This is a genomic window from Chromobacterium subtsugae (assembly GCF_001676875.1).
In the GTDB taxonomy this organism is placed as follows: Bacteria; Pseudomonadota; Gammaproteobacteria; order Burkholderiales; family Chromobacteriaceae; genus Chromobacterium; species Chromobacterium subtsugae.
The window spans coordinates 1-54,907 of the sequence record NZ_JYKA01000015.1 but is presented as its reverse complement, the minus strand read 5'-3'; the positions used below and the strand labels follow the sequence as shown (position 1 = coordinate 54,907).

Sequence of the window (54,907 nt, the reverse complement as noted above, 5' to 3'; positions counted from 1 at the left end):
CCATGATGGACCGTGACGGGCCAATGGCGCCGGCTGTCGATGGGCACCTGCAGCAGGTAGCAGTCAAGCTGGCGCAGCGGCTGGAAGCCCAGCTGGGCGTAGGCCAGCTGCGCGTGCTGATTGCCGTCTATCACTTCCAGCCTTTGCTGGTGGATGCCGCGCCTGGCCAGCAGGCGCGCCACCCGGGCCGCCATCGCGGAAAGCGCCCCCTGGCGGCGGGCGGCGGGCACCACGCCGGCAGCGATGCAATAACCTTCCATTCCGTCGTCAATCGGCGGCGTCGCGCATAGCCAGAAGCCGGCCAGCCGGCCGTCTATCCAGGCGCCGGCGCTCAGCTCGGGCACCCAGCCGCGCCGGCGCAGCATGGCGCTGAACGATTCCAGGCTGGGTTGCGCCGGCACCAGGTAGTCGCTGAACGCCTCCAGGAAGCAGGGATGGAGGTCGGCGGGGGACAGCCTGGCGAGCGGGATGGTTTTCATTCGGGAACGGGCTCGGACGCCGCGGCGATGGCGGACATGGCCCTGTCGACGAAGCCGGCTTCCTCGCCGACCGGGGCGACATAGGACAAAACCTCGCGCGCGCGCGCCTCGCCGGCCAGACGCAGCAGAACCCAGCCGGCCAGATACTGCGAAGCCATGCAGCCGCCTGCGGTGGCGATGTTGCCGACGGCGCGGAAGGCGCGGGGCGCGACGGTGATGCCCAACTGCTCCAGCATCGGCCGGGTCAGGCCATCGGTGCAGGCGACGCCGTCGGCCAGCAGGCCCAGCCGATGCAGCACCAGCGCGCCCGAGCATTGCGATCCTATCAGCTGGCGGGCGGGATCCAGCCGCAGCTGGCTCATGATGGCATCGTCCGCCGCCCAGTCGCGGGTGCGCCAGCCGCTGCCTATCAGCACCGCGTCGGCGCTGCCGGCATAGGACAGGTCCGCCTGGCGTTCCAGGCGCGTGCCGCTGCGGGACTGCACGACGGGAATGGGCGAGCAGATGCGCACGTTCCAACCATGCGGGGACATGCGGCCAAGGATGCCCGCAGCGATCAGCGAGTCGAGCTCATTGAAACTGTCCAGCGTGACGATGGCGATGTCCATGGCGGCAAGGGGCTGTGGTGAAAACAACATGATGTTCGCGTGGCGCGCGCGGGTCAATCGCGCCGCGCGGCGTTTGCGGAAGGGGAGTTGTGGCGGGTTGGGACGCCCCGCCGGGCGGCGGGGGCGAAAGGGCTCAGTCCTGCAGCCAGATCAGCGAGGCCATGCGGCCGGTGACGCGGTCGCGGCGGTAGGAGAAGAAACGCTCGCGGTCGATCACGGTGCAGAAATCGCCGCCGTACACCCGCTCGACGCCCGCGGCTTGCAGACGCTGGCGCGCCAGCGCGTAGATGTCGGCCAGGTATTTGCCTTCGCCGATGTCGATGAAGGCCGAGGCCGCCGCCGGATCGCGGGCGAGGAAGGCCTGGCGCACTTCCGCGCCCACTTCGAAGGCGTCCGGGCCGATGGCGGGCCCCAGCCAGGCCATCAGTCCGGCAGGCGGCAGAGCCATCGCGGCGACAGTGGCCTCGATCACGCCGTCGCACAGCCCGCGCCAGCCGGCATGGGCCGCCGCCACCGCGCGGCCGGCGTCGTCGCACAGCAACACTGGCAGGCAGTCGGCAGTCATCACCGCGCAGACGACGCCCGGCGCGCGGGCGAAGCTGGCGTCGGCGTCCGGGGCGGCGCCGCGGAGGGCGGCGGCGTCAGCCACCGCGACGCCGTGCACCTGGTTCAGCCAGGCCGGTTCGGCCGGCAATTCGTCACGCAGCCGCGCACGGTTGGCGGCCACCGCGTCCGGCGCGTCGCCGACATGCGCGCCCAGGTTGAGGCTGGCGTACGGCGGCTGGCTGACGCCGCCCTGGCGGGTGGTGGCCAGGGTGCGGACCCTGGCCGGAGCCGGCCAGTCGGCGGCAAGCCAGGTTTCAGCGGGCATAGATCACCTCGATGTCGCCGTCGTCATCGTCGTCGTCATCCCAGTCTTCGTCGTCCTGCTCGTCGGCGTGGGCGAAAGCCTCTTCGTCCGGCAGCGCGCCGTCGCCGCGCAGCAGGTCGAGCAGGCGGCGGAAGTCGTCCGGCAGCGGCGCTTTCCAGCTGCGCAGCTCGCCGGAGGCCGGGTGGACCAGGGCCAGCGCGTAGGCGTGCAGCGCCTGGCGGCCCAGCGCCTTCACCGCGGCGGCGGTGTCTTCATCCATCTTGTGGCGCAGGTTGCCGTACACCGGGTCGCCGGACAGCGGGTGGCCGGCTTCGCGCATGTGGACGCGGATCTGGTGAGTGCGGCCGGTTTCCAGCTTGCATTCCACGTAGGAGTGGCTGGCGAAGCGCTCCAGCACCCGCAGATGGGTGATGGCGGGCTTGCCGCCGAATTTCAGCACCGCCATCTTCAGCCGGTTGTGCGGATCGCGGCCGATGTTGGCGTCTATGGTGCCGTCGAACGGCACCACGCCGTCGGCGATGGCGCGATAGACGCGCTTGACGCTGCGCGCCTGCATCTGGCGCACCAGATCGGTCTGGGCCGGCACGGTCTTGGCCACCACCATCAGGCCGGAGGTGTCCTTGTCGAGGCGGTGCACGATGCCGGCGCGCGGCACGCCGGCCAGCGACGGGCAGTGATGCAGCAGGCCGTTGAGCAGGGTGCCGCTCCAGTTGCCGGACGCCGGATGCACCACCAGGCCGGCGGGCTTGTTGATCACCAGGATGTGGTCGTCCTCGAAGACGATGGGCAGGTCCATGGCTTCCGGCTGGAAGGCCATTTCCTCATGCGTGGGCTGCAGCGAAACTTCCAGTTTCTCGCCGCCCAGCATCTTGGTCTTGGGCGCTACCACCTGGCCGTCCACCTTGACTTGGCCGTCCTTGATCCACTGGGTCAGCCGGCTGCGCGAGAAATCGGGCAGCAGTTTGGCCAGCGCGGCGTCCAGTCTTTCGCCGCCCAGCGACAGCGGAATTTCGAGATGTTGCGTGGCGGATATCTCGTTTTCCGAGATGTCGCTATAATCGTCCGGGTCAATGTAAGGATCAGTCATGAAAAGATACGTTGTTGCAGCAATGTTGGTGATGGGGCTTGCCGGATGTGCAACCACGGAAACCTACGACGAAACGCGCGGCTGGACCGTGGAGAAGCTGTATTCGGAAGCTCACGACGAGTTGAACAGCGGCAATTATACCCGCGCTGTCAAGCTCTACGAAACGCTTGAGTCGCGCTTCCCTTACGGACGCTATGCGCAGCAGGCGCAAATGGACCTGGCCTACACCCATTACAAGGATGGAGAGCCGGAACAGGCCATCGCCGCGGCCGACCGTTTCATCAAGCTGCACCCGACCCACCCCAATCTGGATTACATCTATTATCTGAAGGGTTTGGTGTATTTCAATGACGATTCCGGCCTGCTCGCCAAATGGGCCGGCCAGGACATGAGCGAGCGCGACCCGCGCGCGGCGCGCGAAGCTTTCGCCGCGTTCCGCGAATTGACCACCCGCTTTCCCAATAGCACCTATACCGCCGACGCCAGCGCCAAGATGATCAAGCTGGTGGACGCGCTGGGCGGCAACGAGATGCACGTGGCGCGCTACTACATGAAGCGCGGCGCCTACCTGGCCGCCGCCAACCGCGCGCAGGGCGTGGTGAAGGATTACGCCAACACCAAGTATCCGGAAGAGGCGCTGGCCATCATGGTGGCCGCCTACGACAAGCTGCAGCTGCCGCAGCTGCGCGACGACGCCCGCCGCGTGCTGGCGCTCAACTATCCGAAGAGCCAGTACCTGGCCAAGCCGTGGACGGTCGAGGAAATGCCGTGGTGGAAGCTGTGGAAGTAAGCGCGGGCTGATCGCCGCGCGCGAAAAAAGCCGCTCCCGCGCCGGGGCGGCTTTTTCTTTGGCCGTGGCCGGCGCTCAGATCGCCTGTTCGTTGGTTTCGCCGGTGCGGATGCGCACCACTTGCTCCACCGCGGTGACGAAGATCTTGCCGTCGCCTATCTTGCCGGTGCGGGCGGTGGCGACGATGGTTTCGATCGCGCGCTCCACCAGATCGTCCGGCAGGATGACTTCTATCTTTACCTTGGGCAGGAAATCCACCACGTATTCGGCGCCGCGGTACAGCTCGGTGTGGCCTTTCTGGCGGCCGAAGCCTTTGACTTCGGAAACGGTGAGGCCGTTGATGCCGATCTCGGACAACGCCTCGCGCACCTCGTCCAGCTTGAACGGCTTGATGACGGCTTCGACCTTTTTCATTGCGGAATGCTCCTGATAGAACGGATGACGAGGGGGTAAATCGCAAAAATTGCCAATATGCGCCCGGAAACTCCGGCACCGCCTTAAATGCAGCGATGTTTTGCTGTATTATGACGCCCTTTCCTGGTACTTGTCGCGGGTGTCTAATGTCTTACATTACCAAGCTGCGCGGTGGCGTTGCCCTGTCACCGTTTCGTCTCGAAAAACTGCAGGCGGCAGCTGCCGATGCCGGTTTGAAGGATCTGGTCCTGATGGCCGAGTATTGGCATTTTGCGGAAAGCGACAGCGAGCTGACGCTGGAAGAGGTGGGCGTGCTGGGCCAATTGCTCAGCTACGGCGAGCCGCCGCTCAGCGCCGAGCCGGAAGGCGAACTGTTCCTGGTGACGCCGCGCATCGGCACCTTGTCGCCGTGGGCGTCCAAGGCCACCGACATCGCCCGGCACTGCGGATTGCCAAGAATCCGCAGGATCGAACGCGGCACGGCTTTCCGAATCAAGTCCGCCGATAAATCTTTAAGTAAAGAGGCTCGCCACATTCTGGCGGGCCTCTTGCACGATAGGATGACCGAAACGGTGCTGGCCTCGTTCGACGAGGTGGAGAAACTGTTCGTCCATATCGACCCGCAGCCGATGGACCGCGTCGACGTGCTGGCCGGCGGCCGCGAGGCGCTGGCGGCCGCCAACGCCAAGCTGGGCCTCGCGTTGTCCGAAGACGAAGTCGACTACTTGGTGGAAAACTTCGTCAAGCTGGGACGCAATCCCAGCGACGTCGAACTGATGATGTTCGCGCAGGCCAACTCCGAGCACTGCCGCCACAAGATCTTCAACGCGCAATTCGTCATCGACGGCGTCGAGCAGGGCAAGTCGCTGTTCCGCATGATCCGCGATACCCACGACGCCCATCCGCAAGGCACGCTGGTGGCCTACAAGGACAATGCCTCGGTGATAGAGGGCGCTTTCATCGAGCGCTTCTACCCGCAGCCCGGCAGCCACCGCTACGGATACAACAGCGAGCCCACCGACATCCTGATGAAGGTGGAGACGCATAACCACCCGACCGCCATTTCGCCTTTCGCCGGCGCCTCCACCGGCAACGGCGGCGAGATCCGCGACGAAGGCGCCACCGGTCGCGGTTCGCGTCCCAAGGCCGGCCTCACCGGCTTCTCGGTGTCCAACCTGAACATCCCGGGCTTCAAGCAGCCGTGGGAGCAATACCGCGACGGCCAGGCCGAGTACGGCAAGCCGGGCCGCATCGCCTCGGCGCTGCAGATCATGCTGGAAGGTCCGATAGGCGGCGCGGCGTTCAACAACGAGTTCGGCCGTCCCAACCTCACCGGCTACTTCCGCACCTTCGAAGAGGAAGTGCACGGCGAGATGCGCGGCTACCACAAGCCCATCATGCTGGCGGGCGGCCTGGGCAACATCCAGCAGCAGCAGATCCACAAGAACGAAATCCCGGAAGGCGCGCTGCTGATCCAACTGGGCGGCCCCGGCCTGCTGATCGGCCTGGGGGGCGGCGCCGCCTCGTCGATGGACACCGGGGCCAACAGCGAAAACCTGGACTTCGACTCGGTGCAGCGCGGCAACCCGGAAATCGAGCGCCGCTGCCAGGAAGTCATCGACCGCTGCTGGCAGCTGGGCGAAGCCAACCCCATCGTCTCCATCCATGACGTCGGCGCCGGCGGGCTGTCCAACGCCTTCCCGGAGCTGGTCAACGACGCCGGCCGCGGCGCGGTCTTCCATCTGCGCAAGGTGCACCTGGAAGAAAAGGGCATGACGCCGATGCAGATCTGGTCCAACGAGGCGCAGGAGCGCTACGTGATGGCGGTGCTGCCGCAGGACCTGGAGCGCTTCAGCGCGCTGTGCGAGCGCGAGCGCTGCCCGTTCGCGGTGCTGGGCACGGCCACCGACGACGGCCATCTGCAGGTGCGCGACGACCATTTCGACAACAACCCGGTGGACATGCCGCTGGAAGTGCTGCTGGGCAAGCCGCCGCGCATGACCCGCGATGTGAAGACGGTGGAGCCTGACTACCAGGTGTTCGACGCGTCCAAATACCCGCTGCGCGAAACCGCCTACCGCGTGCTGCGCCACCCCACCGTGGCCGACAAGTCCTTCCTGATCACCATCGGCGACCGCAGCGTCGGCGGCATGACGGCGCGCGACCAGATGGTGGGCCGCTGGCAGGTGCCGGTGGCCGACGTGGCCGTCACCACCATGGGCTTCAACACCTATCGCGGCGAAGCGATGGCGATGGGCGAGCGCACCCCGGCCGCGCTGTTCAGCGCGCCGGCCTCCGGCCGCATGGCGATAGGCGAGGCGCTGACCAATATCGCCGCCGCCTTCGTCGGCCACCTGGGCAACGTCAAGCTGTCCGCCAACTGGATGGCGCCGGCGGGCCACCCCGGCGAGGACGTGCGCCTATACCGCACGGTGGAGGCGGTGTCCGAGCTGAGCCAGAGCCTGGGCGTCAGCATTCCGGTGGGCAAGGACTCGCTGTCGATGAAGACGGTTTGGCAGGATGGCGGCGAGCAGAAGGCCGTCACCGCGCCGATGTCGGTGGTGATTTCCGCTTTCTCGCCGGTCGAGGATGTGCGCAAGACCGTCACCCCGGTGCTGCAGGACGTCAAGGACAGCGACCTGATCCTGATCGACCTGGGCTACGGCCGCTGCCGCCTGGGCGGCTCGATCTACGGCCAGGTGTGGAAGGACATGAAGGGCCGCTCGCCCGATGTGGAAAGTCCGCAACAGCTGGCCGCCTTCTTCAACACCGTGCAGTCGCTGCTGCGCGACGACAAGCTCCTGGCTTACCACGACCGCTCCGACGGCGGCCTGTTCGCCACGCTGGCGGAAATGATGTTCGCCAGCCATGTCGGCATCAGCGTCGATCTGCAGGAGCTGGTGATCGAGCGCCAGAATACCCAGCGCATCATCGACGACTACGTGCAGCCATCGCTGGAGGCCGCCACCCACGGCCGCATCATGCGCGTGCTGTTCAACGAGGAACTGGGCGCGGTGCTGCAGGTGCGCAAGGGCGACACCCCGGAAGTGATCTCGCGCTTCATGAAGGCCGGCATCGGCCGCGAGCTGTTCGTGCTGGGCCGCGTCAACGGCTACGACCGGCTGGTGATCAAGCACAAGGGCAAGGACCTGTTCAGCGAAAGCCGCAGCGAGCTGTTCTGCGCCTGGTCGGAAACCAGCGCCCGCATGCAGCGCCTGCGCGACAATCCGGCCTGCGCCGACAGCGAGCAGCTGCTGCGCAGCCACGCCAAGCCGCGCGGCTTGTTCGCCCAGCTGAGCTTCGACGTGCATGGCGATCCGTCGGCGCCGTTCATCGCCGCCGGCGCGCGGCCGCGCATGGCCGTCCTGCGCGAGCAGGGCGTCAACGGCCAGCTGGAGATGGCGGCGGCGTTCGACCGCGCCGGCTTCGAGGCGGTGGACGTGCACATGAGCGACATCATCGCCGGCCGCGTCTCGCTGGCCGACTTCAAGGGCCTGGCCGCCTGCGGCGGCTTCAGCTACGGCGACGTGCTGGGCGCCGGCGAAGGCTGGGCGAAGAGCATCCTGTTCAATCCGCGCGCCCGCGAACAGTTCGAGGCCTTCTTCGGCCGCGAGGATACCTTTGCGCTGGGCGTGTGCAACGGCTGCCAGATGATGTCCAACCTGTCGTCCATCATCCCGGGCGCCGAGTATTGGCCGAAGTTCCGCCGCAACGCGTCGGAGCAGTTCGAGGCGCGCTTCGCGATGGTGGAAGTCACCGCTTCGCCGTCGATCTTCCTCGCAGACATGGTGGGCAGCCGTCTGCCGGTGGTGGTGAGCCACGGCGAAGGCCGCGCGGTGTTCGCGCCGGGCAGCCAGGAGCAGGCGCTGACCGCGCTGCGCTACATCGACTTCGACGGTCGCGCCACCGAAACGTATCCGCTCAACCCCAACGGCTCGCCGGCGGGCATCACCGGCGTCACCACGCCGGATGGCCGCTTCACCATCATGATGCCGCACCCGGAGCGGGTGTTCCGCACCGTGCAGAACAGCTGGCATCCGGCGGATTGGGGCGAAAACGGCGCCTGGTTCCGCATGTTCGCCTCGGCGCGCCGCTGGGTGGGCTGATCGGGGCGCGCTTGCGCGCAGGCAAGGCAAACGGAAGCTGCGGCTTCCGTTTTTTTTTGCGCGCGCGTGAAGCGCTTGCGCTATGGGTGTGGCCAACCATAATGACAATGGCGTTCCGGCGGGCCGCCAGGCTGCGCGCTCACGATGACGGCGGCGGAAGCCCAAGCGATGAGGAATGGGGATGACCAATAGACTATCGGGATGGTTGGCCTTGCTGGCTTTGGCCTGCTGCGCGCCGGCTCAGGCCGCGGATGCGCCGGCGCCGAAACTGGTGATCGAGTCTCCCGTCGATGGCCAGGCGGTGGGCAATGCGCTGATTGTCCGCTTCCACGCCGAACAGATCCGGCTGGCGCCGCGCTACGCGCCTGCCGGGGAGCCGGTTCCCGCAGCGCTGCGGGGAGTCGGCCACCTGCACGTGTATCTGGACGGGGCGGCCTGGCATTGGGTGCATGCCACGCCCGATCCGCTGGTGCTGGTGGGCTTGCCGCCGGGGCCGCATCAGATCCACCTGGAGCTGGCCGCGCCCAATCACCAACCGCTGGATGCGCGGCAAGTATCCTTCAGCGTAAGCGCCGGAGACTCTCGGCGCGCCCATTGATTTTCATCTCCAGGCCGCGGTGGCGGCCTGTTTCTTGCGAGGAAACATGCGGGTCAAATCCAATCAGGAGTTTTTCATCCGTTCGTCCTGGCAGGGGATACACCTGCACATCACCATCACCGCGCTGATGCAGGGGCCGGCGGCGCCTGGATTATGGCGCGCGGCGCTGCGGCAGGTTTTGGCCAGGCACGATGTATTCCGCCTGGGCTTCGTCCGCGACGGCGAAGAGGCGGCGGCGCGGCTGGGCGAGCCGGGCGAGCCGGCCTGCCGGCATGAAAGCTTGGCGGCGGCGGATTGGGAGGCGGGCTTGCGCCGGTTGGCGGCGCGCGACAATGCCGAGCCGTTCGACCTGGCGACGCCGCCGCTGTGCCGCTTCACGCTGGTGGACACGGAGGGCGGGAATAGCGCCATGATCCTGACTTTCCACCACGCGCTGCTGGACGGTTGGTCGGTGCATTTATTCCTGCAGCAGCTGCTCAGGGAGTACGGCGCGCGGCTGGCGGGCTGCCCGGCGCCTGCCGTTCCCGCGGGGCGGCCGGTGCGGGAGGCGCTGGAGGAGGAAGAGCGTTTGCTTGGCGGCGCAGTCGGCGCGCAGAGACTGGCATGGTGGCGCGACGCGTTGTCCGCCGTGATGGACGCGGTCGAGCCGCCGCCAGGGCTGGCGCGGCCGGCGGGATGGGTGCATCGCGAGCTGCCGCCCGGGGTGGGCGCGGGGATGAGGGCGGAGGCGGTGAGGAGCATGTTGCTGGCGGCTTATGCGCTGGCGCTGCGCGAGATGGCGCTCAGCCAGCCGCTGGTGGTCAATCTCAGCATGGGCAACCGCGCGCTGGCTCAGCGCAATACCCTGGGCTTGTTCTCCAACGCCTTGCCGATTCCGCTGCCGCTGCGTCCGGGGGATGGCCTGACCGCGGCCAGCGACGCGGCCAGGCAGGCGGTGCGCGACTGCGAGGCGCGCTCGCTGCCGGTGCTGCACCTGCTGCGCAGTTTGCGCCCTGACTTGTTCGCCAGCCATGGCGCGCTGGGCCTGTGCCATTGGCCGGCGCGCCATCAGTTCAACCCGCGGCCGCACTTCCAGCTGGATTACGCGTATCCAGGCATGGCGGCGCAATGGCGGCCCGACCTGGGCGCCGCGCTTAACTGGGCCGGGGCCGATACCGAGCTGATGGCGACGCAGTTCGGCGAGCGCTGGGCGCTGGATCTGATTTACAACGACGCCAGCGTGGGCCGGGAGCGCGCCCAGGCGCTGCTGGAGCGGATGACGCTCATGGTTTGCGCGGCCGCGCCTTCGGCTTGCTCGCCTCCGCCTTCTTGTCATCCATGTTCATGATCAGCGGCAGGCCGTTGGCGCCGGCGCCTATCACCACCACCTTGGCATTGTCGGACTTGGCCAGCTGGACGGTGGCTTCGATGCCGCGCCAGCGCAGATAGCTGTCGCTCATGCCGTTGCTGACGATTTCCTGGAAATGGCGGATGCCGGTGGCTTCTATCCGTTTGCGTTCGGCCTCTTTTTCCTCCTTGCTCAGCAGGAAGTTGTAGGTCTGCATTTCCTGGTAGGCGGCGTTTTTCTTGATGATGGCGTCCTGCACGCCCCGCGGCAGCGTGACGCCCTTGATCAGCACGTCCTCGATTTCCACCCATTTCAAGCCCTTGCGGCCGTCGGGGTTGAAGTTGTTGATCAGGTCGTAACGCACCGAGGACAGTATTTGTTGCTGGATGGTGAGCCGCGACTGGGTGTAGACCTGTTCCGGCCGGTAATAGGCGATCACATCGCGGGTGCGGGCGCCGACGCTGGGCGCGATCAAGGTTTCGGCGTAGTTCTCGCCGGCGTAGCGGTGCAGGTAGGGCAGGTTGGACGGATTGACGCGGAAGCGCCAGGCCATGCTGACCTTCATCGTCAGGCCATCCGACGACAGCACGTCGAACTCGCGTTCCACGCGCTGCAGTCGGGCGTCGTAGATGTAGATGTGGTCCCATGGCAGGATGATGTGGGTGCCTTCGCCATAGATGTGATCAAGCTGGGTGCCGCCCTGGAAGCGTTTCCATTGCACGCCCAGTTGGCCGGGACGGATGGTGTAGATCATCAGCGGCAGCAGGAAGATGAAAATGGCGAAGGCGACCGTGAGGGGAATGGTCAGCTCTCGGAGCCAGGCTTCGAAACGGCGGAGCGGCGGGCGCGGAACGGCGCTGGCTGCGGCATCAGGCATGGTGGCTTTCCTCGCCAAGTTCGTACAGGCGGCCATCTTCCATGTGCAGCCGGCGGTCGGCCAGATGGAAGTAGCGGTCGTCGTGGGTGACGGCGATCAGGGTCAGGCCCCGTTCGCGTAGGCTGGGAACCAGCGTTTCGTAGAATTTGCGCCGGAAATGAGGGTCTTGGTCGGCCGCCCATTCGTCGAGCACGCACAAGGGCTTGTGTTCCAGCATCGCCGCGATCAGCGCCAGGCGCTTGCGTTGGCCGGTGGAGAGGTCGATGGTGTTGAAGCCGTATTCCCCCATTTCGGCCTTGTCGGCGATTTCCATCTCCTCCAGCAGCCGCTCCGCCTCGTCCCGGTTCCAGTCCTCCAGCCCGTATAGCTTGTCGAACAGGTGAAAATCGGAGAAAACCGCGCAGATGTGGTTGCGGTAGGCCTGCGCCCGCTCCGCCGCCACCGCGCGGCCGTTCAGCAGCAGCGAGCCGCCAGAGGGCGGGTACAGCGCGGTGAGCAGCTTGATCAGCGTGGATTTGCCGGAGCCGTTGCCGCCGGTGATGAAAATGATTTCGCCGGCCTGGATGGATAGATTGATCGGGCCGATGGCGAAGCCCTGGCCATCGCTGCGTTCATGGCGGAAATGGATGTTCTTCAATTCCAGGCTGCGGAAGGCGGCCGCTTCGTCGGCCGCGGTTTGCGCGGCCTGGGCATGGCTGGCCAGCGCGCGCTCCAGCTCCTGCAGGTTTTCCACCGCGGCTGTTGCAGTGGCGATCTGCGGAATGGCGGCGATGATGCCGGAGATCGGCCCCACCAGGAACAGCACCGCGGTCAGCGTTTTCATCACCGTGTCGGTATAGGCCGGCGAAAACACCGGCAGCACGAACACCATGCTGCCCAGCACCAGGAACAGCGCGATCTGGGCGAACATGAAGTTGATGGAGATGCCGCGCTGCGCCACCTTGCGCAACTGGGCGGTGATTTCCGACGTGGTTTCGACATCGTCTATCAGCGCCTCGGCGCGGCGGCTGGACAGCTTGACCTCCTTGAAGCCGCTGAGCAGGCTGCCGATCTGGTCGTGCAGCCGGCTTTCCTGTTCGTTGGCCTGGTACAGCATCGCATGCACCGATTTCATCTTGGCCCAGTAGATCAGGGTGGCGATCGCCATCACCGCAATGATCAGCAGCAGCGACATCAGGGACAGCCAGGCAATGTACAGCGACGCGAACACGATCAGGATGATGGACTGGAAGCCCAGCACGATGGTGCAGGCCGCCTGCGACAGGGTCTGGGTATCGTTGCAGATGGCCGAATAGATGCGGCCGTGGCCGCTGTGCTCCAGCATGGCCAGCTCGCACGACTGCAAGGTCTTCACCATCCGGCAGCGGATCTGGTGGACGATGTCCTCCACCTCGTCGCAGGTAGCCAGCAGCACATAGCGCTGGCTGTAGATGTACAGGGTCAGCACCAGGCCGTAGATGAGCACGTGGAAGAACTGCATGTCCACGTCCTTGATGTGCTCGGCGGCGTGATTGATCACCGCCAACAGGCTGGCGTTGGAGGCGCTGGCCAGCGCGGCCATCACGCCCAGCCGTTTCATCGGCAGCTTGCTGTTTTGGAAAAGGAATTTGGATAGCAGCATTTCAGTAGGCGATGGGTGGCGGCGTGGTGGGTTTCAGCGGCGTTCGTCGGTGGCGTAGGCGATCAGCAGATAGATCATCATCAGCACCGGCGTCATGAATATCGAGAACAGCATGGTGCGCAGAAAGCCCAGCCGGGTGTGTCTGCCCATGTAGGCGACCACCAGGCATAGTCCCAAGTAGGAATAAATAATCATGGCGTGGCCTCATGGTTTCTTGCCGGCGGCGCGCTGCAGCGGGATGGCGCCGAAGCCGATGGCGCGCACATCGGCCCCGCAATCGCCATTGAAGGCGTACTGGCAGCTCAGCACAGTGACGGCGCCTTGCAGGTCCTTGCAACTGGCGACATTCAGCGGATTGAAATAGGTGGTGCTGTAATTGTCCGGCTCCAGCGGCGAAGTCAGATTGACCACCGAAGAGCCGGAGGACTCGCGGCTGCCGTTCTTGTGGTATTCGATGCCGAGGATCAGCGTGCGCAGCGTGTCCGACGCGTGATTGATGATTTTGATCGATGGCGAGCAATAGCTATGCGAGCCGGGCGTGTCCAGGCCGTAGACATGCGCCTGGCTGATGGCGATGTCGATGGAGCCGCGTTGTGTCGGCAGGTTCTGCGTGGCGGTCTGCACCGGGGATGTCTGGTCCTTGGCGTAAGGGAAGTCGGCGCGCGCGGCCGGGTGCGAAGCCGCGGCGGCGCAAAAGGCGAGTGTCAGCAGGCCGCGGCGCGGCCGGCGGGGAGGGCAGGGCTTCATCGGGCAGGGCTTCCGGCAAGCGTCCCGGCCGCGGCGCAAGGCCGGCGGCCGGGACGGGGCGTTATTTTTGTGCTTGTTCAAACTGTTCCTGGTAATAGCTGCGCACTTTCTGCGGATCGAGGTTGAGGAAGGTGCCGCCGGACTCGAAGTGCTGGATGAATACCTTGCCCAGCGCATAAGTGGAGGCGGCGCCCAACGCCGGCAGCGTCAGGAAGCTGGCGGCGAAGCCCAGGAGCGGAATGCCTTTGAGCAGCGAGAACACCGTGGTGGCGATGCTGGCCGGCACCACGCTGCCCAGCAGCGCGGCGATGATGGACTTGGCCTGGTTTTCGCTGAACGGCACGTCGTACAGCGCCGACAGCCTGGCCAGGAATTTCAGCTGCACGCCAGCGATCACTGCCATGTCCAGCAGCGGCACCGGCACCAGGCCGGCGCCGGCCGCCCAGGGCATGTAGCTGCGCATCAGCGCCAGCGCTTCCTGCTCGCGGCCGGAGGCGGGGCGCGGTTCGACGCCGGCGCTGGTTTCATTGTGTGCGACCATCTCGATCTCCCAAAGTCTTGACGTATGAAAGAGGCTTGCCAAACCGCCAGTCTGCAAGCGCCATGATGCGATGGCGGGAGCCGCATCATGGTGAAGCGAATTCCTCCAGGCTGCGCATCTGTTGCTCCAGCGATTGCGCCAGCAGTTTCATGTCGTTGCCGAAGGCGATGAAGCGGAAGCCCTGGCGGGCGTAGCGTTGCGCCAATTCCAGGCTGTAGGCGAAGATGCCGGCGATCTTGCCGTGGCGGTGGCAGGCCTCGAGCACTTGTTCGATCGCGGCGTCCATCAGCGCGCCGGTCACCTGGCCGGCCTGGCCCAGGTCGCAGGCCAGGTCGCCGCAGCCGATGAACAGCACGTCTATGCCGTCGACGGCGGCGATGTCGTCGGCTTCGGCCACCGCTTGCGCCGACTCGATCTGGACGATGGTCAGCAAGGACTGGTTGGCTTCGGCGAAGTAGTCGGGCAGGCGTGAAAAATAAGCGGAGCAGCGGATGGGGTTGACGCCGCGGCGGCCGCGCGGCGGGTAATAGGCGCAATTCGCCACTGCCCGGGCATCGGCCGCCGAGTCTACTTTGGGCACCATCAGGCCCTGCGCGCCGCTGTCCAGCGCCGCCTCGATCAAGTGGCGCTCGTTGCGGGCCACCCTCACCATGCCGGCGGTGTGCGATCCGTTCAGCGCCTGCAGCATCTGGATCAAGTCGCGGCGGTCGGCCGGGGACGCTTCCATGTCCACCAGCAGCCAGTCCGGCCCGCGGGTGGCGCAGCATTCGGCGATCAGCGCGCTGGCCGATACCAGGAACAGTCCGAAACAGGTGCGGCCGGCAGCCAGTTTGTCCTTGATCGGATTGCCGGCATTCAATAGCGGATGGAAGGGCGCGTCATTCGACATGCGGGTTCTCCTGGTGCTGGCCGGCCAGATGCCGGATGGCGTCTAGCGTGGCGGCGGGAAGTGTCAGTATGGCCCGTGCGGCGGCGGCCCGGCGGCGTTCGGCGTAGCCTTCGCCGGGCATCCTGGCCAAACGGCCAGCCTGTCCGGTCTCGCGGCAATGCCGGGCGATGGCGGCCGCCTCGGCTTTGACGGCGGCTAGGCCGGATGGCGCGAGCGCCGGGTTGATCGCCAGGAACAAGCCGCCGTTGCCTGCGTCCTCCGGTCGGGCGACATGGCCGGCGCCGGCCAGCGCTCCGGCGAGCAATTCGATGAATACCGCCAGCCCGTAGCCTTTGTGGCCGGCCAGGGCTCCGCCCAGCGGCTGCATCGTCGCTTGCGGCGGCTGGGCGTAGAGCAGGGCGGGATCGAGCGCCGGCTCTCCGTCCGCGCCGACCAGGCAGCCGGAAGGCAGCGCGGCGCCTTCTTGGGCGCGGCGCCGGACATAGCCTTCGGACACGGCGGTGGTGCTCATGTCCAGCACCACCGGGTCGGCATCGGCGGAGGGGAAGGCCAGCAGCAGCGGATTGGTGCAGAGCCGCCCCAGCCGGCCGCCGGGCGCGGCCACCCTCTGGCCGCGGCCCTGGAAGTTGCAAAACCCCATCACCGCCAGCGGTTGCCGGGCGGCGCCGGCCAGTTCGCGGCCTAGCGCCGCCAGCCTGCCAAGGTGGTGGCCATGCCGCAGGCAGACCATGGCCAAGGGCTGCTCGCGGCACATGCGCTGCAAGGCCTCGGCGATGGACTGCCGGGCGAGGATGCCGAAGGCGCGCCTGCCATCGACGATGGCGATATTGGCCGCGGTCTGCTCGATGGCGGGCAGGGCGGCGGGGTCGAGCGCGCCGGAGCGGATATCGGCGGCGTAGTCTAGCAGGCGCAGCATGCCGTGCGAGGGATAGCCGACCTGTTCGTTTTCCAGCAGGTCGTCGATCACCTGCCGGGCCCGCGCGGACGGGGCGCCGCAGCGTTGCAGCGCTTGCGCGGCCAGTTCGCGCATCTCGTCCACCGCGATGTCTGCGTTCATGGGTTCACCGGATGGCGGGTGCCGATGTCGCTGAGCGCCGACACGCACAGACGGAATTTGCCGGTGGGCGATTCCGGCATGCGGTCGAATGGTTCGAATTCGATGCGGAATGGGTAGCCGGTGTGGTGGTGGATGCGCTCGACGATGGCGTCGCAGCGCTGGCGGGAGATGCCGGCCGGCGCCATCAAGCGGATGCGCAGGCTGTCCAGGCTATCCTGCACCACCTGGAACCATTCTATTTCCTCGAAGCGCATGATCAGGAAAGAGAACAGGTAAGCGTCGACATAAGCGCCGTCGGGCGTGACGATCAGATCCTGCTGACGGCCGGCGACATGGCTCATGCGCGGCAGGCCGAGGCCGGAGGCGCAGTGGCCGGACAGCGGCGCGGCCAGATCGCTGGTTTCGTAGCGGATCAGCGGCATGGCGAAATTGTTCAGCGTGGTCAGCACCACCCGGCCGGTTTCGCCGGGCTGGCAGGCGGCGCCGTCGTCGCGCAGGAATTCTTCCGCGACGTTTTCCACCTGGATCAGCATGCCGTCGTGGCAGGGGCTTTCATGCGCGACGATATTGGTTTCGCGCGAGCCGTACTTGTCGTACACCTCGCAGCCGAACACCTTTTGCAGCCGCTCGCGGATGATGGGCGGCAGCGGCTCCGAGGTGCCCTGGATGGCGCGCAGCGCCGGCACCTTGACCGCTTCGCGCTCCATTTGCCGGGCGATCAGGTGCATGGCGTTGGTGTAGGTGCTGATCAGCACCGGGTTGAAGCTGGCCAGGCTGCGGGTGAACTGGCCGATCAATTCGGGAGACAGCCGGAAGGTGTTGAATTCGCGCCGGTTGCTGAGCAGATTCTTCAGCTGGTCCGACACGCTTTTCAAGCTCCAGTAGATGGAAGAGCCCCATAGCAGCGCGAACGGTTCGCCCACTTTCCAGCCGGCGCACCATTGGTAGGTGCGCAATTGGTGGGCGCGCATCCACAGCCTGAAGTCGGCGTCCTGGACGAAGCAGGCGCGCTTGCCGGTGGAGCCGCTGCTGTAATTGGTTTGCAGCGTGGCGCGATCGGCGCGGCTGGAGATCAGCTCCGCCTGGTTGGCGGTCAGCTCCTGGCGGGTCAGCAGCGGCAGTTTGGCCAGGTCGGCCAGCGAGTTGAAGTCGTCGGGCACCAGGCCGCGCTCGCGGAACACCCGGGTGTAATAGGGCACGCTTTCGTAGGCATGGCTGAGCAGCGCGTGCAGCTTGCGCATTTGCAGTTCGCGGCAAGCCTGCGGCGACAGGTGCTGGGTTTCTTCCAGCCAACGCAGGCGTTGCGCCACATCCTGGCGGCCTTGCAGTTTTTCGCAGCCCCAGTACAGCCGGCGGGCCAGAGCCGGATTGAGCGTCATGGTTTCTCCCGATGGATGGCGCGATAGCGGCCGAGCAGGCCGTCCAGCGCGGCGTCGAAGGCCGGTTTGTCGGCGGGCGACAGCAGGCGGCCGGCCAGCTCGCGGTAGCGCCGCTCCAGCGTGCCGTTGAACCAGGCGGCCAGAATGGCGGAGTGGCTGAACGAAGAACTGGTGTCGGCGATGTCCTGATTGGCGTCCCAGTCGTAGAACAGCACCGGACCATCGGCGGCGATGTGCCGGCGCAGCTCCCGCAGCACCGGCTCCGGGGCCAGCCTGTCCAGCAGAAACAGATAGGTCGGCAGGTAGATCAGGAAGCGGGCTTCCAGGAGGCCCAGCTGCCGGTCGCCATAAATGAAGCGGCTGTCCGAATAGCAGTAGCCTGGTTGGCGGCGGCGCTCATCGTCGCTGGGCCGCTTGCGCGGCTCGGCCAGAAACTGCTCGAAGTCGGTGCGCCCGTCCACCAGCTTCAAGCCCTGCCACACCGATTCGACCGATCGCGCCAGCCGTCCGGCCTGCCCCGGCACCGGGATGACGGGATCGGGCCAGAGTTGGAAGGGATTGAAGCAGCGGAAGCCGCGCATATTGGCGGGCGCGCCGTTGAAGCTGTCCACCATCAGGCAGTCGGAGGCGTCGTCCTGCATGGCGGCCAGCGCGGCCTGCCTGGAGGTGGAGAGGGCCAGATGGGGCATGGCGGCGACTCAGGCTACGGCATCCGCCGCGCCGTCCCGGCGGCAGGTCCGTCTTTCATCGCCGCGGCGATAGACGTGGCTGTCGCCGGTCTGGTCCTCCAGTTGCCATTGCGGCCGAGGCTGCGCGTACTTGTTTTCACGGCCCCAGTCCTGCAGCTTGATGCCGAGCTGGCGGGCTTCCGTTTCCAGATAGCCTGGCAGGGTGGCGAAAGGCACCACCACGAAGCGGGCGCCGGTGGCGGCGTAGGCCGCCAGTTCGTCCAGTCTGGGCAGATCGCTGAGGTAGATCACCAGCTCGCCTGCCGGTTGCTGGGCCAGCCCAGCCAGCAGATGGCGGGCCACGTCCCAGCTGTCTCCCTGCCATTCCGCCACCACCTGCTGGTTGTCGCGGACGATGCGCGCGGCGCGGCGGTCGGGATGCGCCTCCGCCTGGTCCTGCAGCGGCCGCAGCCAGTCGCCGTGGGTCTGGAAGCTCCATTGGTAGGCCAGGTCTTCCTTCTCCAGCATCATGGTGGCCATGTTGTAGCGGGTCAGCGGCGCCTCGATCTGGTCGCGCTCCACCCGGAAGCCCTGTTCGCGCAGAAACTCCAGCCGCGCGCGGTTGTTCGACATCAGCAGGATGCTTTCCACCTTGAGGAAGCGCAGGATGGCGGCCACCGCCTCGTAGGAGCGGCTATCCAGCGGGGCATGGAAGCGCTGGTAGACTTCATCGGTGTCCAGTTGGTGGTTCTGCCGGTAGTCGTAGATGCGGAAATGCTTTTCTATTCCCAGGCCGCGGGCATCCTGGTCTATGCCGTAGATCACCAGCCCGCCCTGGCGCTGCGAGATGCGGCGGAAGGCTTCGTCCAGCTGGAAGCCGCAGTCGCACTGCTGCGAATGCATCACGTGGCCGAAAAAGCACGCCGATTCTATGCGCAGCGGCACCGCTTCCTGCGCGGCGAGATCGCCAAGCGCCGCGCAGGCCCAGCGCTTGCCCTGGAATTCGAAGTAGTGCAGCTGGAAGTAGTTGACGCTGTCGTCGATCTTCAGCGGCAGGCGCACCGGCCCGACTATCATTTCCAGCTGGTCTGCATGGCTGCTTGTCATGTCTTCTCCTTTGCTCAAGATAGGGGTCAGATGCGTCGCGACAGCAGGGCGCGCGCCCAGGTCGGTCGGCCTGAGAAAATGCATGGGGCGGGTTCGTCCGCCGCCGCGAAACTGCACAGCTCTCCCATTTGCCACGCCGCCGCGGCCTCCGCGTGGCGGCGGGTCGGGCTGACGGGCGCGATCACGCTCTTGCGCGCCGCCAACGCCTGCTTGGCTTCGGCCTCCGAGCCGGCGAAGGCGATCTGGCTGCGGGCGCGCCGCAGGACATCGGCGCCCGCGTCGGCTTCTACGTCGGCCAGCGCGTCCGCCAGCTGCTGCGCCAGCGCCTCCGCTGCGCAGTCCGCAGCGGCTTCCAGCTCGAGGTCGGCATCGGTGCGGTACAGGCGCAGCCTGGGTTGGTCTTGCGCGTGGCGGCGGCCGAAATACAGCAGCAGCAGCGGCGCGCCGCGGTGCCGCCATTGCCGCATCCGCGAAGTCAGCGTCCGGGCATCGGCGCAGCGCTCCAGAGCCGGACGCAGGCCGCAGGCCTTCAGTTGTTCCCGCAGCGTCTCCAGAAAGCGCCGTTCGTCTTCATCCTGGCTGCGCGCCAGGATGGCCACCTGGGTCGCCGCCAGCTGCGGGTGCACCGTCAGGGAGCCATCGGCCTTGGCCGACAGGCATAGCTGGGCGTACAGCATCCTGCGGCTGGCGAAGCCGTCCAGCTGCCAGGCGTGCCGCCGCCGCTCGCCTTTGCCCAGGCCGATGTCGTAGCGGCTGGACAAGCGCTGGCCTTGGAAATACAGCGCCGAAGTCTGCACGCATTCGCCGCTGGGCAACGGGGTGTCGCCGCCCAGCGCCCATTCGTACAGGGCTTCGCGGTTGCCCCAGGGCGGGCGCACGCCGACAAATTGCGGCAGGCAAAGCGATTCTGCCAGCCGTTCCAGCCCTAGGTGCAGCCGTTGCAGGTCGCCCTGCGCCTCTTCCATGGCGGCGTGGCAGCAGTGGAATTCGAAGACGTCGGCCGCCTCCAGCGCGGCGAACACCCCTTTGCCGCTGCGGTCGGCCGAACTGACCGGGCGGAAGTAGCGCGCGCGCTGGAACATGCGGATAGGCAGCGCCTCGGCCTGGGTGACCAGCTGCCGCCAGTGGCTGGCGATCACCTGTTCGCCGGTGGGCGTCAGCACGCCGCGCAGGCGGTTGCGTTCGCGGTCGTGGCCGGTGGCGACCTGCAACAGGCAGCGTTCGGCATCGAGCAAATCGGCCATCGGCTCGAAACATTCCTGCGGCACCACGTGCGGATAGGCGTATTCGTCCAGTCCCAGATCGTCGAGGGCGGCGCGCAGCAGCCCCGCCAGCCTTTCGCTCAGCGCCACCCCCCACGGCAGCAGCACGCAGGCGCCCGGCACCGGCACGGCGCCGAGATCGCAAACGCCGGCGTGCTTGAGCAGGCGGGCGAACTCGCCCTGGCTCAGGCCGGGGTCCCGCCTGTCCGGGCGCGGCGGCCACGGCAGGCGCGGCGCGGCTGGTCTGGGGTCTGCCAGCCAGGCAGGCAGCGGCGGCAACGCGCCGGACAGCGCGTCGGCGCCAAGCTGGGGGCAGGGCGGGCCTGGGTGAACGTCTCTTGGCATGGGGCGCTCAGTTGGCTACGTATTCGGCGATTTTGCTGGTGCGGTAAGGGTTGTCGCCGGCCAGGGAGACGCCATCCACCAGGGTGCGGTTGATCATCGGATGTTCTTCGTGGGTGGGGCCGAAGTCGGAATCCGGGTGATAGATCACGATGCGCAGCGGGCTGTGCTCGGTGTGGAAGCTATGGATTTCGTCGGCCGGCAACACGAAGATCTTGCCGGCAACCAGTTCCAGGCGCTCGTGTTCGGTCAGACAGTAGCCTTCGCCTTCGATGATGATGCCGATGCGCACCGATGGGTGGGTGTGGGCGGTTTGGTGCAGATGCGGTGGCACGTAAAGATAGTTGAGGCAGGGGTCGCCCTTGATCATCGGCGAAATCAGCAGGCTGTCGGAGCAACCGTCGATGTATTTCAGCCGGCCCAGCCGTTCTATCGGGCCGCCGTACAGCGGCGCGCCGTGATAGTCCTGGCGGATGCCGACCAGGCCGACGAAGGGGCTGAGCAGGGCGGGGCCGGGAATCGAGAAGAACATGCCGGCGTGCAGCATCTGGTTGAGGCCGGCATGGGAGACGAGCATCTGTCCCTGCTGCACGAAGCCGTACGCGGTGCAGCCAGGCTCGATCCGGGTTTCCTGAACGCCGGCGGGAACGTGCAGGCAAGAGGGAAAGCGCTGGTCCAGATGGTGTCGCGACAGAGGTTGCCGTATATCGAACATTTCCATGTCAATATCCTTTGCTAATCAACCAACATTCTGAAGACTCAACAGCCGGTATGCGATTTTTCAGCGTAGAAATGCTTACCCAAAATGCAAGATTTTTTTGATATACCTTTATGCCGCAATATTTTTTATCGGATGATATGAATAAGTATTTTTACTGGGGGATGGCATTGGAAAGCCTGGCGCGCCGGGCTTTCATGCAGGTATTCGTTTTGGACTGCGGATTTTAAGCCGGCTGCAGAGAATGGCGATGGCGGGGGATTGTTGGGCGCTGAGATGGAGAAAATCAGTATATGAACGCTTTTATGCAGTTATAAAAATGTTTTACCGCGATTATGTTTTCAAAATGACGATGGTTTTTCGGCATGGCGTGATGATCGATTGAGTGATGGATGGGGTGATGATCGCCGGCATCCATCCAGGGGCCGCTGTTGCGCGATGCATGCGTCCGCAGGCAGGCAGGCGGGCGGCCTGGCCTGCTGCGACGGGTTTGCTCTTATTCGCCTATGGTTTCATGCGCGCCGGCGTCGCCGCGTTTCCAGTAGCCGGCCACACGCATCCTGTCCTTGTCCACGCCGCGCAGCTGCAGATGTTTATGCACGGCGCGCATTTCGCCGCTTTCCCCTGCGGCCCAGACATATCCATCGCCGCCCGGCAGGGGCATTTCCGTCACCGTCTGCAGCAGGTCTTGTCGCCGGTCGCGCTGGCGCCAGATGATTTCCATGCCGGCTGGGCCGCCAAGGGGCAGGCGGGCATCGGCGTTGTCTACCAGGATGACGGCGGCGCCGCGGCTGTCGGCCGGCAGCTCTTCCAGCCGGCGGCTGATCGCCGGCAGCGCCGTTTCGTCGCCAATCAGCCAGTGCCAGTCGAATCCCGTCGGCACCACGCGCGAGCCGCGCGGTCCGCCTACGCCCAGATAGTGGCCGACCTGGGCTTGGGCGGCCCAGTCGGAGGCGACGCCGCCTTCGTGCAGCACGAAGTCTATGTCCAGCTCGCCGGCGTCGGCGGCGTAACGGCGCGGCGTGTAGTCGCGCATCGCAGGCTTGGCTTGGTCGGCCGGGAAGACGATGCCGCCCTCGCCGACGGAGGGGCTGACGGGCCGGATCTCGCCGGGCGCGGGGAAGAACAGCTTGACGTGGTCGTCGAATGAGGAGGAGGCGAAGCCCTCCAGGTCGGCGCCGCTCAAGGTGACGCGCAGCAGGCGCCCGGCGAGCCGCTCTATGCGGCTAACCCGCAGCAAGCGGAATTGCAGCGGGTGGCGCAGTTTTTGTATGGTCAGATCGTGGCGCATGGGTGGTCCTTTATTAATTTTGGCCGATGATCTCGGCAGTGGCGCGTTGCAGGATGTCGGCGATGCGGCGTTGCTCGTCGGCGTCGGCCTTGTCGCGCAGCAGCAGCGCGTGCTTGAGCGCGCGGCGGGCCTCTATCAGCTCCCGGACCCAGCCGGCCGCGCCTTCTTCGCCGATTTCCTCGCCGGCGTAGGCGCGGCGGGCCAGCTCCATCTTGCGGCCGATGTGCTCCAGCTTGGCCAGCATCCGCTCCACATGTTCGCGGTTGACTGCCAGGTGCAGGCGGCCGGGTTCTGCGATCGAATAGCACTTGCGGTTGCCGCTGCTCGCCACGGTGACATGGCCGATTTCCTCCAGATAGGTGAGGGCGGGATAGACCATGCCCGGGCTGGGGCTGTAATAGCCGTTGGAGCGGCTGGCCAGCGCCTTGATCAGTTCGTAGCCGTGGCTTGGGCGCTCGGCTATCAGCGCCAGCAACAGCAATTGCAGGTCGTCGGAGCTGAATTTGCGGCCGCGCGACAGGTGTTCGCTGTCGCCGGCGTGATGGGCGTGGCGGCGGCCGCCGCAATGGCGGCCGGAGTCGTGGCGAAAGAAGCGCATGGCGGCTCCTGCAAGAGATAACTATCTTAAGATATATGTCTTAAGATATAAAAGTCAAGAAGAAGCATGCCGCGCCGACCATCCGGCAGATTTTTCGGCGGCATGGCATGACAAAAGTCAATAAATTGGATATTGATATTGAAAATGAATAATTGAATGCGCTATCGTTGCCAGCTGTTTACAAATCATCGGATGGGGCAATGGCGAAAACCATTTCATTGAAGCGACGATTGCTGCTGCAGACCGCCAGCACCATCGTATTGGTATGCGTATTGGGCGCGTTGCTGATGAACGCTTTGCGCCAGCAAATGCTGTCCGACCGCCACGATCAGGTACGCGGCCAGGTGGAGGCGGCCGCCAGCCTGGTGGCCGCGCATGAGGAAATGGCGGAAAAGGGCCTGGTGCCGGAAGCGGACGCCAAGCGGCAGGCTTTGCTGGAGCTGAGCAAGCTGCGTTTCGACGGCCGCGAGTATTTCTTCACGCTGGACCGCAATATGGTGTGGCTGGCCCATGGCATGAATCCCAAGCTGGTCGGCAGGGACATGCACGGAGTGAAGGACGCGGCCGGCACCAGCATGGGCCAGTTGTTCGACGGCGTGCTGAGGGAAAACGGCGGCAAGGGCTTCGCCGAGTATTACTGGGACAAGCCGGGCACCAGCGCGCCGCAGCCCAAGCTCGCGTATTTCCAGACCACCGCCCGCTGGGGCTGGGTAGTGGGCACCGGCCTGTATCTCGACGACATCAACACGGTGCTGCTGCGCCAGCTGCTGGGCGTGGGCGCCCAGGTGCTGCTGTTCATGGCGGTGAGCCTGTCTTTGGGCTGGTGGGTGTATCGCAGCGTGATGCGCGAGTTGGGCGCCGAGCCGTCCGAGGCGGCCGCCATCGTGCGCGAGATCGCCGCCGGCAAGCTGGACCGCGAGATACGGCTGGAGGCCGGCGACGGCGACAGCCTGCTGGCGCATATCCGCGAGATGCAGGCGCAACTGCGCCAGTTGGTGGGGGAAATCATGCGCGATGCCGAGGAGCTGGGCCGGCTGAACGCCGATGTGGTCGACGGCGCCAAGATGGTGGCGGACAACTCGCAGGGGCAGAGCGAAGGCGCGGCGGCGATGGCGGCCTCGGTGGAGCAACTGACGGTCAGCATCAACCACATCGCCCAGCACGCCAAGGATGCCCGCTCGGTGTCGCAGGACTCGGGCCAGCTGTCGGAAACCGGCAGCGAGGTGATCGCGCGCGCGGTGGAGGAGATGCAGGGCATCAGCGCCACGGTGGACATGACGGAAGCGGCGATCGCCGACCTGGCCAGCAAGACCGCCACCATCTCCAACATCATGCAGGTGATCAAGGACATCGCCGACCAGACCAATCTTTTGGCCTTGAACGCGGCGATAGAGGCGGCGCGCGCCGGCGAGAGCGGCCGCGGCTTCGCGGTGGTGGCGGACGAGGTGCGAAAATTGTCCGAGCGCACCGCCAAGGCCACCGAGCAGACTGCGACGATGATCACCGAAATCCAGGTCAGCTCGGACCTGTCGCGGCAGAACATGAGCGAGACAGTGACCAAGGTGAGAACCGGCCTGGAGCTGGCCGAGCAAGGCGGCCAGCTGATCCAGCAGATCCACGGCAGCGCGAGCCAGGTGGTGCGGGTGGTCAACGACATCTCGCACGCGCTGCAGGAGCAGGGCACCGCCAGCCAGGACATCGCCCGCCACGTCGAGCAGATCGCCCAGGTGGCTTCCGGCAACGCGGTGGCAGCCACCCAGGCGTCGGAGAGCATACAGCGGATAGACGAGGTGACTGGCAGCCTCAGGCAGTCGGTGGCGCAGTTCCAGGTGTAGGCCGCAAGGCCGCGCGGGGAGATGAACGATGCCGGGGGAGCGATCCTCCGGCATTGTCTTTGTATGGGCTCAAGGCCGCAGCGGCGGCGCGAATTCCGCTGCGGGCGCGGGATGGCTGCGCTGCTGGTAGAAGCGGTCCAGCCCGGCCTTGTAGCGCTGCAAGGAGGCCGGCGATGCCCAGCTGGCCTGCGCGGCGCGATAAGCGGGGTCGGCGACTGCCTGGGCGAGCAGCGCGTCGATCTTGCGGATGGCCTGCAGCCCCCATTCGGTGCGCGGACAGGCGATGCCGACCGGAATCAGCGCGGCGCCGGCTATCGGCAGGCCGGCTAGCGTCTGGTCGCGGTTGTGCCGATTGTGGTATTCGAGATTGGGCTCGTAATCCAGCGTGTAGTCGGCGCGGCCCAGCGCCAGCAGCTTGAACAGGCCCTCGTTGGCGGGCAGGTTTTGCAGCGCGCGGATGTTGGAGCCGGTTTTCGCGGCGGCCAGCACGCTGTCGATCGCGGCGGTGTAGCTGCGGCCGGCGGCGACGATGCCGCGCAGCCCCGGCTGGCGGATCAGCCTGGCCAGCTCCACTTCGCCCTTGGCGTTCAGCGGCGCCTTGGCCGCCAGGTCGCGGCGGATGATCAGCTGCAGCGGCAGCTGCATATGGGTCAGCGTGAAATAGGCGAATCGCTGCCGCTCCGGGGTGGGGATCAGGTTGGGCCGGCACAGGCGGGTCTTGTTCTGCAGCTCCAGTATGCTGCGCGCGGTGCTCATCACGACGAAGCGGTGCTGCACCTGCGGCCAGCGTTCGATGATCAGCCGCAGATAGACATCGTTCTGCCCGATGGTGGGCTTGCCTTCGCGCACGATGAAGTTGGGCGGCCAGTCGGACAGCACCCAGGTCATGGTTTCCGCCCGCAGCGGCCCGGCCGCGAGCAGCGGCGCGATGGCGGCCAGGCAGAGCGGGCGAAGGATTCTGGGCGGGCGTCGCGGCATGGGGTCCTCGTTGTCGGCGGATGGCGGGTCCGGCTGGCGCCCGGCGCCGGCGGGCGCGCTGCTGGCCGTTTCATTCTATAACGCTTTCCGCCGGCCGGCGCCGCGGCACTAAACGGCAAATTCCTTGTCTGTTGAGGCCGTGGGCGTCTTGGACGCCGGCGGATACTGACAGCCATCAGCGCAAATCCGGCAGCGCGTCGGCATAAGATCAGGCTTTTACTTTCACAGATGGCAAGTTTTCTTTGCATCCGGCGCGCGATGCAGTAGCATGGCGCCCGCTGTCCGCCCTCGGTCTGAAATCCATGGCGGCGGACGCGCGGGTGGCGATGGCGGCATGAGCGGTCGGTAGCACGGTAACAATATGCCGCAGGGGCAGCACGATGGTCAGCAGGGAAAGCGGCGGGATAGCCGGATGATGGTCGCCACACATGTTGCGTTTGGCGCGTTTTGCGCGGTGTCCACCGCCTTGTTGCTGCATTTTCCGCCGTTGATGGCGCTGTTGCTGTTGGCCGGCGGCCTGGCAGGTTCGCTATTGCCGGACATCGACCACCCCAAAAGCTGGCTGGGCCGGCGCATTCCCTTTCTTTCGCGCCCGGTGGCCTATCTGTTCGGCCACCGCGGCATCACCCACAGCCTGCTGGCGGTGGCCGGCGTGTTCTACGCCTGCGCCGCCTGCCTGCACGGCTGGCATGTCAAGCTGGGGCACGCGATGCCCGTGGTGCTGGGCATCTGCGTCGGCTATGCCTCGCATTTGGCCGGCGACTGGCTGACGCCGGCCGGCATCCCGCTGCTGTGGCCCATCCGCGTCCGTTTCCGCGCGCCGTTGATGCTGCTGCGCGGCAAGATGGCCGAGCCTCTGATGGTGGTGGGTTTGTGGTTCGGCGCCGGCTTCCTGATGTGCAAAACGCTCTGAGCGCACCCGCGCGATAGCCGCCCCGGCCCGCCTGCGCGGGCGCTCTCCTGCCGAAGTTTGATCCATTGCATTGCCGCTGCATCCGCGCGGGCGTATAAAAATGACATGGCGCCGGGCATGGCGAAGCGGGGGAGGCGGGATGAGGAAGATCGGGGTCGCATTTGCGGCGCTGGCGCTGGCAGCTTCTGGCACCGGCTATTACGCCTATCAACGCTCGGCCGGCGCGGAGCGGAACGCCACTTTGTACGGCAATGTCGACATCCGCGAGCTCAGCCTGGCTTTCCGCGTATCCGGCCGCCTGGCCGCGGTGCAGGTGGACGAGGGCGACAGCGTGCAGCCGGGGCAGATATTGGCGCGGCTGGACGCCGAGCCGCTGCGCAACAGTCTGAACGCGGCGCTGGCCAATGAGGCGGCGCTGGCCGCGCGCAACGCCTTGATCCACAAAGGCAACCGCGGCGAGGACATCGCCCAGGCCAAAGCCCGGCTGGAGGCCGCCGCGGCCGCGCTGACGCAGGCGCAAAGCGAGTACCGCCGCCAGCGCGATTTGGTGCCGGCCGGCGGCAGCAGCCAGCAGTCGCTGGAGGCCGCCCGCTCGCAGCGCGACCAGGCGCTGGCGCAGCGCGACGCGGCCGCGCAGCAATGGCAGGCGCTGGCCAGGGGCTACCGTCCGGAAGAGATTGCCGAATCCGATGCCCAACTGAAACAGGCGCGCGCCGACCTGGCCGCCGCCAGGCTGGCGTTGCGCGACGCCAATCTGCAGGCGCCCAGCGCCGGCATCATCCTGACCCGGGCGGTGGAGGCCGGCAGCATGGTGCAGGCGGGCGCGCCGGCCTTCAGCTTGTCGCTGCGCCAGCCGGTGTGGGTGCGCGCCTATGTCGGCGAGGCCCAGTTGGGCCGCTTTCCCAGCGGCGGCAAGGTGCTGCTGAGCACCGACAGCCATCCGGACAAGACCTATCACGGCGTGGTGGGCTTCGTGTCGCCCACCGCCGAATTCACGCCGAAATCGGTGGAAACCGCCGATCTGCGCACCTCGCTGGTCTACCGCATCCGCATCGTGGTGAGCGACGCCGACGCCGGCCTCAACCAGGGCATGCCGGTCACGGTGAGGCTGGCGCCATGAGCGCCGTGCCGGCCATTCTGACGCAAGGCCTGGCGAAGCGTTTTCCCGGCGCCGAGCGCGACGCGCTGGCCGATGTCGAACTGTCGATTCCCGCCGGCTGCGTCGCCGGCCTGGTGGGGCCGGACGGCGCGGGCAAAACCACCTTGCTGCGGATTCTGGCCGGTCTGCTGGCGCCCAGCCTGGGCGCGGCGCGGGTGGCGGGGCTGGACCCGCAGGCGGATGGGGAGAGGCTGCGCCGCGAGGTCGGCTACATGCCGCAGAAGTTCGGCCTGTACGAAGACCTGACGGTGCGCGAGAACCTCGACCTGTACTCCGACCTGCGCGATGTGACGGGCGCGGAGCGGGAAAAAGATTTCGAACGGCTGCTGGCGCTGACCGATCTGGCGCCGTTCACCGGCCGCCACGCCGGCAAGCTGTCCGGCGGCATGAAGCAGAAGCTGGGTTTGGCCTGCTCGCTGCTGGGGAGGCCGCGGGTGCTGCTGCTGGACGAGCCGGGCGTGGGGGTGGATCCGATCTCGCGGCGCGAATTGTGGAAGCTGATCCGCGCGCTGTCGGCCGACGGCATCACCGTGCTGCTCAGCACCGCCTATCTGGACGAGGCCGAAGGCTGCGACGCGGTTTACCTGATGGACCAGGGACGCATCCGCGCCGCCGGGCCGCCGGCCGAGCTGACGCGTCCGCTGGCCGGGCGCTGTCTGAAACTGTCCGGCATCGCCGGCAATCGCCGCCGCTTGCTGCAAAGGCTGTTGCGCCAGCCGCAGCTGATGGACGGCGCCATCCAGGGCGGCAGCCTGCGGCTGCTGCTGCGGCATGAGGGCGAATGGCCGGATCTGGCGCAGGCGGAAGCCGGGCCGGACGCGCGGCTGGAGCCGGCGCCGCCGCGGCTGGAGGACGCCTTCATCAGCCTGCTGGGCGGCGGGCCGGGCGGCGATTCGGTGCTGGCGGAAGTGATGCCGGCGGTGCCGGCGCGCGGCGCGGAGGCGGTGATAGAGGCCAGGGCGCTGACCAAGCGCTTCGGCGATTTTCGCGCCACCGACAATGTCAGCTTCGCGGTGCGGCGCGGCGAGGTGTTCGGCTTGCTGGGCCCCAACGGCGCCGGCAAGTCGACGACTTTCAAGATGGAGTGCGGGTTATTGAAGCCCAGCGCCGGCCAGGCGCTGGTGATGGGCATGGACCTGAAGACCAGCCCCAGCGCCGCCCGCCAGCAGCTGGGCTATATGGCGCAGAAGTTTTCCCTGTACGCGCAGCTGTCGGTGCGGCGCAACCTGATGTTCTTCTCCGGCGTCTACGGCCTGGCGGGCCAGGCGCAGCGCGCCAAGGTGGCGCAGATGGCGCGGGTGTTCGGCCTGGAGCCGTATCTGGACGGCCCGGCGGCCACGCTGCCGCTGGGCTTCAAGCAGCGGCTGGCGCTGGCCTGCGCGGTGATGCACGAGCCGCCGCTGTTGTTCCTGGACGAGCCGACTTCCGGCGTGGACCCGGTGACGCGGCGCGAGTTCTGGACCCATATCAACGGGCTGGCCGACAAGGGCGTCACCGTGCTGGTGACCACCCACTTCATGGACGAGGCGGAATACTGCGACCGCATCGCGCTGATCTACCGCGGCAAGCTGCTGGCGCTGGACACCCCGGACGCGCTCAAAAGCGGGGTGGCGAGCGCGGCGCGGCCCAATCCCACCATGGAAGACGCCTTCATCCAGCTGGTGGAGGAGGCCGACCGATGCGCGGACTGAAGCTGCGCCGGCTGCTGGCGCTGTGCCGCAAGGAGAGCTTTCAGATCGTCCGCGATCCGAGCAGCATCCTGATCGCCTTCATCCTGCCGGTGGCGCTGCTGTTCATCCTGGGCTATGCGGTGAATCTGGATTCAGCCCATATCCGGCTGGGCCTGCTGAACCAGGATGGCGGCGCGGCAGCGGCGCGTTTGGCGGCCGCCTTTTACGGCTCGCCGTCGTTCGAGGTGCACCCGATGGTTTCGCGCGCGCAGCTGGAAGAGCAACTGGCGCATGGCGAGATACGCGGCGCGGTGGTGATCCCCGATGATTTCTCCCGCCGCGGCGCCGGCGCCGCCATCCAGCTGCTGGCCGACGGCGCCGAACCCAATACCGCCAATTTCGTCGCCGCCTACGCGCAGGGGGTGTGGCTGCAATGGCGGCAGTCCGAGGCCGAGCAGCGGGAGCTGCCGCCGCCGGCGGCCATCGATATCCGCCAGCGCGTCTGGTTCAACCCCAGCGCCGAAAGCCCCAACTTTCTGGTGCCGGGCACCATCGCCATCGTGATGACCATCGTCGGCGCGCTGCTGTCCTCGCTGGTGGTGGCGCGCGAATGGGAGCGCGGCACCATGGAGGCGCTGCTGGCCACGCCGGTGAGCCGGGCGGAGCTGATCCTGTCCAAAATCCTGCCTTACTACGCGCTGGGCATCGCCGCCATGCTGCTGTGCCTGCTGGTGGCGGTGTTCGTCATGGGGGTGCCGTTCCGCGGCCCGCTGTGGCTGCTGTGGCTGATGTCCTCGCTGTTTCTGGCCAATGCGCTGGGCATGGGGCTGTTTTTGTCTACCACGCTGAAAAGCCAGTTCGACGCGGCGCAGGCGGCGCTGACCGCCGGCTACCTGCCGGCGCTGATGCTGTCGGGCTTCGTGTTTGAAATCTCCAGCATGCCGGCGCCCCTGCAATGGCTGACGCGCATCCTGCCGGCGCGCTATTTCGCCAGCACGCTGCAGACGTTGTTCCAGGCCGGGGTGATCCCGTCGCTGCTGTGGTTCAATGCCGCCAGCCTGATCCTGCTCGGCGCCTTCTGGCTGGGCCAGACCGTGCGCAAAACCCGCCGGACCCTGGACTGAAGCCATGTGGCGTCGCTTGCTGTGGCTGATCATCAAGGAGCTTCAGGCCGTCGCCGGCAGCCGCCAGGGCCGCCTGTTGCTGGTGGTGCCGGTGCTGCTGCAGCTGCTGGTGTTTCCGTTCGCCGCCACGCTGGAGGTCAAGCACGCCAGCCTGGCGGTGTACAACCAGGACGGCGGCGCGGCCTCGCTGGAGTTGATCAAGCGCTTGTCGGCCAGCGCGACTTTCGACCGGGTGGTGCCAGTGGCCAGCCAGGCGGGGCTGCGGGCGGCGATAGACCGGCAGGACGCGCTTCTGGCGGTGGTGTTCCCGGCCGATTTCTCGCGCGATCTGGCGGCGGGGCGCGCCGCGCCGCTGCAGGTGATCGTGGACGGGCGGCGCTCCAACAGCGGGCAGATTGCCGGCGCTTACGTCGGCCAGGTGGCGGCGGATTACGCGCAGGAGAGGGCGGGCGGCGCGGCCGGCGGCGTGGTGGTGCGCAATCTGTACAACCCGAACCTGGAGTTCCAGTGGCACGTGCTGCCCAGCCTGGTGGCTATCATCACCACCATAGGCTGCCTGATCGTCACCGCGCTGTCGGTGGCGCGCGAGCGCGAAGAGGGCACCTTCGACCAGCTGCTGGTGTCGCCGCTGACGCCGGCCTACATCATGGCCGGCAAGGCGCTGCCGGGGGTGCTGGTGGCCTTGCTGCAGGGCAGCCTGATCGCCGCGGCGGCGGCGTGGGCGTACCGGGTGCCGTTCGGCGGTTCATTGCCGCTGCTCTTGGCCAGCATGGCCAGCTACGGCCTGGCGCTGGCCGGGGTGGGGCTGTTCATCTCGTCGATTTCCCATACCCAGCAGCAGGCCTTCCTCGGGGTGTTTTCCTTCATGGTGCCGGCGGTGATCCTGTCCGGCTACGTGTCGCCGATCGAGAACATGCCGCTGGCGCTGCAATGGCTGGCGCGGCTCAATCCGCTCAGTTACTTCATTCCCATTCTCAAGGGGACTTTCCTCAAGGGTTATGGTTTCGCCGACGCCTGGCCGTGGCTGCTGCCGCTGTGGCTGATCGCGCTGGCCACGCTGGCGCTGGCGCTGTGGCGTTTCCGCCGCCATGTCGAATAGCCGTCAGGGCTGGCGCTGCAGGCTGGCCGCGTGCGGCAGGGCTTCCAGCGCGCCGCGCAGGATGCGTTCGCAGCGCGGCAGCGCCGCCGGCCCGGTTTCCAGCAGGTCGTAAAGGCCCAGGAACAGGTACACCAGGTAGTCGGCGGCCAGGCCCACGTCCAGGGTGGCCGGCAGTTCGCGGCCGGCGATGGCGCGGCGCAGCTGGCGGCGGGTGTAGTGCAGCGTCAGCCGGTCCATCATCTCGCGCCGGCGCAGCACGCTGCGGTTTTCCTCGCTGCGCTCGCACTTGAGGTAAAGGATTTCGAATACCCGCTGCGGCGAGCCCGGCTCCAGGAACTGGGCCAGGTAGTAGAGGCTGGCCGCCAGCAGGGTGTCGCAAGCCGATTCGCGCTGGGAGGGGAAGTCCAGCGCGTCCAGCGCGAAGGCGCGGTCTATCATCGCCTGGCATACCAGCAGCTTGTTGTCGTAGTGGCCGTAGACCGCGCCGCGCGACACGCCGGCGGCTTCGGCGATGTCGGCCATGGTGGCGTTGGCGATGCCCTTGGCCAGAAAAGCCTGTTCGGCGCCGTCCAGAATGGCGTCGCGGGTTTTCTGCGAATCTTCCTTGGTTTTGCGGGCCATGCGAGTCGTCCATTTCTTTTTGCTTGCCGCCATTGTGCGGGAAATTAATTAATCATGCATGACTGATTAAATGTTAGAATCGCCGTTTTATCCATCAGGCAGTTCCCCGTGGCTCACTCGCATACCCGAGACCTGGACACCTTGCCGGTGTCCACATTGTTCTGGCGCTACGCCATCCCCTCCGTCGCCGGCATGGTCGTCACCGGCCTGTACGCCATCGTGGACGGCGTGTTCGTCGGCCACTATGTCGGCAGCCACGGCCTGGCCGCCATCAATCTGGCCTACCCGCTGGTGATGCTGCAGGTGGGCCTGGGCGCGATGGTCAGCATGGGCGCGGCCACCCGCATCGCGATCCGGCAGGGGGCCGGCGATGTCGCCGGCGCGCGCGGCACGCTGCTGGCGGCCCTGGCGCTGCTGGCCTTGCTGGGCGCGGCGATTCCGCTGGCGGGGCTGCCCAACGTCGGCAAGCTGCTGGAATGGCTGCAGGCCGACGGCCAGCCTGAAGTGGCGGCGCAGGCGCGCGCCTATCTGTGGTGGATGCTGGCCGGCGCGGCGCTGACCATGGGGCAGATGCTGGTCACCTATCTGGTGCGCAACGATGGCCGCCCGGGCCTGGCCACCGCGCTGACCATCCTGGGCGCGCTATTGAACATCCCGCTGAATTTCCTGCTGGTGGGCGGGCTGGGCCTGGGGCTGGCCGGCTCGGCGATAGGCACGCTGCTGGCCGAATCGGTGGTGGTGGCGCTGGGCCTGGGCTATTTCTTCACGCGCCATGCCGCGGTGCGGCTGCGCGTCGGCAATATGCGGCTGGACAAGGCCGCGCTGTGGCCCATCCTGGCGCTGGGCGCGCCCAGCCTGCTGATGGAGCTGAATCTCGCCTTGCTGCTGTACGCGCACAACCACCAGCTGCTGCGCTGGGGCGACGACCTGAGCGTGGCGGCCTACGCGGTGGCAGGCTACACCGAAGCGCTGTTCACGCTGGCGATCCACGGCCTGGCGGTGGGCATGCAGCCGCTGCTGGGCCACGCCACCGGCGCCGGCCAGCCGGGCCGGGCGCGCGAGGCGCTGCTGCACGGCGTCAGGGGGGGATTGGCGCTGGGCTTGGCGGCGCTGGCGGCGGTGCAGCTGTTTCCGGCCTGGATCGCCGGCTGGTACAGCGACGGCAGCCAAGATTTGGTGGCGGCCGGCAGCCATGCGCTGCGCCTGCATCTGCTGGCGATGCCGTTGGACGGCCTGGTGGTGGTGGGCTGCACCGCGCTGCAGGCGATGGCGCTGACGCGGCTGGCTCTCGGCATCACCATCAGCAAGACCTTGCTGTTGCTGCCGACGCTGGGGCTGATGCCCCTGTGGCTGGGCGTGGACGGGGTATGGCTGGCGATGCCGCTGGTCAATCTGTTGCTGGGCCTGCTGGTGGGCGGGGTGTTGCTGGCGCAGTCGCGCCGCCTGCTAGGCGCGCAGGCGGCGGCCCGGTAGTGGGCAGCAGACTGGCCTTTGTTACCGTTGCCGCAATTTAAACAGGTGTTTAAGGTTTGGACGCCGGCGCCAGCAAGGGGCGCGCCGGATTTACAAATCGGCCGCGCCGGCAGGGAAACCGATCGGCAAGCGGCCGGGTCACAAATAATCCCGGCATCGTAAAACGGAAAGGAATGGCATGTCTTTGACTACCGATTTTCTGGAGAACCCGCAGGCTTTCATGCGTTCTCAGGCGATATTGATTCCGGCGCAGGTTCCGCCCGGCAACGGCAAATACCAGTTCGCGGCGCAGGGCGCGCACGCGGCGGTGCTGCAGTCCACCGCCGCCAGCCCGAACATCCCCGGTTTTTACGCGCATCCGGTGGCCAACAACATCAATCTGTTCGTGCTGCCCACCCAGCAGCCGGCAAGGTATTACATGTTCACCGACGGCATGAACGGCTGCCAGTTTCTGGCCTACGGGCCGGACAGGCAGCACATCACCGTCGAGCACAACAACTTCATCGGCGACCCGACGCGCTACGCGGCGCGGCTGGCGGAGGTGGTGGCGCTGAAGCCGGCCTATCTGCTGCATATCAGCCCGTCGGGGGTCAATAACATCCCGGCCGGCCAATACAACAGCCAGCAGGGGGTGAACATCGTCGGCGAATACGGCCAGGCCAACGGCTGGCGCTTCTGGGTGCGGGACAGGGTGGACCAGAACCAGGGCACGGTGTACGGGCCGCTGTAAGGCGGGGGAGAACCGGGCCGGCGGCCGCTGGCATGCGGCCGCCGGCCTTTTTCATGGCTGCGGCCGGCTCCCCATGGACTTGAGGAAGCGCTGCTGCGCCTGCCACAGCTCGGGGTAGTCCAAGCAGCGGTAATCCAGGCCGTGCTTTTGCGCCACCTGCCGGGTGATGCGGGCCAGCGCCGGATAATGGCGGTGGCTGTAGGACGGGAACAGGTGATGGGTCAGGTGCAGGTGCAGACCGCCCAGCAGATGGGCCAGCGCGCGCGGCCGCGGCTCCCAGTCGCAACAGGTGAGGAATTGATGCTCGTGCCAGGTGTGCGGCAGCTTGCCGTCGGCGCCGGGCTGGAAAAACGCCACGTCGGCCCAGTGGGTGCCGAGTATCATCGCCACCAGGAAGCAGGATGCGGCCATTTGGCCCAGCAGATAGCACAGCAGCACGCTGCCCCAGCCGATGCCGCCGTCGTGCAGCAGCCAGATCGGCAGGCCCAGCGCCAGCGCCAGGTGGCCGGCCTTGGCCAGCAGAAAGCCCGGAGCGCGCACCGGCTTGGCGTCGCGCAGCTGCAGCTTGCTCTTGCCCATCAGGTCCAGCCAGTCGCCGTACCAGCACAGATAGGGCAGCGACAGCGCGGCGATCAGCGGCCAATAGCGGTGCTGATGGCGGAATTGCGGCGCCCAGTCCTGAAACGGCGTCTGGCGCAGGAAGGGATTGGGTTCGATGTCCAGATCGTAGCCGTCGACATTGGGATAGGTATGGTGCAGATGCACGTGGCGGCGGATCCAGATATCGGAGTCTATGCCCATCGGCAGGCTGGCGACGCGGCTCAGCAGCCGGTTGAGCCAGGGGCGGCGGAACACCGCGCCGTGGGCGGCGTCGTGCAGGCTGTTCATCGCCAGCAGCATGGCCAGCAGGATAGCGGCGACATAGGCCGGGGCGAACTGCCACAGCGCGTCGGCGCGCAACGCCAGCAGATAGCAGGCCAGGCTCAGGCCGGCCAGCAGCCAGGCCTTGAGCCAGATGCCGGCGCTGGCGAAGCGGTGGTCGCGGCTTTGCTCCAGATAGGCTTGCGCCGCCTGTTGCAGCTCGATGCGGAACGGCAGCTCGGCCGACGATTGAAAACGCAATTTGCTCATGCGGCCTCCTTCAGGCGCCAGCCCAGCAGTCCATGGCCCAGCAGCAGCGCGAACAGCGCCAGCGCGCACAGGTCGCGCATGCCCAGCCAGCCGGCGCACAGGACGGGCAGGGTCAGCACCAGCGCCTGCCAGCCGCGCCAGCCCCAGCGCTGGCGGTCGGACATCCCGCCGATGGCGAGGGTGCCGGCCAGCAGGTAGCCGAACAGCGTCCATTGCTGCGGCGCCGACCATTCCGCCACGTTTTGCACGTAATAGATCACCACGCCGAACAGCAGCACGCCGCCGCTGGCGATATAGCCGGCCGGCACGTCCATGCGCGCGCGCGCAAGCCACGCGGGAAAGCGGCGGCGGACCAGCGCCAGCAAGCCGGGATTACTGGCCCACAGCGGATTGTAGCCGGGCGACTCGCCGCGCACGCCGTAGCGCAGCGGCACATCGTCGCGTTCGGCTTGATAGCTGCCGAACAGCTTGTCCCAGATCAGGAAGGTGCCGCCGAAGTTCTTGTTCAGGTAGATGGGGTCGGTGGCGTGATGCACGCGGTGGTTGGACGGCGTCACCAGCACGCGGTCCAGCCAGCCGGACTTGCCGACGAAAGCATTATGGTTGTACAGCTGCACCGCGTAATGGAAGGACGACGCGGCGACGAACATCTCCAGCGGCAGCCCCAGCACCGCCAGCGGCGCGACGAACAGCAGCGAAGTCAGCGACGAATACCAGGAATTGCGGATGCCCAGCGACAGGCTGAAATGCTCGCCCTGGTGGTGGACAACGTGCACCGCCCAGAAAATGCGCCAGGTGTGGTGGGCCCGGTGCATGCAGTAAAAGCTCAGATCCCAGGCGATGAAGGCGAAAACCCATTGCCAGAGCGCCGGCAGCCGGTCCACCAGGTGCAGGTTGGCGTGTTCAAGCAGCCAGCCGAAGCTGGCCACCTCCACGCCGCGGAAGACCCACATCAGGATGTGGCCGGAGTTGAGGTTGAAGATGATCTCGCGCCAGGGAATGGCTTCGCGGCGCCATAGGCGCAAGGCAAGCAGCTCCAGCAGAACCACGGCGAGCATCAGGATGAAGGTGAGGGCGAATACGTTCATGTGGTGCGATAGCGGAAAGAAAAGAGGAATGCGGGACGCGCGCACAGCCAGCCGCACAGCAGGCCCAGCGCGACGCCGGCGCCCAGGTCCAAGGTGAGGTGGCGGCGCAGCTGTATCACAGCGAACAGGATGGCGGCGGCCCACAGCCAGGCCAGCACAGCGCGCCAGGGCCGGCGCCGCTCCGACAGCGCCCATGCCGCCAGCACGGTCAGCGCACCGTGCAGCGAGGGCAGGCAGTTGTGCGGCGTATCGAAGCGCAGGGCGGCGCGCAGCAGTTCGGCGTGAAAGCCGCCGCCGGCGACGGCCGGGTAGGGCAGCGTGGTCGGCAGCAGCAGGAAGGTCGCGCCGGCGGCCAGCGCGCACAGCTGCATCGAACGCCGCAGCCAGGGCAGCCTGTCAGGCGGCGCCAACAGAAAGCCCGCTGGCACCAGCAAGAAAAACGACAGGTACAGCCAGATGGCGGCCGGGTCGAACGCTATCCAGCGGTCGGTCGGCCACTCCGGCAGCAGCCGCGGCGCGCCGGGCCAGACGCTGCCCAGCGTGTAGGCGCAGCCCACCGCCCCCCAGCCCAGCAGCATGTGGCGCAGCCGGGGCGGCAGCCAGGACAAGGCTAGCATCATGCCGCCTCCCGGATGATGCGCCGGCGCTTGCGGGTGGGGTCGAGCGGCGGCAGCGCGCCCTCCAGCCGCCATTCCAGCGCGGCGACATCCACCCCCAGCCCGGCGAGGGTCTGCTCCAGCCGCTGCCGGACCGCGCCGGCGCCGGCATCGTCCAACTCCAGGTGCAGCGTCAGCGCGCGCGGGCCGGTTTGACGCAGCCGGTAATCGGCATCCCAGGGCAAGGCTTGCGCCAGCGCGCGGCTGAGCACATCGGCGAACACGGTCTGCTGCCGGCCGGCGCGGTCGGGCAGCAGCAGCATATCGTCGCAGCGGCCTTCCACGCCGTCCAGCGCCAGCGTGGCGCGGCCGCATGGGCAGGGAGCGGCGCGCGCCAGCAGCACGTCGTTCAGCCGGTAGCGGACGATGGGCTGGGTGTGGCGGCTGAAGTCGGTGATGATGGGCACGAAGCGGCGCCGCTCCTCGTCCAGCCATTCCGGCTCGACATGGATGTATTCCTCGTTCAGATGCAGCACGCCGTGCTCGCAGCTGCTGGCGAGAAAGCCTTCAGTGGCCTGGTAGATTTGGTGGACCTGGCCGAAAGCTTTTTCAATGATGGCGCGATCCTGGGTTTCCAGCACCTCGGCGATCGAATAAACCCGCTTCGGCGCCAATTGCAGCTGGCCGGCCAATTGGGCCTGCGCCAGCGCGCGCAGCACTTGGGCCGGGGCCAGCAGAATGGTGGGACGGTAGCCGGCCAGCCGGGACAGCTGGCTGGCGAAGGGCTGGAACAGGTCGAAAAATTCGAAGGTGAGCCAGCGGCTGCGCACCGCGGTGTACAGATTGCTGTTGGCGCGCAGGAACAGCGCCACCCGCTCGCGGGCGAACAGGCCGTCCGGCAAGGCTTTGGCCAGCATGACGCCGGCCCATTGCGCCTGTTCGGCGCGGCTGACGACGAAGGCGCCGCGCTGCGCGGTGGTGCCGGACGACAGGCCCACTGTGTAGCGGCCTATGGTCGGCGAGAAATCGCGGCTGCGCTCCGCCTGCTGCGCGGCGCGCATCACCTGCTCCAGCGTCAGGCCGGCGGCGTTCATCCGGTTGAAGTGGCGGAGCATGGCGGCTTTGTCCATCAATGGCCATTGCGCGAACGGCAGCTCGCCCAGGTCGGCGAAATAGGGGCTGCGGCGCTGCAGGCGGGCGCGGAACGTCGCCAGTTGCCGGCTTTGATGGCGCGCCAGCGCGGCGCGGTCGGCGAAGCGCAGGCCGCGGGTGCGCCGGTAGGCGCGCAAAATGCGGAAGAGGCGAAGCATGGATCAGTTGGCTTCCTGGTGCGTCAGGCGGATGTCCACCTGTCCGCGGCGGTGAAGAGCATGCAATTTGCCCAGCGTCTGGTAGTAGTCGCGGCGGTTGTGCTGAATCAGGAACGACAGTTCGGAAGGGCCGCGCAATTGCGCGTAGCCTTCGACGGCCCAGGCGGCGTCGGAGGCCAGCAGCGTCCAGCCGGCTTCGGTGCGGACAAAGGCGCCCAGGTGGCCGACGGCGTGGCCGGGCAGCTCCACTACCAGAATCTCGCCGTCGCCGGAGACATCCCAGCCGTGGCTGAACGGCGCCAGCTCCGGCGGCAGCGCCACCCGCGGCTGCGCTTCGACGCATTCCAGCCGGCTGTCGATGTCGGCCGGCAGCAGGGCGGGCACGAAGGCCTGGCGCAGCGCCGTCAGTCCTGTCAGCCCGCGCACCGCGCGCCAGCCGGCGCCTGAGGCCAGCAGCCGGGCTTGCGGAAAATCGCGCAGGCCGGCGATGTGATCGGCGTGGAAGTGCGACAGCAGCAGCGCGTGGATGTCGTCGGGATTGACGCCGATCCGCCGCAATTGGCCGCGCAGCGAATCGTCGGCGTTGAAGAACACCGGCGTCACCAGCGGGTACAGCCGGTAGATGCCGCGGCGGGTGGCGTCGATGAAATGTTCGGCGTAGCCGGTGTCCCACAGGTATAGCCGGCTGCGGGTTTCAATCAGGTAGGCGCGCGACGGGAAGCATCGGCTGGCGAGGCCGCTGCCTTTCAAAGCCATGCAGGATGGGTGGGTGCAATGGCCGACGCTGAATTCGCGGATGTTAGCCATGAGCCTGCTCCCGCAGCCAGCGCGCGGTGCGGGCCACGCCGTCCTCCAGGCTGTAGATGGGCTGGTAGCCGAGTCTTTCCCGGGCGCGGCGGTTGTCCAGCGTCATGTCGAACTGGACCGCGCCCAGGCTATAGGGCGTCAGCGCCGGCTCGCGGCCGCTGGCGGCGGCCAGCCATTGCAACAGATGGCTGGCGGCGTTCAGCAGCGGGTAGGGCAGGTCGACGATGCGCATGTCTTGCCCCAGTTCGTCGATGAACAGCCGCCGCAGCATGTCGCGCAGCGCCGCCGGCTGTTGGTTGGTGATGTTGAAGGCTTCGCCGCTGGCGATGTCCGGGCCCTGCGTCGCCAGCCACATCGCGTGCACCACGTTGCCGACATAGGTCAGATCCAGCGTCGCCGCGCCGCCGCGCGGCAGCGGCAGGCGGCCGCGGCGCTCGCGCAGGATGCGCGCCAGGCGCGGAATCAATACTTGGTCGTGCTCGCCGAAGATCGCCCGGGGCCGCAGGATGGCGCAGCGCAGCCGCGGATAGTCGCGCGCCGCCGCTTGCACCCATTCTTCGGCCTGGGCCTTGGTGCGGGCATAGGCGTTGACGTAGCGGGCGGGGCGGTAGTTTTCCGGAATGTCGAAATGGTGGCGGAAATCGAAGTACAGCGCCGGGGTGGAAATGTGGACGAAGCGGGTGGCTTGCGACTGGCCGGCGGCTTGCAGCAGATTGCGGGTGGCGGTTACGTTGGCGGCGACGAAGTCCGCCTCCGGCCCCCATGGCGACGACAAGGCGGCGCAATGCCATACCGCCTGCACGCCGCGCAGCAGCTCCGCCAGCTCTCCCGGCGTGGCGGCGGCCAGGTCCAGCGCGACGAATTGCGCGCCCTGGCGGGCCAATTGCCGGCCGATATCCATCTTGCGGCCGGTGGCCCGCACCTGGCAGCCGCGCGCCAGCAGGCTTTCCACCGCGTTGCGCCCCAGTCCGCCGGTAGCGCCGGTGACCAGAATCCGCATCACAGATCCCACACCAGGCCGCCCAGGTTCAGGCCGGCGGCGGTGCCTATCATCAGCACGCGCTGGCCGTTTCGGGCGCGGCCGCTGCTGACCGCTTCGTGCAGCGCGGTCGGCAGCGAGGCCGCCACCTGATTGCCGTGCGAGGCGTAGATGTCGACGATGCGGTCCGCCGCGATGCCCAACTTCTTGGCCATGTGCTGCATGCCCAGGTGGCTGGCCTGATGCGGCACCACGCAGTCTATGCTGCCTAGCCCGCCAGGGGTGGCGGCCATCAGCTGATCGATGAAGTCCGGCATCAGCTTCGATGCCAGCTTGAACACCGCCTTGCCGTTCATGTCGAACAGGAAGTCGTGTTCCGCTACGCCGCGGCGCGGATTGCGCTGGGTGCCGCCGGCGCGGATTTCGCAGTAATGGCGGCCATCAGGATAGGTGGCCAGCTTGAAGGCCTTCAGGCCCTGCGCCGGGCTGCCGCGCTCCAGAATGGCGGCGGCGGCGCCGTCGCCGAAAATCAGCGAAGCTTCCGGGTTGTCCCAGTCCAGACCGCGCGAGGCGAGATCGGCGGAGACGACGGCGATGCGGCGGTAAGACCCGGCGCGCAGCAGGCTGTCCGCCACCTGCAAGGCGCTGAGGAAGCTGAGGCAGCTGGTGTTGACGTCGAAGGCGGCGGTGCCGGCCGACAGGCCCGCGGCGTGGGATATGAAACTGGCGGTGCCGGGCAGCGCCTGCTCGGGGATGCCGCAGGCGCCGATCAGCAGGTCGATGCCGGACGCGCGCAGCGCGGCGTTGTCCAGCGCATCGCGCAGCGCGCGGGCGGCCAATTGGCTTTGCGTTTCATGATCGGCGGCGAAATAGCGGGTGTGCACGCCGCTTTTTTGCAGGCAGCGGCCGCTGCGATAACCCAGTTTGAGGTCGAGGCTGGCGGCGCTGACCGCTTGTGTCGGCAAGGCTTTGCCAGTTGCAATCAAATTCATTGTAATTAAGGGCTGATCTTCAATTTATTTACATTTTGTTTCAGTCCCTGCTGATTGGGCAAGTTGGCTTGTTCTGGAGATGATGGTTTTTGTACGGATTTGTTCGCTTTTTCGCCCCGAATTTACGGGATTTAATTAGGCATTAAGTACAGTATCTTTTTTGTTATTTGTGAATTAAATGGGGAATGGGGAACGGGAGAGGGCTGCCTCTTCCTGCCATCAAGACAAACCCCCGCGCGGGGCGGGGGCATGGCGCTGGTTAACTGGCCTGGCTTAGAACGCTTCGGCGTTGAAGGGCATGTCGATCAGGGACGGCCGGCCATCGCGGCTGCGGTCGATGTGGATGACCTGCATTTTGGCCAGATCTTTCAGATGGCGGCGTAGCGGGTGAGCATCGGTTGCGGCTTCAGCGGCGTCGATGACCTCCAGAGGGGCGGATTCGTTTTCCTGAATCTGCTGTTTTTCAAACCAGGTCAGGGGACGCTGCAGAATGGCCTCCAACGGCTCATCCAGGTCGAAGTTGCTGTCAAGCATGGCACTCACCTCTTGAAGAAGGGGTCTCCGCCGCTGGCTCTTGGCGCTGGGCGGGCTGAACTTTGCCATTACATCATATGCGGGTTGAAGGCGATTGTTTATAAGTAGGATCCTCTAGTCGGCGCATAAAATTCATCAGGAAACAGCGGCTTAGCTTCGATCGGGCGCCGCCGCGTCCACGCTGCTGCGCCGCAGCTGCCGGCTATGGTATATTTGCGGGTTCGGCGCCGCGCCGGGCTTGGAAAATCCGCCATCCGGCCATATCTTCAAGCGGATATCGCCGGCATGGGCGATTTTCTCCATCATTGACAGGGTGTGCCGCATGACAACCATCGTGGCTGTGCGCAAGGGCAATCAGATTGCCATCGCCGCCGATAGCCAGACTACTTTTGGCGACGACCAGAAGCTGCTGGCGCCGTACGACTGCTTCCACAACAAGATCTTCCGCCACGGCGACAGCTATCTGGCTGTGTCCGGCTCGGCCGCGCACGACCTGGTGCTGCAGGGCGCGCTGAAGGATCTGAAGAAGAAAGACCTGAGCAGCCGCCAAGGCATCTTCGACACTTTCCGCAAGCTGCATCCCAAGCTGAAGGACGCCTTCTATCTGCGTCCGGAGGAGGATGAGGAAGATCCGTACGAATCCAGCCAGATGATGGTGGTGATCGCCAACGCCCACGGCATTTTCGGCGTGTACCCGATGCGCGAGATCTACGAATTCTCCCGCATCTGGGCGATAGGCTCGGGCCGCAAATTCGCGATGGGCGCGATGTACGCGGTTTACGATCAGGACCTGTCCGCCAGGGAGATCGCCGAGATCGGCGTGCGCGCCGGCTGCGAATTCGACGTCAGCTCCTCGATGCCGATGTCTGTCTATACCGTAGAGTTGGCCGCGAGCGCGGCCGGGGAAGTAAAAGCATGAACCAACACGACAAACTGCAACGATTCCTTTTCGACGGCGCGCCGGTGCGCGGCGCGCTGGTGCGCCTGGACGGCGCCTGGCAGCAGGTGCTGTCCCGCCGCGCCTATCCGCAAGCCTTGAAGACCATTCTCGGCGAAATGATGGCGGCCTCGGTGCTGATGGCCGCCAATCTGAAGTTCGACGGCACGCTGATCCTGCAGATCCACGGCACCGGCGCGCTGAAGCTGGCGGTGGTGGAATGCAACAACGACCGCACCGTGCGCGCCACCGCCAAATGGGAAGGCGAGCTGGAGGGCAAGCCGCTGGCCGAACTGCTGGGCAGCGGCGGCCGTTTCGTGCTGACGCTGGAGCCGCGCCTGGACAAGAACCAGACCTGGCAGGGCATCGTGGCGCTGGAGGGCGAGTCCGTCGGCGAAATGCTGGAAAACTACATGCGCCGCTCCGAGCAGCTGGACACCGCGCTGGTGCTGGCCAGCGGCGACGATGCCGCCGCCGGCATGCTGTTGCAGCGCCTGCCGGAAGGCCATGGCGAAGCTGAGGGCTGGCAGCGCATCCAGGTGCTGGGCCGCACGCTGAAGTCGGAAGAGTTGCTGACGCTGGACGCCGAAGACATCCTGCATCGCCTGTTCCATGAAGAAGAAGTGCGGGTGTTCGAACAGGAAAGCGTCAGCTTCAACTGCAATTGCTCGCGCGAACGGGTTGGCGGCATGCTGACCATGTTGGGCGGCGAGGAAGTGGGCAGCGTGCTGCTGGAGCAGGGCAGTGTGGAGATCGTTTGCGACTATTGCAACCAGCACTATGTGTTCGACGAGGAAGACGTCACCCAGTTGTTCGATTACGACGTGGTGGCCAGCGCGCGCGATGCGCGGCATTGACGCCTCGGGCGCATTGTTCTGGAAAAAGCCGCTTATGCGGCTTTTTTTGCGCAAACTTTAGCTTTTTCCAGCTGTGAAAATTAACTGACCGGTTTTATTGTTTAAGATCACTTCCTGACCTTAAACACAATATTCAATATACGCGTCATCCATTATGCTTCGCGTCGCATGATTTTCAAGTCATGCGTCATTAACAGCAAATGGATGACTCGATGAGCACAATAAAAACACTGGGGCGGTATCGCGCCCTGGGACTTTCCGTGATGGCCTCGGCGCTGCTGTCGGCATGCGTGGGCACTGGCGGCGGCGATCAGGCCGCGGCCAAGCAGCCCGCGCCGCAAGCCAACCAGCCGTCGGCGCGCTATTCCTCCCATTCTCCGGCCTTGCCGGAAAAACCGGACTACCCGCACGGCCTGCCGCCGGCCGCGCCGGATAACGGCGCCGGGCAGCCGCCGGCCAAGCCGCAAGGCCAGCAAGGCCAGGCCGCCCGCCGGGCGGCGAAGGCCGAAGCGGCCGCGCCGGCCTATGCCGATTGCGACGAAGCCAAGCTCGGCCAGCTGTCCGGCCAGGCCTTGGTGCGCTACGTGGCCAGCGTGGACGGCACTTGCATGAACCGCCTGTTCCAGGCAGACACTTTCAGCTACCGGGTGGTGTCGCCGGCCAATATGCAGCTGGTGGCGGCCGAGGCGCGCCAGCGCGCGGCCGCCTGGGACGGGCAGAACGCCAATGGCCTGTGGCCGCTGGCGGTGTTCCTGAAGGCGGGTTACTTCCTGCAGTACAGCCATGCCAAGGAAGTGGGCGACTACGGCGCGGCGGTGGACCAGCCAGTGATGCAGGTGGTGGAGGCGCTGGCGGCCAACCCGGCGCTGTGGGAGGTCAAGGCGATAGACAGCCGCGGCGACCACGATGCGTGGTATCGCGAGCGCGACGCCCGCCAGAGCGTGGCGGAAACGTTGATCCTGGCCGATTCGGTGCGCAAGGCCGACTACGCGCTGCCTTTGCTGACGCGTTTCTTCAACCGTTACAACGCCGCGGCCAAGGACAATTGGGCGCGTTTCGCGCTGCACCCGATGCAGACGCTGCTGTTCAATATGCATTACCAGCCCGAATTCGCCCAAAAGGTGGAGAAGGGCCAGCTTGACGGACTGGCGGCCAGCCTGGCAGGGCTGACCCGCGCCGGCCAGCCGGCTTTCGCCGACGAGCAGATGTTCCTCAACACCCTGCGCGAAACCGGCCGCTTCATGCAATACCCGCGCACCGCGCCGCAAGCCGAGGCCGCCGTCGCCTTGCACCTGAAAGGCGAGAGGTTCGGCGCCGCCTGGGCCGAAGCGGTGTATGCGCTGAAGAAGCTGGGCAAGGTGCCGTGCGAACGCTACGGCATCTGCCAGGCTGAACAGGAGTTGCGTGCCAGCCTGTTTCCCAACCGCTGGAGCTTCGACAACGGCAATCTGGTGTTCGAGACGCCGCTGAGCCTGGCCGAGGTGGAGCCGCTCTATTACGCGATGAAGCAGGTGCAGACCCAGCTGTTCCGCGTCGCCGGCACCAAGCAGCCGGTGGCGGACGACCCCAACGCCAAGCTGCGGATGGTGATCTACGGCACCAAGACCGCCTACCAGCGCTTCCAGGGCCTGCTCAACGAGCTGTCCACCGACAACGGCGGCATCTACATCGAGAAAGACGGCACCTTCTACACCTTCCAGCGCGAAGTGCCGCGCGAGAGCTATCTGACCCTGGAAGAACTGGTGCGCCACGAATACGTGCACTATCTGTCCGGCCGCTTCATCCAGCCGGGCATGTGGGGGACGTCGGAGTTTTACCGCGATGATCGCCGCATGCCATGGTACGACGAAGGCTTCGCCGAATTCATGGCCTGGAGCACCCCGCGCGACGGCATCAAGGTGCGCGGCCACGTGGTGGACGTGGTGGCGAACGGCTGGCCGAACAGCTTCCTCGAGCCGTCCCGCATCATGCGTTCCAGTTATAGCGACGGCTGGGACTTCTACAGCCATTCCGCGCTGTGGTTCTACTACCTGAACCAGCGGCAGCCGGGCAAGATCGCCGACATCCTGGCCGCGCTGCGCGTCGACGACGTCAAGCGTTTCGACGCGCTGGTGAACAGCATGGGCGGCGACGCCGCGCTGGTGTCCGGTTTCCGCCAGTATGTGGACCAGCAGGTGCAGGCGGCCAAGTCCGGCCAGTTGGGCAATACCTCCACGCAGGAGGGGACGGACTGGCTGGCGCAGGATAAGTGGCAGGCCGGCGACGCCGCCGCGGTGGAGGCGGCGCTGCGCCGCTCGCTGCCAGCGGTTTGCCAGGTATGGGCAGACGGCAAGGACAGCGCGCTGCGCCGTTTCGAGTGCAACGGCACGCTGCCGCTGAATGCGGCGAACAACACCCAAGCGCGCCAGGAGCTGGACAAGCTGCTGGACGGCGCGTTGCAGAGCCTGGTGAAGACTGGCGGCGTCAACAACCTGATGGCGACCAACTGCTCGGCCACCGACTACGACTTCAAGCGCAAGACCGCCGTGCTGCGTTGCGAAGGGCCGCTGGGTCCGGCCGGCAGCGCCAAGCCGCAGCCGCCGCAAACCGGCGAGCTGAACCTGGCCAAGCTGAGCTACGGCGGCCCGGCGCGCTGCCTGCGCGGCCAGTTTGAAGGCGTGGGCGGCGTCGAGCGCTACCAGCTGGTGCAGGCGCCGCAACTGGGCCGAGCGGTGGTTTCCGACTGGGGCACGTTCAGCTATCGCCGCGACCTCGATCAGCCGGGCGTGGCCGACAAGATCACCGTTCGTCTCAGCAAGGGCGCGCAATCCCGCGACGTGGTGGTGGAGCTGAACGCGACGCCGCGCGACATGCCGGAAGAGCAGTGCTGGGCGCAGGCGGGTTGATGGCTTGACCCATCAACAAACAGCGAAGCCGGGCATCTGCCCGGCTTTTTTCATGCCGGCGCCGGCAGTCCGGCGGCTTAAAGCGGCTGCACCGCGATGGAGCCGGGCTTCTCCAGCCATTCGCGGAAGGCGTCGCCCAGGCGCTGGCTTTCCGCGCTGGCGGTTTTCCAGTGCTCGCGCCGCAGCGCGTCCCGCCGCAGGTAGCGGTGGAAATCCTTGCGGTCCGGCAATTTGCCGGAGGGCAGCCGCGCCAGGTACTCGCGCGACGGCGCGATCAGCACGGTATTGGCCTGATTGCTGCGGCTGGCCTTGCGCCAAGGCAGCGATTTGTCGAACCAGCCCGGCACGATGCGGTCGGTGAAGTGCGGGTATAGCGCGATCTCTTCGCCGTCGGCGAAGGGGAAGTCGATGTGGTAGTCGGTGAGGCCGCCGTCGCGGTAGATGGCCGGCGGCGCGTCGGGCAGCTGCACGCCGTGCAGAAAGCCGGGAATGGCCACCGTGCCCATCAGCGCCTGCCGCAGATTGCCGGCGTCCAGCGCCAGCAGCCGGGTGGGGATGGCGTCCGTCGGCTTGAAGCGCAGCGAGCTGCGCGGATCATGGCAGATGACCCGGCTGAAGCTGTGCCGCAGCAGCGGCCGCGACACCATGTTCAGCGCCGCCGCCACCGCCAGGCCGGACAACAGCGCCGGCTTCGCCTCGCTATTGGCCAGGCCGTGCGACTGCACCAGCAGCAGGCTCAGCCGATAATGCGGATGGTCCAGCAGCCTGGCGAGGCCGTCCGCGCCGAGGATGTCGTCCAGCATGGCGCGGGTCTGCGCGGTGATCTGGGCGGTGGTGACGCGGGGGGAATAGCCCTCCTCGGTATAGCGTTCGGCCAGTCGCGCCAGCGCCCGCGCCGGGTCCGGCTGCATCGCGCAGGCGAAGCGCCAGCCGCCTATCGACGCGCCCACCAGCTCGCGCTCGCGCGGCGCGCCGGCCAGCCATTCGAACACCGCCTGGTCCAGCCCGGTCAGCCCCACCGCCTTGGGTCCCCCGGCCGCGCCGGGCAGGCTGCCGACTTGTTGCGCCGACAGGCCGCGTTGCAGGATTTGCCGGGCTTTGGCGCCGGCCTTGATGGTGAGCGCCGGGTGGCGGATATGAATGGCTGTCATGAGGATATAAGGGGCTGAAATGGCGGACCGAAGGGGAGTTTGGTATCCTGTTAGGTTTCAAATCGAAGCGCATCGCAAATGCGCCGCTGTTCAGGAGTCCTCATGATACCCGCAAGCCAGCTGACCGACTATCTGCGAGAGCAGGCGCTGAATCTGGATGTCACGGAGCTGCAGATCGCCGTGATCACGCTGCAGGCCGTCCTCAGCGTGGACAAGCCCGCGCCGCGCCGCGACCTGTACCGCTACCGGGTGCCCAAGCTGGGCGAGGGCGGCAGCTGCTCGCTGGTGAACGAGCTGGACGACACCCCGTACGACCTGTCGTTCGTGCTGGGTGGCGAAACGCCGGAGCTGACCGCCGCGCTGGTCAACCTCAACGCGCTGGTGGAGTCGGTCAACGCCAAGGTCGGCGCCGAATGGCTGGGCATCTACCGCAAGATCGGCGTCGGCAAGGACGCCATCCTGGTCAAGCTGGCTTACCAGGGGGTGGAGAGCCGCGCCGAATTCCCGCTGACCGAAGCCTTCGCCGAATACAGCAACAACAGCCGCGTCGGTCTGACCGGCTGGGCGGTGGTGGTCGACGACGTGGCGCAGTGGCGCGCCGATGGCGGCGGCTACTACGAATGCGACCCGAAAGTGAAAAGCGAGGTTTGCCTGCCGGTGCTGGGCGGCGACGACAATGTGCTGGGCATCATCGACGCCGAGGCTTTCGAGCCCGGCTTCTTCACGCCGGAGCGCCAGGTGTGGCTGGCGGCCCTCGCCATCGTGCTGGCGCCGCAGCTGGCCGCGCTACCTGCGCTTGAAAAACCGGATTCGCTCCCCAACTAAACTTTGTCCAGGCCGCCGTGGCGGCCTTTTTGCATTGCAGGCCAGTTGCTGGCGTTCACCGAGTTGGAGAAGTCATGTCGTCATTCCCGTTGCCAGATTCCGCAGAGCCCGTCATCCAGTATGTGGCCAGCTGCGAATTGCCCACGCCCTGGGGCGAGTTCGTCATGCACGGTTTCGAAGAAGAAGGCGGCCGCGAGCATGTGGCGCTGACGCTGGGCGACGTGTCGGACGGCCAGCCGGTGTTGGCGCGGCTGCATTCCGAATGCCTGACCGGCGACGCGCTGTTTTCGCTGCGCTGCGACTGCGGTTTCCAGCTGGAGGCGGCGATGGAGGCCATCTGCAAGGAGGGCCGCGGCGCGCTGCTGTATCTGCGCCAGGAAGGCCGCGGCATCGGCCTGATCAACAAGATCCGCGCCTACAAGCTGCAGGATGGCGGCGCGGATACCGTGGAGGCCAACGAGCGGCTGGGCTTCCCGGCCGACATGCGCGACTTCCGCATCGCCCGCCACATGCTGGAGCACCTGGGCATAGGCAGCGTGCGGGTGATGACCAACAATCCGCGCAAGCTGGCCACGCTGGCGGCCGCCGGCATCGACGTGGCCGAACGGGTGCCGCTGCAAGTGGGGCGCAATCCCTACAACGATCGTTATCTGGACACCAAGGCGGCCAAGCTGGGCCACATGCTGAGCAAATAAGGCCGGGCGCGGGATAATGCTCGCCAAAAGATGGCAAATGTTGTAGAATATTCTTTCTTATCTGGGGGCGACCTGGTTTCGACGGGGGTTGCGAAGCAGATGGGGGCATACCGGGATTTCAGTCACCCCGTAAAACACTGAATTTTTTTAGTCGCAAACGACGAAACTTACGCTCTAGCAGCCTAACGGCCGGCTAGACACTACAACGGTTCGCAGATGGGCCGGGGGCGTCAAAACCCTGTAGTGTCACTTTACATCTGCTAGTGCTGTGTCGGGTTACTTGGCGCAGTGCGAAATAATAGGTGACTCGCCAAAGTCCAGCCTGTCCGTCGGCGTGGCAGCGGTTAAATCCAAATGACACGACTAAGTATGTAGAACTCACTGTAGAGGACTTTCGGACGCGGGTTCGATTCCCGCCGCCTCCACCAGTTTTTTGGCAACGGCAGACAATAGCAGAAGGTCGCAAACCAATAGGGACGCGGCTTTTAGACTAGTCTGCCGTTTTTCTTTGCTGTCTGGTGCCGCCTCCTGCTGTCGTCGTGTTCGCCCAATTTTCGCCCACGTTTCTTCGCTCCAGCGGAACCCACTTGCCGTAGTGCCGGATGATCATCTCGATAGTCTCGTGGCCGAGCTGGCGAGCTAACCACCAGAGGTTCGCACCGTTGCTGACGTGGTGAGAGGCGAACGTGTGGCGGATCTGATAGGGATTCCTGTAGCGGACGCCAGCCCGCTTCAGCAGGGGTGTCCAGGAGCTCATTCGGATTTGCTTTTCCGTCTCCCACCCCTTGCCGGTCTTGTGGTGAGTGAAGACTCGATCACCGGCCAGAAACGAAATCGCCTTTTGCCGCTGCAGGGCTTCCAGCGCCTTGGCCGTCAAGGTAATGTCACGGATACCTGCGGCAGTTTTTGGCCCTTTCTCCTCTTTGACTACGATGTTTTCTTCAATCCTGACTGATCCATGGATGAAATCGACTTTCGACCAGCGCAAAGCAATTAGCTCCCCTTGCCGCAAACCAGTCTCAAACCAAAATTGATACATATTTACATCGTTTCCCGATGCGAATTTCAGGATTGCTTCAATCTCCTCAATCGAAAATGGGTCGACAAAATAGTCAGATTTGTGTGAGGTTTGAGAAAGCAGCTTTCGCAAAGCCACTCGATCCAGTGGATTGAATTCGATCATGCCATCATTCATGGCATCATCAAAAACAGAGCGCAAAGGGCTAATGATATTTCTCGCCGTTTTTGCGGTAACCCCAAGTGCTCCAATCCACGTTCTCAAGAATGCAGGTCCGACGTCGCGCAACAGTTTTTCGCCCATTGCTGGTCGTAAGCGGCCGGAAACGATCTTTTTGTATCCGTCGAGCGTTGATGGTGACATTGTGCCATTTTGTACTGCCTGCTCCCATCCTGAAATTGCTGAGTCGAATAGATCATTCATGGTTGATTTGATGATAGCGTGGCCAAATAGTGACGCACGTTTGCTGTCCGGGAAGTAGTCAGCGTAATTGAAGGTGCCCTTTTCAATTGCGTTTAAAATTTCTCCCTTTAGGCGGGAGGCATATGCAATATTCGCTTTTGTAGCGGGAATTTTTAGAGTCTCTCTGCATTCGACTCCTTTGTACATGAACCGTATTCGAATAGACGATCCTTTCGCCCCGCTGCGCGTTTCTACGCCGCCTTGTGAGACTTCATTCCCTCGTTTTCTATCCATTTTTTTACCGCCTCAGTGTTAACCCACAACTTCCCTGATACCAATTTGCATTCACGGCCATCTAGCCAGGTGCCGCGACGGCGGCGATTGTAAACCGCATCCTTGGTGTCCCCTGAGTCTTCGCAGTACTTTGTCAGTGTTACCCACTTCATGGCGATTCCTTTTTCAGATATTTTCGCCGGACGACCGCATCCGCGGCCAATGTGCCGGACTGAACGACTGGCCCTTGTTGTGCCGCTCGGCATGGAGTGTAGAGGGTAGGGTGCGCATGCTCGCCGGCACTGCCTGCGGAAACAACAAGGCCGCCAGCGAGGGCGGCCGCTTCATGGGAGGGGAGTTCTGCTTCATGCAAGCGCCCCGACTGTCAGGTCGACCACGTCGAGCAGGGTCTTGACGTCGCCGTCATTGTCGATGGTGAGGTCGCGTGAGTGGCGCGGCAGGGCGATTTCGGTCGTGTGCTCGGCCGACGCCTGATAGCCTGGTCGGTTGATGTGCCAAACCCAGCCGCCCAGCTGCCGGATCAAACCGGCCTCGGCGGTCGGGATCGGCGCGCTGGCTGCGTAGCGCAGGCCGGACACGACGACCGGTGCCGTTGATGCCTCAATGCGCGCCCGCACGTCGCAGATGAAATAATCCCAGCCGGCGGTCGCGCGCCGGTAGTCTCCCCATTGCTGCTGGAGCCAGCGAGGCGAGCGGGACTCGCTCAGCTCGGCGTATATCTCTACTACGCGTCTTTGCCTCAGCCAGTCTATGAAGCCCAAGTTCTCGCAATGCTCAAGAGCAAGAGAAATGTCATTGACGTCTTTGAATGCTTGATTTTCGAATGCACCCGTTTCCAAGCCAGGGTAGGCCGCGCGCAGTTCCTCCCGGATCTTGTCCGCGAAGCCGATCTTCACGAAGCCGTGATTGGCGACCAGATGGTCGGCAATGGTGTCTTTGCCGGATTTCTTCGGGCCGGCGAGGCCGATTAGTTGCATGTGGTTCTCCTGCGCAAGCACGGTAGAGAGAGCCTGCGATATGATGAATGTTTCTTCTGCGGAGCGCGCCGTGACAAAGACAAAATACCTCGCCCGTGTTGCTGCATATTTCAAGGGTGAGTTTGCGAGGTTGCTGTCCGAAAGAGACCCCGAGTTGCTTCAAGATCTCATAGAGATGAGAAGCCCCGTTCGCGATGAGGAGGGCATGCTCATTTTCGATTTTCGATTTGATCAGCTCTATTTTCTACTGGCGCGCCGAACCGATATCGGGGATGAAGAGCTCCCAGGCACACTTGGAAATGGCAACGATGTGAGAGATTTTTGTCGCATAATTTCCCGCCCTTGGCCACTTAAAGAGCTGGCAGAACATGGGCTGGCCATAAGACATCTACACCTGTCACGATCCTTCGGCGGAAGCCTTTACCGCATCCACTCAATACAGCCCTAGGCTTTTACTTGTGCCGGCGGCTCCGGGCCAACGTAGATGACGGCGCCGTCGCGGCGCTGGGTGTAGCGGTAGACCGGCGGGGCCGGTAGCGCGGGGGTCATCATGCCGACTCCGGCGGATGCCGCGGGCACGGCCAGCGTAGAGAGCCGTCGCCAGACGGGCAGGTGCACCTCGGTAATGCCTCTCTCTTCTGTCGGATCAGACGCGCCACGCCAGCGCGGTCAATCTCTAATGCTCCGAGTCTGACGGCCGCGGCGCGTTTAGCCAAACACACATCGTAGTGACTGTGCGGCGTGCTAGCCGACTGATGCCACCGTCGCGCCACACCGATCCGGGCCGCCATGGCGTGCAGCTCCTCGTCGGTGTCGGCCAGCATGTGGCACATGATCATCCGGCCATACTGCGCGCGCATGTCGTCTACGTAGACGGCCATCACGCGGCCCCTTCCCTCGGCTGCGGCGCGGCTAGCAGTCGCTGGCCAGCGGCGCGGATCGCCCAGCCAATGTCAATTTGGCCGGTCGACGATTCGTATTCGCAGCCGTCCCACTGCAGAGCGATCTCTTCGATCACGGATGGCAGCTGCTGTGCCGGCTGCGGCGCGGCGGCGAGCAGGGCGCGCAGCTCTTCGGCCAGTTCCAGCAGTGTGGAATGATGGTCGCGCTTCACATCTGCATGGAACCCGCTGCCGAATGACAACGCGCCCATGTCCGAATGGCCGAACTCGCTTGCGTAGTCTTCAGCCTTCTTCTCCAGCATCTTGGCGCATGCCTCCACGCCAGATTGCCACCCATCCAGCACAGCCGGCGCGGGCTGCTGGCGGGTGTAGAGCGGCGTCATTTCCCATGCGCCCGGAGATGCGCGGAAATGCTCTATGCGGCGCTTATCGCTCGCCGGAACATACTGCTCGTCCTGGTCGTCGATATTCACCACCAGCCACGCCAACTCCTCGCCGCTCTGCTCGGTGGCCGGCGACAGCTCGGCTCCATTCAGTGCCAGCTCCAGCGCACTGATCAGTTCGTCGGTCAGCTCGCCGGCACGGTCGAAAGCTGCGATGACGGCGCGCGCGGCGTCCGCCAGTTGGGTCAGGGGTTGCATGGTCAATACTCCGTCGTGGCGAACAGGTCGGGAATTTGCTCGTTGTTGTCTACCAGTTGCTGCAGACGCTCACGGAACGTGATTGAGTGGCCGTCGGGCTTCTCGGCATCGACGAAAAAGTCCAATCGATCCAGCTCCTCGGCAGTCAATGCGCGCGGCGGATCGTCTTCGCCATTCAGGTCGCAGTAGTAGGCCTGTGCCTCTTGCTCCGAGCGCGCAACAACCCAGTCGCAGTCGTTCATTTCGTAGACGTGGACGCCGTTGATGTGGCTGGTGGGCTGCTCGCCCAGGTTGAGGTCGCCGGCCGCGTTGGCCTCGTTGACTGCGGCAATCGCCGCGCCGGTGTCGGGGATGTCGTGCAGGTGTTGCATGGTGGTCTCCTATCGCGGGGAGTGGCCGGCTTCGTTCAGCCCGGTCATGATGGCCGTCAGTCCATCGACCATGAGGTAGGCGCGCCGGGTACGTTCGTCGCGGGACAAATGCGCCTCGGTCAGCTCGTAGAACGTGCTGAAATTGACGCGCTTGCAGAACTGCGCCAATTGGTAGGCTGCGTCGCCATCCATGGTGGCGGTGATGGTGGCGGGCTTGGTGGTCATGGTTCACTCCTCGCCCTGGTCGGGCATTGGTGCCGGCTGATCGGGCAGCCAGCGGTCGTAGGGGCAGGTCATGCGGCGTCCTCCTCAGAAGTCGTGCAGGATGGTGAATGCTGCTGCAGCCACTCGCGGAACCTGGCCGTTCCCAAGGGATTTAAGTCGGTCCACCCTATGGGCCACCCCATTAGCCACTCGACCCAGTCGGGGTTCAGCTGGCCACCCACAGATTGGGGCAGGTTCTCCCCTTGTTTGCCGCCGGTTCGATCCAGGCGGGATCGACCTGGGGAGCGATAGTCCTGCCTGACCGGAGTTGT

54 protein-coding genes and 1 other RNA gene (1 of these 55 cut by a window edge) are annotated in these 54,907 nt (G+C 65.8%); 19 read left to right on the top strand and 36 right to left on the bottom strand.

Annotation, left to right across the window (positions count from 1 at the left end):
* The 4 genes from MY55_RS16640 to rluD all read right to left on the bottom strand — a co-directional run.
* On the bottom strand, positions 1-479 hold the 5' portion of the coding sequence (locus MY55_RS16640) for a GNAT family N-acetyltransferase (RefSeq protein WP_065202738.1). Its footprint begins 394 nt before the window's first position; only the first 479 of its 873 coding nucleotides appear in the window; it begins with the start codon at positions 477-479; its stop codon lies beyond the left edge, outside the window.
* Positions 476-1,117 (bottom strand): type 1 glutamine amidotransferase family protein, encoded by a 642-nt coding sequence (locus tag MY55_RS16635; RefSeq protein WP_230623337.1) that lies wholly within the window; start codon positions 1,115-1,117, stop codon positions 476-478. Before MY55_RS16635 ends, MY55_RS16640 begins: the two co-directional genes overlap by 4 nt.
* 103 nt (positions 1,118-1,220) lie before the next feature.
* Entirely contained in the window at positions 1,221-1,958 is a 738-nt protein-coding gene (gene pgeF, locus MY55_RS16630; RefSeq protein WP_065202737.1) for a peptidoglycan editing factor PgeF, read from the bottom strand.
* Complete coding sequence (rluD, locus tag MY55_RS16625) at positions 1,948-3,045, bottom strand: 23S rRNA pseudouridine(1911/1915/1917) synthase RluD (RefSeq protein ID WP_065202736.1); 1,098 nt, start codon at positions 3,043-3,045, stop codon at positions 1,948-1,950. The genes pgeF and rluD overlap by 11 nt, the downstream gene beginning before the upstream one ends.
* On the opposite strand from rluD, the gene MY55_RS16620 reads away from it, so the two are divergent.
* Positions 3,044-3,835: an outer membrane protein assembly factor BamD gene (locus tag MY55_RS16620; RefSeq protein ID WP_043573431.1), complete on the top strand. Its 792-nt coding sequence runs from the start codon at positions 3,044-3,046 to the stop codon at positions 3,833-3,835. The genes rluD and MY55_RS16620 overlap by 2 nt on opposite strands.
* Before the next feature lie 75 nt (positions 3,836-3,910).
* Here MY55_RS16620 and MY55_RS16615 read toward each other — a convergent pair whose 3' ends face one another.
* A complete protein-coding gene (locus MY55_RS16615; protein WP_043573434.1) occupies positions 3,911-4,249 on the bottom strand; it encodes a P-II family nitrogen regulator in 339 nt (112 codons plus the stop codon).
* 146 nt (positions 4,250-4,395) lie between these two features.
* Between MY55_RS16615 and purL the strand changes: the two genes are divergently transcribed.
* The 3 genes from purL (at position 4,396) to MY55_RS16600 (ending at position 10,280) form a co-directional block, all read left to right on the top strand.
* Positions 4,396-8,355, top strand: a complete 3,960-nt coding sequence (gene purL / locus MY55_RS16610; RefSeq protein WP_043573437.1) for a phosphoribosylformylglycinamidine synthase — start codon at positions 4,396-4,398, stop codon at positions 8,353-8,355.
* 181 nt (positions 8,356-8,536) lie between these two features.
* Complete coding sequence (locus MY55_RS16605; RefSeq protein ID WP_152681620.1) at positions 8,537-8,953, top strand: DUF6130 family protein; 417 nt, start codon at positions 8,537-8,539, stop codon at positions 8,951-8,953.
* Between the two features lie 46 nt (positions 8,954-8,999).
* Positions 9,000-10,280 carry a condensation domain-containing protein gene (locus MY55_RS16600; RefSeq protein ID WP_047244004.1) on the top strand — a complete coding sequence of 427 codons (1,281 nt, stop codon included), beginning with the start codon at positions 9,000-9,002 and terminating at the stop codon, positions 10,278-10,280.
* On the opposite strand, the gene MY55_RS16595 is transcribed toward MY55_RS16600, so the two are convergent.
* The 14 genes from MY55_RS16595 to MY55_RS16535 form a co-directional block, all read right to left on the bottom strand.
* A complete protein-coding gene (locus MY55_RS16595; RefSeq protein WP_052257954.1) occupies positions 10,216-11,157 on the bottom strand; it encodes a prohibitin family protein in 942 nt (313 codons plus the stop codon). The two genes, MY55_RS16600 and MY55_RS16595, sit on opposite strands and share 65 nt — an antisense overlap.
* Positions 11,150-12,718: a cyclic peptide export ABC transporter gene (locus MY55_RS16590; protein ID WP_425266115.1), complete on the bottom strand. Its 1,569-nt coding sequence runs from the start codon at positions 12,716-12,718 to the stop codon at positions 11,150-11,152. Before MY55_RS16590 ends, MY55_RS16595 begins: the two co-directional genes overlap by 8 nt.
* Before the next feature lie 93 nt (positions 12,719-12,811).
* Positions 12,812-12,973, bottom strand: coding sequence for a hypothetical protein (locus tag MY55_RS24030; RefSeq protein WP_162837615.1), 162 nt, complete (start codon positions 12,971-12,973; stop codon positions 12,812-12,814).
* Positions 12,974-12,982: 9 nt separating this feature from the next.
* Positions 12,983-13,525, bottom strand: coding sequence for a hypothetical protein (locus MY55_RS16585; RefSeq protein WP_043573445.1), 543 nt, complete (start codon positions 13,523-13,525; stop codon positions 12,983-12,985).
* A 61-nt stretch (positions 13,526-13,586) separates the two neighbouring features.
* Positions 13,587-14,066: a YcjF family protein gene (locus MY55_RS16580; RefSeq protein ID WP_043573447.1), complete on the bottom strand. Its 480-nt coding sequence runs from the start codon at positions 14,064-14,066 to the stop codon at positions 13,587-13,589.
* Between the two features lie 85 nt (positions 14,067-14,151).
* Positions 14,152-14,955 (bottom strand): HpcH/HpaI aldolase family protein, encoded by an 804-nt coding sequence (locus tag MY55_RS16575; RefSeq protein ID WP_080509621.1) that lies wholly within the window; start codon positions 14,953-14,955, stop codon positions 14,152-14,154.
* Positions 14,945-16,012 (bottom strand): Ldh family oxidoreductase, encoded by a 1,068-nt coding sequence (locus MY55_RS16570; protein WP_053006667.1) that lies wholly within the window; start codon positions 16,010-16,012, stop codon positions 14,945-14,947. The genes MY55_RS16575 and MY55_RS16570 overlap by 11 nt, the downstream gene beginning before the upstream one ends.
* The gene (locus MY55_RS16565; protein WP_047236722.1) at positions 16,009-17,391 is read right to left on the bottom strand and encodes a phenylacetate--CoA ligase family protein; all 1,383 of its coding nucleotides are present in this window, start codon (positions 17,389-17,391) and stop codon (positions 16,009-16,011) included. Before MY55_RS16565 ends, MY55_RS16570 begins: the two co-directional genes overlap by 4 nt.
* On the bottom strand, positions 17,388-18,080 hold the full coding sequence (locus tag MY55_RS16560; protein ID WP_043573455.1) for a DUF6939 family protein: 693 nt from the start codon (positions 18,078-18,080) through the stop codon (positions 17,388-17,390). The genes MY55_RS16565 and MY55_RS16560 overlap by 4 nt, the downstream gene beginning before the upstream one ends.
* A gap of 9 nt (positions 18,081-18,089) precedes the next feature.
* Positions 18,090-19,166 carry a GTP cyclohydrolase II gene (locus MY55_RS16555; protein ID WP_052878057.1) on the bottom strand — a complete coding sequence of 359 codons (1,077 nt, stop codon included), beginning with the start codon at positions 19,164-19,166 and terminating at the stop codon, positions 18,090-18,092.
* 26 nt (positions 19,167-19,192) lie between these two features.
* A complete protein-coding gene (locus MY55_RS23170) occupies positions 19,193-20,773 on the bottom strand; it encodes a class-II aminoacyl-tRNA synthetase family protein (protein ID WP_155419283.1) in 1,581 nt (526 codons plus the stop codon).
* A 7-nt stretch (positions 20,774-20,780) separates the two neighbouring features.
* Positions 20,781-21,491: a cupin domain-containing protein gene (locus MY55_RS16545; protein WP_081284726.1), complete on the bottom strand. Its 711-nt coding sequence runs from the start codon at positions 21,489-21,491 to the stop codon at positions 20,781-20,783.
* 493 nt (positions 21,492-21,984) lie between these two features.
* Complete coding sequence (locus tag MY55_RS16540; protein WP_043573461.1) at positions 21,985-22,779, bottom strand: siderophore-interacting protein; 795 nt, start codon at positions 22,777-22,779, stop codon at positions 21,985-21,987.
* Between the two features lie 13 nt (positions 22,780-22,792).
* Positions 22,793-23,377, bottom strand: a complete 585-nt coding sequence (locus MY55_RS16535) for a PadR family transcriptional regulator (protein ID WP_052257958.1) — start codon at positions 23,375-23,377, stop codon at positions 22,793-22,795.
* Positions 23,378-23,577: 200 nt separating this feature from the next.
* Between MY55_RS16535 and MY55_RS16530 the strand changes: the two genes are divergently transcribed.
* Positions 23,578-25,212, top strand: a complete 1,635-nt coding sequence (locus tag MY55_RS16530) for a methyl-accepting chemotaxis protein (RefSeq protein WP_047237610.1) — start codon at positions 23,578-23,580, stop codon at positions 25,210-25,212.
* Positions 25,213-25,281: 69 nt separating this feature from the next.
* Here the strand turns inward: MY55_RS16530 and MY55_RS16525 are convergent, their stop codons facing one another.
* Positions 25,282-26,190 carry a TIGR02285 family protein gene (locus MY55_RS16525; protein ID WP_047249614.1) on the bottom strand — a complete coding sequence of 303 codons (909 nt, stop codon included), beginning with the start codon at positions 26,188-26,190 and terminating at the stop codon, positions 25,282-25,284.
* A gap of 412 nt (positions 26,191-26,602) precedes the next feature.
* On the opposite strand from MY55_RS16525, the gene MY55_RS16520 reads away from it, so the two are divergent.
* The 5 genes from MY55_RS16520 to MY55_RS16500 all read left to right on the top strand — a co-directional run bounded on the left by MY55_RS16520 (position 26,603) and on the right by MY55_RS16500 (position 32,155).
* The gene (locus tag MY55_RS16520; RefSeq protein ID WP_052257959.1) at positions 26,603-27,103 is read left to right on the top strand and encodes a metal-dependent hydrolase; all 501 of its coding nucleotides are present in this window, start codon (positions 26,603-26,605) and stop codon (positions 27,101-27,103) included.
* A 139-nt stretch (positions 27,104-27,242) separates the two neighbouring features.
* On the top strand, positions 27,243-28,223 hold the full coding sequence (hlyD, locus tag MY55_RS16515) for a secretion protein HlyD (RefSeq protein ID WP_047237612.1): 981 nt from the start codon (positions 27,243-27,245) through the stop codon (positions 28,221-28,223).
* The gene (locus MY55_RS16510) at positions 28,220-29,953 is read left to right on the top strand and encodes an ATP-binding cassette domain-containing protein (protein ID WP_047237613.1); all 1,734 of its coding nucleotides are present in this window, start codon (positions 28,220-28,222) and stop codon (positions 29,951-29,953) included. Before hlyD ends, MY55_RS16510 begins: the two co-directional genes overlap by 4 nt.
* Entirely contained in the window at positions 29,941-31,056 is a 1,116-nt protein-coding gene (locus MY55_RS16505; RefSeq protein WP_047237614.1) for an ABC transporter permease, read from the top strand. Before MY55_RS16510 ends, MY55_RS16505 begins: the two co-directional genes overlap by 13 nt.
* A gap of 4 nt (positions 31,057-31,060) precedes the next feature.
* On the top strand, positions 31,061-32,155 hold the full coding sequence (locus MY55_RS16500; protein WP_047237615.1) for an ABC transporter permease: 1,095 nt from the start codon (positions 31,061-31,063) through the stop codon (positions 32,153-32,155).
* Between the two features lie 3 nt (positions 32,156-32,158).
* Here MY55_RS16500 and MY55_RS16495 read toward each other — a convergent pair whose 3' ends face one another.
* Positions 32,159-32,776, bottom strand: coding sequence for a TetR family transcriptional regulator (locus tag MY55_RS16495; protein ID WP_065202733.1), 618 nt, complete (start codon positions 32,774-32,776; stop codon positions 32,159-32,161).
* A gap of 108 nt (positions 32,777-32,884) precedes the next feature.
* Between MY55_RS16495 and MY55_RS16490 the strand changes: the two genes are divergently transcribed.
* Positions 32,885-34,249: an MATE family efflux transporter gene (locus MY55_RS16490; protein ID WP_157889353.1), complete on the top strand. Its 1,365-nt coding sequence runs from the start codon at positions 32,885-32,887 to the stop codon at positions 34,247-34,249.
* Positions 34,250-34,427: 178 nt separating this feature from the next.
* Positions 34,428-34,979, top strand: coding sequence for a hypothetical protein (locus tag MY55_RS16485; RefSeq protein WP_043573479.1), 552 nt, complete (start codon positions 34,428-34,430; stop codon positions 34,977-34,979).
* Between the two features lie 51 nt (positions 34,980-35,030).
* Here the strand turns inward: MY55_RS16485 and MY55_RS16480 are convergent, their stop codons facing one another.
* From MY55_RS16480 to MY55_RS16445, 8 genes are all read right to left on the bottom strand, one after another.
* Positions 35,031-36,110 carry an acyl-CoA desaturase gene (locus tag MY55_RS16480; protein WP_047237616.1) on the bottom strand — a complete coding sequence of 360 codons (1,080 nt, stop codon included), beginning with the start codon at positions 36,108-36,110 and terminating at the stop codon, positions 35,031-35,033.
* On the bottom strand, positions 36,107-37,198 hold the full coding sequence (locus tag MY55_RS16475) for a sterol desaturase family protein (RefSeq protein WP_043573485.1): 1,092 nt from the start codon (positions 37,196-37,198) through the stop codon (positions 36,107-36,109). Before MY55_RS16475 ends, MY55_RS16480 begins: the two co-directional genes overlap by 4 nt.
* Positions 37,195-37,818, bottom strand: coding sequence for a phosphatase PAP2 family protein (locus MY55_RS16470; RefSeq protein ID WP_043573487.1), 624 nt, complete (start codon positions 37,816-37,818; stop codon positions 37,195-37,197). Before MY55_RS16470 ends, MY55_RS16475 begins: the two co-directional genes overlap by 4 nt.
* Positions 37,815-39,104 carry a F390 synthetase-related protein gene (locus tag MY55_RS16465; RefSeq protein WP_047237617.1) on the bottom strand — a complete coding sequence of 430 codons (1,290 nt, stop codon included), beginning with the start codon at positions 39,102-39,104 and terminating at the stop codon, positions 37,815-37,817. The genes MY55_RS16470 and MY55_RS16465 overlap by 4 nt, the downstream gene beginning before the upstream one ends.
* 3 nt (positions 39,105-39,107) lie before the next feature.
* A complete protein-coding gene (locus MY55_RS16460; protein WP_043573491.1) occupies positions 39,108-39,911 on the bottom strand; it encodes an MBL fold metallo-hydrolase in 804 nt (267 codons plus the stop codon).
* Positions 39,904-40,911 (bottom strand): NAD-dependent epimerase/dehydratase family protein, encoded by a 1,008-nt coding sequence (locus MY55_RS16455; protein WP_047237618.1) that lies wholly within the window; start codon positions 40,909-40,911, stop codon positions 39,904-39,906. The genes MY55_RS16460 and MY55_RS16455 overlap by 8 nt, the downstream gene beginning before the upstream one ends.
* The gene (locus tag MY55_RS16450) at positions 40,911-41,855 is read right to left on the bottom strand and encodes a 3-oxoacyl-[acyl-carrier-protein] synthase III C-terminal domain-containing protein (protein WP_230623339.1); all 945 of its coding nucleotides are present in this window, start codon (positions 41,853-41,855) and stop codon (positions 40,911-40,913) included. The genes MY55_RS16455 and MY55_RS16450 overlap by 1 nt, the downstream gene beginning before the upstream one ends.
* A gap of 300 nt (positions 41,856-42,155) precedes the next feature.
* Positions 42,156-42,416, bottom strand: coding sequence for a hypothetical protein (locus tag MY55_RS16445; protein WP_043573499.1), 261 nt, complete (start codon positions 42,414-42,416; stop codon positions 42,156-42,158).
* 322 nt (positions 42,417-42,738) lie between these two features.
* On the opposite strand from MY55_RS16445, the gene MY55_RS16440 reads away from it, so the two are divergent.
* The 3 genes from MY55_RS16440 to MY55_RS16430 all read left to right on the top strand — a co-directional run bounded on the left by MY55_RS16440 (position 42,739) and on the right by MY55_RS16430 (position 47,095).
* Complete coding sequence (locus MY55_RS16440) at positions 42,739-43,335, top strand: Ntn hydrolase family protein (RefSeq protein ID WP_043573502.1); 597 nt, start codon at positions 42,739-42,741, stop codon at positions 43,333-43,335.
* Positions 43,332-44,210, top strand: a complete 879-nt coding sequence (hslO, locus tag MY55_RS16435) for an Hsp33 family molecular chaperone HslO (RefSeq protein WP_065202732.1) — start codon at positions 43,332-43,334, stop codon at positions 44,208-44,210. The genes MY55_RS16440 and hslO overlap by 4 nt, the downstream gene beginning before the upstream one ends.
* Positions 44,211-44,422: 212 nt before the next feature.
* Positions 44,423-47,095: a M9 family metallopeptidase N-terminal domain-containing protein gene (locus MY55_RS16430; protein WP_167595305.1), complete on the top strand. Its 2,673-nt coding sequence runs from the start codon at positions 44,423-44,425 to the stop codon at positions 47,093-47,095.
* A 77-nt stretch (positions 47,096-47,172) separates the two neighbouring features.
* Here the strand turns inward: MY55_RS16430 and MY55_RS16425 are convergent, their stop codons facing one another.
* Complete coding sequence (locus MY55_RS16425) at positions 47,173-48,246, bottom strand: patatin-like phospholipase domain-containing protein (RefSeq protein WP_043573511.1); 1,074 nt, start codon at positions 48,244-48,246, stop codon at positions 47,173-47,175.
* A 102-nt stretch (positions 48,247-48,348) separates the two neighbouring features.
* Here MY55_RS16425 and MY55_RS16420 point away from each other — a divergent pair, with 102 nt between their 5' ends.
* From MY55_RS16420 to ssrA, 3 genes are all read left to right on the top strand, one after another.
* Complete coding sequence (locus tag MY55_RS16420; protein ID WP_043573514.1) at positions 48,349-49,071, top strand: GAF domain-containing protein; 723 nt, start codon at positions 48,349-48,351, stop codon at positions 49,069-49,071.
* Between the two features lie 74 nt (positions 49,072-49,145).
* On the top strand, positions 49,146-49,766 hold the full coding sequence (gene ribA, locus MY55_RS16415; protein ID WP_047243987.1) for a GTP cyclohydrolase II: 621 nt from the start codon (positions 49,146-49,148) through the stop codon (positions 49,764-49,766).
* Between the two features lie 63 nt (positions 49,767-49,829).
* Positions 49,830-50,194: a transfer-messenger RNA gene (gene ssrA, locus MY55_RS16410) on the top strand.
* Positions 50,195-50,256: 62 nt separating this feature from the next.
* Here the strand turns inward: ssrA and MY55_RS22800 are convergent.
* On the bottom strand, positions 50,257-51,480 hold the full coding sequence (locus MY55_RS22800; protein ID WP_081284723.1) for a site-specific integrase: 1,224 nt from the start codon (positions 51,478-51,480) through the stop codon (positions 50,257-50,259).
* A 344-nt stretch (positions 51,481-51,824) separates the two neighbouring features.
* Positions 51,825-52,457 carry a deoxynucleotide monophosphate kinase family protein gene (locus MY55_RS16400; RefSeq protein ID WP_065202729.1) on the bottom strand — a complete coding sequence of 211 codons (633 nt, stop codon included), beginning with the start codon at positions 52,455-52,457 and terminating at the stop codon, positions 51,825-51,827.
* Between the two features lie 40 nt (positions 52,458-52,497).
* Between MY55_RS16400 and MY55_RS23710 the strand changes: the two genes are divergently transcribed.
* Positions 52,498-52,905, top strand: a complete 408-nt coding sequence (locus tag MY55_RS23710; RefSeq protein WP_157889352.1) for a hypothetical protein — start codon at positions 52,498-52,500, stop codon at positions 52,903-52,905.
* 100 nt (positions 52,906-53,005) lie between these two features.
* Here the strand turns inward: MY55_RS23710 and MY55_RS24655 are convergent, their stop codons facing one another.
* From MY55_RS24655 to MY55_RS16380, 4 genes are read right to left on the bottom strand one after another with little or no spacing between them, the layout of a single operon-like run.
* Complete coding sequence (locus tag MY55_RS24655; RefSeq protein ID WP_081284722.1) at positions 53,006-53,338, bottom strand: DUF4031 domain-containing protein; 333 nt, start codon at positions 53,336-53,338, stop codon at positions 53,006-53,008.
* The gene (locus MY55_RS16390) at positions 53,338-54,000 is read right to left on the bottom strand and encodes a hypothetical protein (RefSeq protein ID WP_065202728.1); all 663 of its coding nucleotides are present in this window, start codon (positions 53,998-54,000) and stop codon (positions 53,338-53,340) included. The genes MY55_RS24655 and MY55_RS16390 overlap by 1 nt, the downstream gene beginning before the upstream one ends.
* A gap of 2 nt (positions 54,001-54,002) precedes the next feature.
* A complete protein-coding gene (locus MY55_RS16385; protein ID WP_081284721.1) occupies positions 54,003-54,371 on the bottom strand; it encodes a hypothetical protein in 369 nt (122 codons plus the stop codon).
* 9 nt (positions 54,372-54,380) lie between these two features.
* Positions 54,381-54,596, bottom strand: a complete 216-nt coding sequence (locus MY55_RS16380) for a DUF7706 family protein (RefSeq protein ID WP_047236679.1) — start codon at positions 54,594-54,596, stop codon at positions 54,381-54,383.
* Positions 54,597-54,907: the final 311 nt, after the last annotated feature.

Bases quoted from the DNA above. Each gene is read 5' to 3' on its own strand.
- MY55_RS23710 (WP_157889352.1), top strand. From the start codon at position 52,498: ATGATGAATGTTTCTTCTGCGGAGCGCGCCGTGACAAAGACAAAATAC.
- MY55_RS16555 (WP_052878057.1), bottom strand. From the start codon at position 19,166: ATGACAAGCAGCCATGCAGACCAGCTGGAAATGATAGTCGGGCCGGTG.
- MY55_RS16480 (WP_047237616.1), bottom strand. From the start codon at position 36,110: ATGAGCAAATTGCGTTTTCAATCGTCGGCCGAGCTGCCGTTCCGCATC.
- MY55_RS16425 (WP_043573511.1), bottom strand. From the start codon at position 48,246: ATGACAGCCATTCATATCCGCCACCCGGCGCTCACCATCAAGGCCGGC.
- MY55_RS16390 (WP_065202728.1), bottom strand. From the start codon at position 54,000: ATGCAACCCCTGACCCAACTGGCGGACGCCGCGCGCGCCGTCATCGCA.
- MY55_RS16560 (WP_043573455.1), bottom strand. From the start codon at position 18,080: ATGCCCCATCTGGCCCTCTCCACCTCCAGGCAGGCCGCGCTGGCCGCC.
- MY55_RS16520 (WP_052257959.1), top strand. From the start codon at position 26,603: ATGATGGTCGCCACACATGTTGCGTTTGGCGCGTTTTGCGCGGTGTCC.
- pgeF (WP_065202737.1), bottom strand. From the start codon at position 1,958: ATGCCCGCTGAAACCTGGCTTGCCGCCGACTGGCCGGCTCCGGCCAGG.
- MY55_RS16565 (WP_047236722.1), bottom strand. From the start codon at position 17,391: ATGACGCTCAATCCGGCTCTGGCCCGCCGGCTGTACTGGGGCTGCGAA.
- MY55_RS16590 (WP_425266115.1), bottom strand. From the start codon at position 12,718: ATGGCCGCGCTGGCCAGCGCCTCCAACGCCAGCCTGTTGGCGGTGATC.
- MY55_RS16380 (WP_047236679.1), bottom strand. From the start codon at position 54,596: ATGACCACCAAGCCCGCCACCATCACCGCCACCATGGATGGCGACGCA.
- MY55_RS16535 (WP_052257958.1), bottom strand. From the start codon at position 23,377: ATGCGCTTCTTTCGCCACGACTCCGGCCGCCATTGCGGCGGCCGCCGC.
- MY55_RS16620 (WP_043573431.1), top strand. From the start codon at position 3,044: ATGAAAAGATACGTTGTTGCAGCAATGTTGGTGATGGGGCTTGCCGGA.
- MY55_RS16400 (WP_065202729.1), bottom strand. From the start codon at position 52,457: ATGCAACTAATCGGCCTCGCCGGCCCGAAGAAATCCGGCAAAGACACC.
- MY55_RS16595 (WP_052257954.1), bottom strand. From the start codon at position 11,157: ATGCCTGATGCCGCAGCCAGCGCCGTTCCGCGCCCGCCGCTCCGCCGT.
- MY55_RS16440 (WP_043573502.1), top strand. From the start codon at position 42,739: ATGACAACCATCGTGGCTGTGCGCAAGGGCAATCAGATTGCCATCGCC.
- MY55_RS16455 (WP_047237618.1), bottom strand. From the start codon at position 40,911: ATGCGGATTCTGGTCACCGGCGCTACCGGCGGACTGGGGCGCAACGCG.
- MY55_RS16525 (WP_047249614.1), bottom strand. From the start codon at position 26,190: ATGCCGCGACGCCCGCCCAGAATCCTTCGCCCGCTCTGCCTGGCCGCC.
- MY55_RS16510 (WP_047237613.1), top strand. From the start codon at position 28,220: ATGAGCGCCGTGCCGGCCATTCTGACGCAAGGCCTGGCGAAGCGTTTT.
- MY55_RS16430 (WP_167595305.1), top strand. From the start codon at position 44,423: ATGAGCACAATAAAAACACTGGGGCGGTATCGCGCCCTGGGACTTTCC.
- MY55_RS24030 (WP_162837615.1), bottom strand. From the start codon at position 12,973: ATGATTATTTATTCCTACTTGGGACTATGCCTGGTGGTCGCCTACATG.
- MY55_RS16500 (WP_047237615.1), top strand. From the start codon at position 31,061: ATGTGGCGTCGCTTGCTGTGGCTGATCATCAAGGAGCTTCAGGCCGTC.
- MY55_RS16540 (WP_043573461.1), bottom strand. From the start codon at position 22,779: ATGCGCCACGATCTGACCATACAAAAACTGCGCCACCCGCTGCAATTC.
- rluD (WP_065202736.1), bottom strand. From the start codon at position 3,045: ATGACTGATCCTTACATTGACCCGGACGATTATAGCGACATCTCGGAA.
- MY55_RS16445 (WP_043573499.1), bottom strand. From the start codon at position 42,416: ATGCTTGACAGCAACTTCGACCTGGATGAGCCGTTGGAGGCCATTCTG.
- MY55_RS16615 (WP_043573434.1), bottom strand. From the start codon at position 4,249: ATGAAAAAGGTCGAAGCCGTCATCAAGCCGTTCAAGCTGGACGAGGTG.
- MY55_RS16570 (WP_053006667.1), bottom strand. From the start codon at position 16,012: ATGAACGCAGACATCGCGGTGGACGAGATGCGCGAACTGGCCGCGCAA.
- MY55_RS16575 (WP_080509621.1), bottom strand. From the start codon at position 14,955: ATGTCGAATGACGCGCCCTTCCATCCGCTATTGAATGCCGGCAATCCG.
- hslO (WP_065202732.1), top strand. From the start codon at position 43,332: ATGAACCAACACGACAAACTGCAACGATTCCTTTTCGACGGCGCGCCG.
- MY55_RS16460 (WP_043573491.1), bottom strand. From the start codon at position 39,911: ATGGCTAACATCCGCGAATTCAGCGTCGGCCATTGCACCCACCCATCC.
- MY55_RS16495 (WP_065202733.1), bottom strand. From the start codon at position 32,776: ATGGCCCGCAAAACCAAGGAAGATTCGCAGAAAACCCGCGACGCCATT.
- MY55_RS16635 (WP_230623337.1), bottom strand. From the start codon at position 1,117: ATGTTGTTTTCACCACAGCCCCTTGCCGCCATGGACATCGCCATCGTC.
- MY55_RS16600 (WP_047244004.1), top strand. From the start codon at position 9,000: ATGCGGGTCAAATCCAATCAGGAGTTTTTCATCCGTTCGTCCTGGCAG.
- MY55_RS22800 (WP_081284723.1), bottom strand. From the start codon at position 51,480: ATGGATAGAAAACGAGGGAATGAAGTCTCACAAGGCGGCGTAGAAACG.
- ribA (WP_047243987.1), top strand. From the start codon at position 49,146: ATGTCGTCATTCCCGTTGCCAGATTCCGCAGAGCCCGTCATCCAGTAT.
- MY55_RS16585 (WP_043573445.1), bottom strand. From the start codon at position 13,525: ATGAAGCCCTGCCCTCCCCGCCGGCCGCGCCGCGGCCTGCTGACACTC.
- MY55_RS16470 (WP_043573487.1), bottom strand. From the start codon at position 37,818: ATGATGCTAGCCTTGTCCTGGCTGCCGCCCCGGCTGCGCCACATGCTG.
- MY55_RS23170 (WP_155419283.1), bottom strand. From the start codon at position 20,773: ATGCCAAGAGACGTTCACCCAGGCCCGCCCTGCCCCCAGCTTGGCGCC.
- MY55_RS16505 (WP_047237614.1), top strand. From the start codon at position 29,941: ATGCGCGGACTGAAGCTGCGCCGGCTGCTGGCGCTGTGCCGCAAGGAG.
- MY55_RS16485 (WP_043573479.1), top strand. From the start codon at position 34,428: ATGTCTTTGACTACCGATTTTCTGGAGAACCCGCAGGCTTTCATGCGT.
- MY55_RS16545 (WP_081284726.1), bottom strand. From the start codon at position 21,491: ATGGAAATGTTCGATATACGGCAACCTCTGTCGCGACACCATCTGGAC.
- hlyD (WP_047237612.1), top strand. From the start codon at position 27,243: ATGAGGAAGATCGGGGTCGCATTTGCGGCGCTGGCGCTGGCAGCTTCT.
- MY55_RS16580 (WP_043573447.1), bottom strand. From the start codon at position 14,066: ATGGTCGCACACAATGAAACCAGCGCCGGCGTCGAACCGCGCCCCGCC.
- MY55_RS24655 (WP_081284722.1), bottom strand. From the start codon at position 53,338: ATGGCCGTCTACGTAGACGACATGCGCGCGCAGTATGGCCGGATGATC.
- MY55_RS16605 (WP_152681620.1), top strand. From the start codon at position 8,537: ATGACCAATAGACTATCGGGATGGTTGGCCTTGCTGGCTTTGGCCTGC.
- MY55_RS16420 (WP_043573514.1), top strand. From the start codon at position 48,349: ATGATACCCGCAAGCCAGCTGACCGACTATCTGCGAGAGCAGGCGCTG.
- purL (WP_043573437.1), top strand. From the start codon at position 4,396: ATGTCTTACATTACCAAGCTGCGCGGTGGCGTTGCCCTGTCACCGTTT.
- MY55_RS16530 (WP_047237610.1), top strand. From the start codon at position 23,578: ATGGCGAAAACCATTTCATTGAAGCGACGATTGCTGCTGCAGACCGCC.
- MY55_RS16385 (WP_081284721.1), bottom strand. From the start codon at position 54,371: ATGCAACACCTGCACGACATCCCCGACACCGGCGCGGCGATTGCCGCA.
- MY55_RS16465 (WP_047237617.1), bottom strand. From the start codon at position 39,104: ATGCTTCGCCTCTTCCGCATTTTGCGCGCCTACCGGCGCACCCGCGGC.
- MY55_RS16475 (WP_043573485.1), bottom strand. From the start codon at position 37,198: ATGAACGTATTCGCCCTCACCTTCATCCTGATGCTCGCCGTGGTTCTG.